Consider the following 56,369-nt stretch of genomic DNA (forward strand, 5'->3'; position numbering starts at 1 on the left):
TGGTGGGGCCTGTGGTTCTGCCCGCATCCTGCCGTTACCGGTATTGGCGGTCGCTATCCTGCGAGCGGCGCTGGATTCGTGGTGGCGCTGCATGATGGTGTGGGCCCAGGTAGGTCAAGCTGCTGCCGCGACCGGGGCGGATGGGCACGTCATGGGAACGGCGCTGGTTTCGCGGTGGGCGCGGTGGCCCCTGTGTGAGCTCAGTGAAGTAACCCAGCGCACCCGCGGCCCGGTCCACCAAGCCCACCACGAAACCATGACAGTGCTATGCCGTGGTGGCCAAGGCCGGTAACGGCAGATGGCCGCACAAGCAGTGCGCCCGCCATCATAGGTCTGACCCCGAAACCGACAAGACCCGGAGCTTAGTGGCCGCCCGCACCGGTAACGGCAGGATGCGCGCAGAACCAAGAACCCCACGACGAAACCAGAAACACAAGAAATCCCAATGTTTCTGCCCCTGCCGGCCAGGCAGCCCGCTTTCTTTGCCTACTTTCTTTTCGGGGAAAAGAAAGTAGGTCGCTCCGGGGGAGCGAAAGCCTTTGACTTTGAATTTAAAGCCTTTGAATTTAAAGCCTTTGACTTCGAAGTTAAATAATTAGGCTAGGATATCACCGCATCCAATGCCAAATCCAACACCAAAAATTAAAATCAGTAACCGCCCCCAAGGCGCCCAACCCTACAACAACGAATCCGCCAGCCGGCAAAGATTCTGCCAGGTCCGCCTCCGCAGCGGCCGGCGCTGCCAGACCTCGCGCACCACCTGCGCGCTGTTCGCGAAGTACCGTTCCTGGATCTCCCGCATCCGCGCCACGACCGCGCGGTCGTAGATCACCAGCGCAGCCTCTGCATTCAAGGCAAACGAGCGGATATCCATATTGGTCGACCCCACCATCGCGACCTCGTCGTCGATGGTCACGTGCTTGGCATGCAGGAAGGCCGGCTTGTACAAGTGGATCAGCACCCCCGCATCGAGCAATACGCCGAAGTAGGCCTCCTGCGCGGCCTGCGTGAAGCGCTGGTCGATCCGTTGCGACAGTACCAGGTGCACGGCCACGCCGCGGTAGCAGGCGAGTTGCAGGGCTTGCAGGAAGGCCTCGTCGGGCACGAAGTAGGGGGTGGTGATGACGATCCGTTCGCGCGCGCGATGGACCATGCTCACCAGCGCCATCTGCGCGTTCTGCGTGCCGTAGCCGGGGCCGCTGGGCAGCATCTGGGCTGTGTGCGTGCCCTCGGCGCGCAGGGCGGGAAAGTTCTCGGGCGCGAAGCCGCCGTCCGGGGTCTCGCCGGTCTCCAGGTAGCGGTCGGCCAGGAACAACGCCTGCAGTTGCCCCGCCACCGGGCCGGTCACGCGCGCCACCAGTTCCTCGTTGGGCAGGCCGGGCATGGATTCGGCATCGATCACGTTCTGCGAGCCGATATAGCCGACGCTGCCGTCCACCACCAGGATCTTGCGATGGTTGCGCAGGTCGAAGCGCGCGCTCTTGCCCTTGAGCACGGCGCTCAGCGAGCGCATCGGCAGGGCCTGTATCACCTCCACGCCGCCCTGGCGCAGTTCGTCCGAGAACGCGCGCCAGCCGGCGCGGGCGCCGAGCGCATCCAGCAGCAGGCGGCAGCGCACGCCGCGTGCGCTGGCGCGCAGCAGCGCATCGGTCATGGCGCGCGCGGTGGCGTCGGCGGCGTAGATGTAGACCAGCAGGTGAACCTGGCGCGCGGCGCCGTCGATGTCGGCGATCATGCGGGCCACCACGGCGTCATAGTCGTCCATCAGTTCCACCGCGTTGCCCTGCATGGGCCAGTAGGAGCCCAGCCGCTCGATCAGGGCGGCGGCGTCGGCGGCTACGCCCGCGGGCAGCGGCTGCACCGGCGCGAAGCGCTCCAGCGGGCCGCGCACGCGCTCGATGCCGCGGTTGATGCGCAGCAGCTTCAGGCGGCGCGATTTGGGATAGTAGATGCGGCCGAACAGCGCGTACAGCAGCAGGCCGAGCCATGGCAGGAAGAAGATCAGCAGCAGCCAGGTGCGCGCCGCCGCCGGCGCGCGACGCTGCGGCACATAGACCAGCATGGTCAGGCGGATCAGCCATTCGGCCAGCGTGAACAGCGAGGGCCACCACCACAGGTCGGCGGCGATGCCGCCGGGCAGCGCCGAAAGCCAGCCGGCGGGTACCGCGGGCAAGAGCAGGGCAGGAAGGTCGGTGGACAGGGAGGCTGGCATGAGGCTAGGACTGCAGGCGGGATCGCAGCGTCGGGAAGCGGAGCGCCAACCATACCAGAGCCGTGCGGCGCGAGGATGCGGACACTTCCGCCGCCGTCGCGCCGCGCGCCATGCGGGTCAGCGCAGGCCTACTTCTTCGTCACGTCCTTGTTCGCCTTGTTGCCGGTGGCCTTGTTGTACTGTTCTACGTACTCCTCGAACAGCTTGCGGATCGAGCGGCCGATCTTGRCGTAGTCCGACTCGTTGAGATTGGCCARCGACACGCGTCCGGACGGGTGGCGCGAAAGGTCAGGTTTGGTCATGACTTGCTCCACGGAAAGGCTTGTTGGCGAGGGGCCAGGCCGGGACGGCGCCGTCGCGCCGGCCGCACTGGTCCGGAAACAGAAAACCGGAAACGGAGAACCGGAAACCGAGAACCGGAAACCGAGAACCGGAAACCGAGAACCGGAAACGGAAACGGAAACGGAAGAGGGGAGACGGGCGACAGGCAACAGGCAACAGGAAAGAACGCGAAGGCCGGCGCGCTACACCAGGCCCACCACCAGCGGCCCCAGCAGCGTCAGCAGCACGTTGGCCAGCGCATAGGTGATGGCGAAGGGCACCGTCGGCACCGGGCTTTCGGCCTTGTCGAGGATGCCGCCGAAGGCCGGGTTGGCGCTGCGCGAGCCCGACAGCGCGCCCGCCAGCAGCGCCGCGTTGTCGTACTTGAGCACGTAGCGGCCGAACAGCATGGTCAGGAACAGCGGCAGCAGCGTCACCACCGCGCCCAGCAGGAAGATCGTCAGCCCGCTTTGCTTGAGCGTGGTCACTGCCTGCAGCCCGGAGTTGATGCCCACGATGGCGACGAAGGCCGCCAGCCCGAAATCCTTGAGCAGCTGGCAGGCCGCGGTCGGCATGGCGCCGTACATGGGATGCTTGGAACGCGCCCAGCCGAACACCAGCCCGGAGAGCAGCGCGCCGCCGCCGGAGCCCAGCGTCAGCGGGATCGAACCCACCCGCCACACCAGCAGGCCGATCAGCAGGCCTACCAGCACGCCGGCGCCGAAGTAGACGAAGTCCGTCTTCTCGCTCGGCACCAGTTCATAGCCCGCCGTCCTGGCCGCGCGCGCGGTGTCGGCCGGGGTGCCGTAGAAGGTGATGATGTCGCCGTGCTGCAGCTTCAGCTCGGGCAGGATCGGCAGCGGGTGGTCATAGCGCTCGATATGCTCGATATACACGCCGTGCCGCTGTTCGCGCTCCACCATGCCGATGATCTGCGCGATGGACTTGTTGTTCATGTCCTTGTGGGTAAACACAGCGCGCCGCGTCTGCATCACCACGCCCATGCCCTCGGGCTCGGCCACCTCCTCGCCGACCACCAGCGCAGTGGGCACCATGGCGTCGCGCCGTCCCACCATCAGGACCAGGTCGCCGGGCTGCAGCACCAGCTCCTGCGTGACCTCGACCGCCTTGCCCGCGCGCATCACCTTTTCCACCGTGACCAGGTCCTCGCCCTTGGTCTCGATCTGCGCCACCGTCTTGCCAGCCGCGCCGGTCACGCGGAACACGCGCCCCACCAGGCGCGGCAGCGCGCCGCGCTGGCCGGGGCCGAACTGCGCCACGCCACCGTGCATGGCCGCCTCCACCTTCTTGGCGTCGGTCTTCAGGTCCGTCTTCATGAAGCGCGGCAGGATGTTTACGCACACGATGATCGCGCCCAGCGAGCCGAACACATAGGTCACCGCATAGCCGATCGCCACGTTGGACTGCAGCACCTTCACCTCTTCGGCCGACAGCCCGAGCTTGGTGATGGCGTCGCCCGCGGTGCCGATGATGGCCGACTGCGTCATGCCGCCGGCAGCCAGCCCGGCGGCCAGGCCCTTGTCGAGGTGGAACAGCTTGGCCAGGAYCACSAYCGTKRYCAGGCCCRCCACCGCCATGAASAYCGMCATGGCGATCTCGCGCAGCGAGCTGCGGTTGAGCGAGTTGAAGAACTGCGGCCCGCTCTCGTAGCCCACGGCATAGATGAACACGGCGAACATCACCGCCTTCACGCCGTTGTCGATCTCCACGCCCACCTGGCTGATGACCACCGCCGCCAGCAGCGAGCCGGCCACGCCGCCCAGCTGGAAGCGCCCGAAGGTGATCTTGCCGATTGCGTAGCCGATGGCCAGCGACAGGAACAACGCCGCTTCGGGAGACTTCTGGAAGATGCCGTGCAACCACTCCATGCCTTGCTCCTGCTGCGTGAGAAATCGGTCGGGCCCGCCGCGGCGCGCACTTGCCCGGCCGGCGCGGTCTTCAATGCGCCAGCGAGCCGGCCACCGCCACCGCGATCGGTCCCATCAGCGGCAGCAGCACATTGGAGATCGCATAGGTGATGGTGTAGCCGATCACCGGCGTGCTGTTGCCCGCCGCGCTGGTCAGCGCCATGATGGCCGGCGTGCTGCATTGCTGGCCCGCCACCGCGCCGAGCAGGATCGGCGCCTCGATCTTCAGCCAGCGGCCGATCAGCAGCGACAGCGTCGCCGGGACCAGCGAAATCAGCACGCCCGCCACCGGCAGCGCCAGGCCATAGGTCTTCACCAGCTTGATCGCGTCCGGTCCGGCCGACAGGCCCACCGCCGCAATGAAGGTGGCGAGGCCGAAGTCCTTCAGGATCTCCGCGGCCGGCGAGGGCAGGGAGCCGATCAGCGGCATGCGCGCGCGCAGCCAGCCGAACGCCAGGCCCGAGACCAGGCAGCCGCCGCCGGTGCCCAGCGTCAGGTCCACGCTGCCCAGCTGCACGTCCAGCTTGCCGATCAGGATCCCCAGCAGCACGCCAATGCCGAGGAACACGAAATCGGTCTTGATGGTGGGCACCACGCGGTAGCCCAGCTCCGGCACCACGCGCTCCACCGCCTCGGACGGGCCGCTCAGGCTCAGCACGTCGCCGCGCTCCAGCACCGTGTTGGGCAGGGGCGGAATCGGGCGGCCGACGCGGCTGATGCCGTCGACATAGACGCCGCGGCCCAGGCCCACGTCGGCCATGCGGCGCAGCGCGGCCAGCGTCAGGCCACTGATCTCGCGGCGCGCGAGCAGCACGTCCTGCTCCACCTGCACCACCGTGTCCATGTCCGCGTCGCCGGCCGTGTCGAGGATCTCGGTGCCGGTTTCCTGCACGAAGCGCACCATCGCCTCGCGCCGGCCATAGGCCAGCACCACGTCGCCGATATGCAGGACTTCTTCGGGCGCGGGCTTGAAGGTCACGCCGTTGCGGCGGATGCGCCGGATCGTCACGCCCAGCGATACTGCCTGTTCGGCCTGCAGCACCGTGCGCCCGGCCGCGTCGCGCACCGACAGCAGGCGGCCCACCAGCGCCGGCAGCGCGGCGTACTGGCGCGCGCCCATGTCGCCTTCGCCACCGAGCTTGCGCCACAGCGCGGCGGCCGCCTCGCGCAGGTCGATGCGCATCAGCCACGGTGCGACCTGGCTGGTGAATAGCACGATCGTGATCAGCCCGAACAGGTAGGTGACGCTGTACGCCGTGACGATATTGGTCTGCAGCTCGCGCACGCGGTCGGCGGAGAGGCCCAGCCGGGCAATGGCTTCCGAGGCCGTGCCGATCACCGCCGACTCCGTCGCCGCACCGGCCAGCAGCCCGGCCGCGGTGCCCTGGTCGAGGTTCAGCACCACCACCGCCAGCGACATCAGCGCCAGCACCGAGGCCACCTCCACCAGCGAGAGCAGGCCGATGCGCCAGCTGCGCGCCACGTTGGCAAAGAACTGCGGACCACCGGTGAAGCCCAGCGCGAAGATGAACAGCGCGAAGAACACGTTGCGCACGTCGGCCTCGAGCCGCGCGCCGCTCTGGCCGATCACCAGCGCGGCAATCAAGGTGCCGCAGATGCCGCCGAGCTGGAACGGGCCCACCTTGACCGCACCCACGGCGTGACCCACGGCCAGCGCCAGGAACAGGGCGATCTCGGGTTGCGTTGCGAGCAGACGGACGATGGTTTCCATGAGGCGGCCAGCCGTGCGGAGGGATCACTGGTCCATGGGGCGCCCGCGCAAGGCTGCGCGCGGCACGGATATTCGCCGGGCCCGGCCTCGCCGGCCGGCGGCACGGGATCGGCGTGGGCCATTATCCCTGCCGTCACTTGGCGCGCGTGCTGAAAGCTTTTGTTTGTGATTTAAGCGGCGTCGATGTGCCGCGTGGGGCGCAGGGATCAGCGCATTCCTGCCGGCCGATGGATGGCGGGCGCATCGCGGCATCGCCCGGCGCGTAGGTCGCGCATGCGTGGATCAGGGGGCGTGGAGCAGCCGCGGGCCGGGGGCGCTTGCCGCGAGGCGCGGGCAGCGGTGTGGCTCAGGCCGGCGTTCGGCCTGTCTTGCCGGCGCTGGCGCCGGGCTCCGTGAATCCCGACGCAAAGGCCGGGGAAGCGATGCGGTTGAGTACGCCGCGCAGCGCGCTGGCTTCGGCCTGGCCCAGCGAGGCTTCGAAGCGCGCCTGCGCTTCGCTCCATAGCGCCCGCGACTCCTTCAGCTTGCTCTTGCCGCTCGTCGTCAGGCTGACGCGGCGGCTGCGCCGGTCATTCTCGTCGGGCACCAGTTCGACATAGCCATCGCGCGCCAGCGGCTTGAGCGTATGTCCGAGCGCRGAAAGGTCCATCACCAGCGCATCGGCCAGGGCCCGCATGGTGGGACGGTCGGCGCGGTCGATCTGGGATAGCAGCGCGTGCTGCGTGGCGCGCAGGCCGCTCGGTGCCAGCACGTCGTCGTAGAGCTGGCCCAGCCGGCGCGCGGCCCGGCGCAGTGCGGCGTTGTTGCAGATCGGCTCGCTCGGTGCAGGGGAATTCATGGTGAGGTCAGGCCCGTTCGCGGAGGTGGAAATCGAGTTGTGGCGCAGAGTGCGCTTGACGGCGCCCAAGGGAAAACGCCGGCAGGCCGTCTTGTTGACAGCGGCGGGCACCATCCATATAGTGGCATATGCCTGTAATTAAAACATCCCGGCAATACCCGCAGGGGTGGCCGGAGTGGCAGGGACAGGCTGCCCCCAAGCCGGGAATTCTAGAGGAATTCGCCTGCGCCCGGGCTCGACGCAATGCACGGTTCCCGGACAATACCCATGAATGATCGTCTCGCACAAGCCACTGCTGCCGCAAGCCCCGCCATCCCGGCCCCGCCGGCCGGCGCCAGTGCCGCCCGGCAACGGACCGAGCTGATGCTGCGGGCGCCGGTCCTGCCCACGCTGTTGCGCCTCGCCGCGCCCAACGTCGTGGTGATGCTGGCGCAGGCCACGGCCAATTTCCTTGAAAGCTACTATGTGGGCCGGCTGGGCGTGGAGGCGCTGGCCGGTGCCGCGCTGGTCTTCCCGCTGGTCATGCTGGTGCAGATGATGTCGGCGGGCGGGATCGGCGGCGGCATCTCGTCGGCCATTGCGCGCGCGCTCGGCGCAGGGCGCCAGCAAGACGCGCAGTCGCTCGCCCTGCACGCCGTGGTGATCGCACTGGTGCTGGGACTGGTGTCGACGCTGGTCGTGGTCCTCGGCGGAGCGCAGATCTATACGATGATGGGCGGACGAGGCGAAGCGCTGAAGGCAGCCCTTACCTACTCGAACGCCATCTTCGCGGGCGCGATCTTCCTCTGGCTGCTCAACACGCTGGCAAGCGTGCTGCGCGGCACCGGCAACATGAAGCTGCCGGCGGCAGTACTGACCGGCGGCGTATTCATCCTGCTGGTGTTGTCGCCGGCATTCATTTTCGGCTTTGGCCCGATCCCCGCCATGGGCATCGCGGGCGCGGGGCTGGCACTTGTGGCGTACTACGTCATCGGCACGGTCGTGCTCATGTGGAGCCTGCTGCGCGGCAGGGGCGGCTTCCGCCTGAGTTTCAGGCACCGGCTTCGCTGGTCGCAGTTCGCCGAGATCCTTGGCGTGGGCGGCGCCGCCGCACTGAACAATACGACGGCCAACCTGGCGGTCACGCTGGCGACGGCATTCGTCGCCGCCATGGGCACGAGGGAGCTGGCCGGCTTTGGCCTGGGCATCCGCATCGAATACCTGCAGATCCCGATCGTGTTCGGGGTCGGCTCTGGCATGGTGGCGATGATCGGCATGAACACGGGCGCCGGGCAACTGGAGCGGGCGCGCGAGGTTGCCTGGAAGGGCGCCTGTATCGCCGCGCTGGCCACCGAAGTCGTCGGGCTGGCCGCGGCCGTGTTTCCCACCGCATGGCTGCACCTGTTCTCGACGGATGCGGAGGCGGTCGCCACCGGCACCACGTATCTCAGGATCGTGGCGCCGGCCTATGGCCTGCTTGGCTGCGGGCTGGCCCTGTATTTCGCCTCGCAAGGGGCGAAGCGGATGCGCTGGTCCGTGATCGCCGGCATCGGCCGGGTGGTCGTGATCGCGCTGGGCAGCAGCCTGGTGGTGCAAGTCTTCGGCAGCAGCCTGGCGGCGCTGTGCGCGGTGCTGGTGCTGGCCTTTGCCGTATTCGCACTGCTCAATGCGGTGCCGTGGATGGCGGCGCCGGCGAAGCGATGACAGGTGCGGGGCAAGGCCTGGCGGCCGCGCCGCTGCGACCGGTGCCTTGCGCATGAAGGGAGCCGGCCTGCCCCGGTGCCGCCGCCCGGCGCCGCAAAACAAAAAACCCGCCGTGCTCGAAAGCACTGCGGGTTTTTCGTTGGATCTGGTGCCCGGGGTCGGACTCGAACCGACACGCCTTGCGGCGGGGGATTTTGAGTCCCCTGCGTCTACCTGTTTCACCACCCGGGCGGAGTGGATGCCGGCGGCCTGGACCGGAAACCGGCTTGCCAGCGGCGCACTGAGCCGGGAATTATGCCGCAAATCCCGCGCGCCCACAACCGGACGCCGGGCGGCGGGCAAGCCTAGTCGCCGCGCCTGCTCCGGGTGGCGCGGCTGCGGTCGTAGTATTCGGGCGGCTTGCGGGCGATCCAGCGGATGAAGTCGGCCATGGCGGGGTGGGCGCGCAGGCGGTCCCAGTCATGGTAAGTACGGGCAAGTTCGGCCTCGGTGAATACGGAGTGGATCTTCTGGTGGCAGACGCGGTGCATGGCCACGGCGTCGCGTCCACCCTGGCTGCGTGGCACGAGGTGGTGCAGGTCGATGCTGGGGCCGGGTGCCAGCGGCCGTCCGCACAGGGGGCATGGCGCGGCGGCGGCAGGGGCGCCGGCGGGCGGACCTTGCTGGTGGTCCTGACCGGCGCGCAGATGGCGTTTGACGACCATGAACGGGGCGTGGCTGGAGGGATAGGCGCAAGCGGCCACAACTGGCCGCAACTGGCGGATGTCTCCGTCCGATTCCGGGAATCTTCCGGCTGGAACGCCGCCTGCGAACTCGGATAGCATTATTGCCGCCGCAGCGCCCGCCGGGCTACCGGGATCGTCCCGGATCTGCCCGGCGCGTGCGGTGCAGGCAAATTCTTCCCCCGCAGGCCGCTACGCCAAGACAACAAGAGGCGGCCTCGGTCCAATCGTCCCGGAGACCTATGTCCAACCCTTCGTCCCTCGCCAGCCTCGCAGAGCTGCCGTCGCAGGATCCCGCCTTTTTCGAACGCGAGTACAACAACCGGGCCATGGTGCCGGACAACGCCGCCTACATGGCCCAGTGGGCCGAGCTGTCGCGGCAGGTGCGCGAGCGCGACGGCTGGCTCGAAGATCTGAGCTATGCCGATGCCCCGCCCGGCCCGAACGCAGCGGCCGAGCGGCTGGACTATTTCCCGGCGCACGCCGCCGCATCGAAGGGCAACGCGGGCAATGCCGGCCATGCCGGCCATGCGCCGCCGCTGCTGGTGTTCCTGCATGGCGGCTACTGGCGCGCGCTGGACAAGCGCGACCATAGCCTCGTAGCCAATGCGCTGCCGGGCTGCGGCGTCTCGGTGGCGGTGGTCGGCTACTCGCTGGCACCGGCGGTGGCGGTGCCTGCCATCCTGCTGCAGGCGGCGCGCAGCGTGGCCTGGCTGTACCGGCAGTCGGAGCGGCTCGGGCACGACCGGTCCCGCATCTTCGTCGCGGGGCATTCGGTGGGCGGCAACATGGCGGCGATGATGCTCGCCACGCACTGGCCGGGCCTTGGCGCCGACCTGCCTGCCGACCTGGTCAAGGGCGCGGTGTCGGTCAGCGGCGTGCACGAACTGGAGCCGCTGCGCCGCGCGCCGTTCCTGGCCAACCTGTGCCTGTCGGAGCAGGACGTGGCGCGCATGTCGCCGGCCCGCCTGCTGCCGGCCACGGCGGCGCCGCTGGTGACCGCGGTGGGCGAACTGGAATCCGGCGAATACCAACGCCAGAGCGCGCTGCTGCGGGCCGCCTGGCCAGCCAATGCATCGGTGCCGGGCGCCGTGCATTTACCGATGCCGGGCAAGCACCATTTCAGCGTGGTGAACGATTTCGCCGAGCGGGACAGCCCGCTGCTGCGGGCAGTGCGGCGCATGATCGGGGTGGACTGAGGCGCCTGATCTGCCGAGGCCCCGCAGGCGGGAATGGGGAGCCAGCCGGCGCCGCGTCGATGCCAGATGGCTGCCGCCGCCCTCCCATCGCAGGGGAGAGGGCAGCAAACCTTCGCCATCGGGGTGCGGCTACTTCCCTTTCGCGGGTTCGCTCCAGAGCTGGTCGAGAATCACCTCCAGCGCCGCGGGCAGGTCGCCATCGCCCTGCGCGGGGTAGGCGAGGCCGGCCGCGGGCGCCAGCTCCGGGTTGCCATGCATGGCGAATTCCGCGGGGCGCGAAGCCACGGGCGGTTGCGCCAGCGCACGGTCATAGATCAGATTGCCTTCCTTGAAGGTCTGCAGCACCTTGATGCTGGCCAGGGTGTCGCGCGGCACGCTCAGCGGATTGGCCGACAACACGGCAAAGTCGGCCAGCTTGCCGGGCGTGATGCTGCCCTTGGTGTTTTCCTCGAAGTGCTGGTACGCGGCCCAGATCGTCATGCTCTTGAGCGCGGTCAGCGGATCGAGCCGCTGGCCCGCGCCAAGCACGAAGCCGCTGCGCGTAGTGCGGTTGACCGTGGCCGAGAGCACGCGCATGGAATCGGGCAATGCCACCGGGGCGTCGTGGTGGGAGCTGACCCGCATGCCGGCATCGACCACCCATTTCATCGGCGAGATATTCTCCGCGCGCTGCGGTCCCAGCACCGACTGGCGGTGCCAGTCGCCCCAGTAGTAGGTATGCATGGGGAACAGCGAGGGGAAGACGCCGAGCGCCTTCAGCTCCGGCACCTGGTCCTTGCGCAGCGTCTGCCCGTGGACCAGCACCGGCCGCACGTCCACGCCGGGGTTGGCCTGCTCGGCCTTGCGCATGGCGGTGATCATCTGGTCGATGGCGCGGTCGCCGTTGGCGTGGGTCAGTACCTGCCAGCGGTGCGACAGCGCCTTGTCGTAGACCTCGAAGACCCCGGCGTCCTTCACCACGCCATAGCCGGCATAGTCCGGCTTGTTGCCGGCCGGCACCTTGAAATACGGCCGGCTCAGCCACGCGGTCTTGCCCTGCGGCGAGCCGTCGAGCGTCAGCTTGACGCCGCCGATGCGGAAGTGGCCGGTGTACTGGGGCGGCTCCGTCACCGGATGGAAGAAGGGCGCCTGCATGAGGGCCTCCGCGCCGGGCTTCAGGATGTCCGGGTAGGACACCACGTCGGCCTGCAGCACGCCTTTTTGCGCCGCGGCCATGGTGGCCTTGACCTGGGCCGGGGCGGTGCGCCCGTCCTGGAGCGTGGTGTAGCCATGGCTGACGTAGAGCTTCTGGCCGGCAGCGAGCATGGCGATGGCCTCGGCTTCGCCAAGCCTGGGGAACAGCCTGGCCAGCGCGAGGAAGAAGGCATTCTCCTCCAGCACGCCGTCCGGCTCGCGGCTGCCGGGGCGCCGGCGGATCACGCCGCCGTCGGGATCRTTGCTCGCGGCGCTGATGCCGGCCATCTCCAGCGCGCGGCTGTTGAGCGCGCCGAAATGGCCCGACTGGTGCACCAGCGCGACCGGCATGTCGGTGGCCACGGCGTCGAGGTCCTGCCGGGTCGGATGGCGCTTTTCCCTGAGCTGGGAGTCGTCATAGCCAAAGCCGARCAGGACCTTGAGGTGCGCCGGCATCGGGGACTGGCGGCGAAAGTCGCGCAGCGTCTTCTGCAGCTCGGCAATCGATGCATTCGGGCCGTCGGGCGGCGGCAGCAGGTTGGCGCTCTGTGCCTGGAAGCCGACCATGGTGACATGGCCGTGCGCGTCGACAAAACCGGGGATCAGCGTGCCGCCGTTGAGATCGTTCATGCGCGTGGCGCTGCCGCGGTACTGCATGATTTCGGCGGCGGAGCCCACCGCCAGGATCTTGCCGCCCCTGGACGCCACCGCTTCGGCAGCGGGGATCGCCTCATCGATCGTCACGACTGCCCCGTTGTGCCAGATCGCGTCCGCCACCACCGGCGGCGGTCCGGGCGGGGCGCAGGCGCTGGCGAGCAGGGCGGCGGCCAGGGCCTGCGCGGCCCTGGCGGCGGGATGGGAAGTCTTCATTGCGGGATCCTTGCGGCGGCCAGCGAACGCCCACGGGCGGCTGCGCCATTGTCGGCCGCGAGCGCGCCGAAAGAGCGCCATGCCAGGTCCGGTCGATTTCTTTCATGACGCGCGACGATAACGTTTAATTCTCTCCCGCCCGCCCGCCCGCCCGCCCGCCCTCCCGGCCTTCGGTCCTCAGCCCTCCAGCACGCGTAGCAAGGACGACGTATCGTCCTTGCCCCAGCCCTTCTCCATCAGCGTGGCGAGCTGGCGCGAGGTGGCCTGCATGGCGGGCAGCGCCAGGCCGAGCTGCCCGGCGATCTCCGCCGCCAGCCCGAAATCCTTGTCGTGCAGGCGCGCTTCGATGCCGGCGGCGAAGTCGTGCGCCACCATCTTCGGCCCCATCAGGTCCAGCATGCGGCTGCCCGCCATGCCGGTGGCCATGGCCTGCAGCACGCGGGTGCCGTCGACCTGCTGCGCCTGCGCGAAGCGCATGGCCTCGGCGATGCCTTCGATATTCACCACCTGCGCGATCTGGTTGCACAGCTTGGCCACCTGGCCCGCGCCGCTGTCGCCGATATGGGTGATGGTCTTGCCCAGCAGCGCCAGCAACGGGCGCACGCGCTCCAGCACCTCGGCCTTGCCGCCCGCCATGATGGTCAGGCTGGCCGCCTGCGCGCCGGCGGTGCCGCCGGACACCGGGCAGTCCAGCGCCTCGATGCCGCGCTCGGCCAGCCGCGCGGCGATCTCGCGCGTGACGATGGGCGAGATGGTGCTGTGGTCCACGCAGACGGTGCCCGGCGCCGCGCCCTCGATCACGCCGTGCTCGCCCAGCAGCACCGCGCGCACGTCTTCGGACGAGGTCACGTTGGTGAACACCACCGCCGCGCCGCGCGCGGCCTCGGCCGGCGTGGCGCACGGCACCGCGCCAAGCGCGCGCGCCGCATCGGCGGCCTCGGGGCGGCGCACAAGGGCGCGCACGCCGTGGCCGGCGGCGATCAGGTGGCGCACCATCGGCGTGCCCATGGCGCCCAGGCCGATAAAGCCGAGGGTCAGGGATTCAGGGGGCCGGGAAACTGTATCGGTCATGGCAGGACATCCTTACTTGTCAGACGCGTAGGCAAACTTGCCGTTGCGGATCACGCCCATCACGCGCGAGCGCTGATCGAAGCCCTGGTGGTCCTTCTCGCTCATGTTCATCACGCCGTTGGGAATGGTCAGGTTGGTGGTGTTCTCCAGCGCATCGCGCATGGCATGGCGGAATGCCTTCGTGCCCGGCTGCGCRCCGCCCTTGCCCGCGCGGCGCACCGCATCGTCGAGCAGCATCCACGCGCCCCAGGCGTCGCCGGCGAACTGGGTGATGCTGTCGGTGCCATATCTGGCCTCGTAGCGCGTCAGGAAATCCAGCGCCACCTTCTTCACCGGATGGCTGTCCGGCAGCTGGCGCGCCACCACCACCGGCCCGGTGGGGAACAGCGTGCCTTCCACGTCCTTGCCGCCCATGCGCAGGAAATCCCAGGTGGCGATGCCGTGCGTCTGGTACACGCGGCCCTTGTAGCCGCGCTCGGCCAGCGTCTTCTGCGGCAGCACCGACGGCGTGCCCGCGCCGGCGACCAGGATCGCATCCGGATTGGCGGCCATCAGCTTGAGCACCTGCCCGGTCACCGAGGTATCGTTGCGCGAGAAGCGCTCGCTGGCCACCACCTTGATCTTGCGCAGTTCCGCCAGCCTGGAGAACTCGCGCCACCAGCTCTCGCCATAGGCGTCACTGAAGCCGATGAAGCCCACCGTCGTCACGCCGTGGTTGCTCATGTACTCGGTCAGCACCGTGGCCATGTGCGAATCGTTCTGCGGCATCTTGAAGGCCCAGCGCCGCTTCGGGTCCGACTGCGGCTCGATGATGGCGGCCGATGCCGCCAGCGCCACCATCGGCGTCTCGCCTTCGGCCACCGCGTCCAGCGCGGCGATCGCCGTGGGGGTGATATTGGGGCCTACCACCACGTCGACCTTTTCCTCGGAAATCAGCTTGCGCACGTTGCGCACGGCCGCGGCCGGGTCGGAGCCATCGTCCAGGATCACGTACTGCGCGCGCTRCCCGCCCAGCGTCTGCGGCCACATCAGCACCGTGTTCTTGGACGGGATGCCGATGGAGGCGGCCGGGCCGGTGGTGGACACGTCGATGCCCACGCGGATGTCGGCGCGGGCCGTGCCGGCCGCGAGCGCGGCGACGCCACAGGCGACGGCGGCGGCAAGGCGCAGGGTGGAGGCAGCGGAGGCAGCGGGGGCAGGGCGGCTGGGCAAGGGCATGCGTGTCTTCCTCGTTTTATGTTCTGGCTCGATGTACTACCGCGGGAAACCGTGCGTGGCTGGCCGCCATCGTATCCGGAATCGCCCATGTTGCGAAAGCTGCCCGCCACGGCTCGCGCCGCGCCGCCCGCATCTGGCGACGCGCACCCGCATTCCGTCACGGGCGGCTCCCCGCCGGCGGCGTGCCCCGGCACCATGGCGCATCCCGACGCCTTTCATGCCTTCATACACCGGAGCGCCGCCATGACAGCCAATCTCCTCCAACATACGCCCGCCTGGGTCTGGATCCTGCTGGCCGCACTCGTCGCGCTGGGCCGGGCGCAGGCCGTGCCCCGCCGCATGACCCTGTTGCGCGGCGCCGCCATGCCTGGGGCCATGGCCGTGGTCTCGCTCGTCGGGACCCTCGGCTTCTTCCCGGGGCAGCCGGGCGCGCTGGCCGCCTGGAGCGCCGGCGCCGCCGCCGCGCTGGTGCTGTGCAACATGGCCGGCGCCTGGGGCGGGATCCGCCGGGAGGATGCCGCGCGGCGGCTGTACGTGCCCGGCAGCTGGGTGCCGCTGGGGCTGATCCTGTGCATGTTCGCCATGCGCTTCGGCCTGGGCGCCGGCCACGCCATGCACGCGGCGTGGCTGGCCGATCCGCGCGCCGCGCTGGCGGCCGGCTTTGCTTCCGGCGCGGTTAGCGGTATCTTCCTCGCACGCGGCCTGGCGATGTGGCGGGCGGCCAGGCAGACGCCAGCGGCCGGCGTCATCGGCTGAACGCTTCGATACCGGTTTCCCTCTCCATGCAAGCCACCATTCCACGCCGCCCCTTGCACTGGTTCCTGCGCGAGCTGCGCATCGGCGTGCCCGTGGCATTCGGCGCCGCGCTGTTCTTCAGCACGCTTTACCGCGAGCAGTTCGGCACCAACCTGATCTATTCCATCTGCATCACCGCGCTGATCCAGGCGCTTATCCAGGGCGGGCGCTACGGCATGCTGCGCCTGGGCGTGCAGTCGGAGCGCGCCCCGGGCGGGCGTGCCTGGCCGGACTACCGGCTGATGTTCCCGTGGGTGCTGGTGTCCGGCGTGCTGGGCTATTTCGGCGGCAGTGCCGTGGCCGGCTGGCTGACCGGCTCCTACGGCAGCCCGGCGGAGCTGGCACGCAACCCGCGCGCGCTCGCGCTCAGCACCACCGTGGTCATGGCGCTGGCCGCCGCCATCAGCTACTTCTTCTACACGCGCGGCCGCATGGCCGCCATGGCCGCGCGCGAGCAGGCCGCGCTGCGCAGCGCGGCGGAGAACCAGCTGCGGCTGCTGGAGTCACAGCTCGAGCCGCACATGCTGTTCAACACGCTGGGCAACCTGCGCGCGCTGATCGGCCAGGACCCGCAGCGCGCCCAGCACATGCTCAACCAGCTGATCGCGTTCCTGCGCGCCACGCTGGAGGCATCGCGTTCCGGTCCGCATCCGCTGTCGTCGGAGTTCGCGCGCGTGGCCGACTACCTCGGCCTGATGGAGGTCCGCATGGGCGAGCGCCTGCGCACCGAACTGGACCTGCCGCCCGAACTCGCCGGCCTGCCGGTGCCGCCGCTGCTGCTGCAGCCGCTGGTGGAGAACGCCATCAAGCACGGGCTGGAGCCCAAGCTCGCAGGTGGCGTGATCCGGCTCGCCGCGCGCCGGGATGGCAATGTGCTGGTCCTGACGGTGCGCGACACCGGCATGGGCCTGCGCGTGTCGCCGCTGGCGCCGCCGAAGGACGCCACCTGCTTCGGCACCGCGCAAGTGCGCGAGCGGCTGGCCCAGCTCTTCGGCACCCAGGCCAGCTTCACCCTGGACAAGGCCGGCGATGCCGATGGCGGCACGCTGGCCACCGTACGCATCCCGCTCTCCTGACCCGACGCTCCCGCCGCCACGTCATACCCAATGCAAGCCACCGCCCTCATCGCCGAAGACGAAATCCTGCTCGCCGCCGACCTGCGGGCCGAGCTCTCGCGCTTGTGGCCGGACCTGCGCATCCTCGCCACCGTGGGCGACGGCGCCGCCGCCGTGACGCAGGCGCTGGCGCTGCAACCGGACCTGCTTTTCCTCGATATCCGCATGCCTGGCATGTCCGGACTGGAAGCCGCGCAGGTCCTGGCCGAGGACTGGCCTGCCGGGGGCAAGCCGTTCCCGCTGGTGGTGTTCGTCACCGCGTTCGACAACTATGCGCTGCACGCCTTCGAGCAGGCCGCGGCGGACTACATCCTCAAGCCCGTGCAGCCCGAGCGGCTGGCCAAGGCATGCACGCGCCTGCAGGCCGCGCTGGCGCAGCGCGCGCAGAGCCCCGCGTCCGACGCCACGCTGGCACAGTTGCGCACGCTGCTCGGCGCGGGCTCGCCGCTGGCGCCGGCTTCCGGATCCAGCCAGCCACTCAAGGTCATCCAGGCCAGCGCGGGCAGCACCATCACCATGGTGCCCGTCGCGGAGGTGCTCTACTTCGAGGCCGACGACAAATACGTGCGCGTGGTCACCGCGGGCGGCGGCCAGCACTGGATTCGCCTGTCGCTGCGCGAGTTGCAGGCGCGGCTGGACCCGCAGGTGTTCTGGCAGGTCCACCGCGGCACCATCGTGCGCGCGGACGCCATCGCCACCGCCACGCGCGACGATGCCGGCAAGATCACGCTGACCCTGCGCGGCAGCGACGACAAGGTCGGCGTGAGCCGGCTCTATGCCGACCTGTTCAAGGGGATGTAGGCGCCTGCGCACTTGCTGGCGCGGAACCAGACGCGAAACCAGGCGCGAAACCAGGCGCGAAACCAGGCGCGGATCGCGCGTTCTTGCCGTTTCCGCGCGTCGCGCAATTCACGTTTGTGGTGCGCTCGGCGCTGCAGGCGCCGGCGAAGCCATGACGCATCGGTATGCCAGGTGCCGGGCTGATCGGCGCGGCCGCCCGGTCAGCGTCGGCGGCGGCGCGCCGCTTACCTTGCCCCGAACTGCTGCCCGAGGGTGCGCTCGATTTCGCGAACCGTCTCGATCAGCAGCGGCCTTACCTGTTCGCGCATGCGCTGCGCCGAGAACGTCTGCGCCGGACCGGCGACGCTGATCGCCATCGCGGGCAGGCCGCGTCCGGGGGTGAAGGAGGTGGCGATGCCGTGGACTTCCTTGACCCATTCGCCGAGGGAGGTGACGCAGCCGGTGGTGCGCAATTCCTCCATCGCGCTGGCGATGCCGTGCTCCACGGCAGGCCAGGCGCCTTCATCCAGTGCGCGGATGCGCTCCATGACTTCGGCGCGCTCGCCGGCGGGCAGGCTGGCGAGGTACACGCGGCCGGCGGCGGAGGTGCCGAGCGCGATGCGCGATCCCACGTCGAGGCTGAGGGTGACGATGGACGTGCTGCGGCAGCATTCCAGGTAGAGCATGGAAAGCCGGTCGCGGGTGGACATGGCCACCACGGCGCCGGTGTCGACCGCGAGGCGCTGCATGAACGGGCGCGCGACCTGGCGCACGTCCAGGTTGGAGAGCATGGCGCTGCCCAGCGCGCCGGTGGCGGTGCCGAGGCGGTACTTGCCGCTGTCCGGCACCACATGCAGGTAGCCGAGCTTGGTCAGCGTGTAGGTCAGCCGCGTGACGGTGGACTTGGGCAGGCCGCAGCGCTCGGCGATCTCGTGGTTGGCCAGGAAGGTGTCGCCGCTGCGGAAGGCGCTGAGCACTTCCAGCCCGCGTGCCAGCGCGGTCACGAAGTGGCGGTCCTGCGCGCCTTCGGGGGACGCTTCGTCCTCGCCGTCCTCACGTTCCTCCGCGGTGGAAAGCTCTCGTTCAGCGGAAGTCTCGTTGCGCCTTGCCATCTTGTCCTGTTCCCATCTAGCCGAAAAATCGTGGTGTTGCGCGTGCGCGCCGCCCGGTGGTTGGTGCGCCAGGCCGGTCACCACCGTCCAGCCGCACAAAATAGCATAGATGCCGCCACGCGCCGGATGCCAGGGCTTGCCATGCCGTCATGCCAGGGCGGCGCGCATGGCCTTCTTGTCATACTTCCCCACGCTGGTTCGCGGCAGGCTGGCAACGAAGAGATATCGCTCCGGCACCGCGTACCGGGAAATCGTGCCGCTGGCCACATACGCGTGCAGATGCGCGCGAATGGCATCGGCGCTCACGCTCTCGTCCGCGGGGGACTTGAGCACGACCAGCGCCATCGGGCGTTCGCCCCATTTCTCGTCGCTCACGCCGATCACCGCCGCTTCGCTGACCGAAGGGTGCTGGCAGATGCAGTCTTCCACCGCGTAGGAGGAGATCCATTCGCCGCCGGTCTTGATGACATCCTTGAGCCGGTCGCTGATGCGCAGGTAGCCGCCGGCGTCGATCGTGCCGATGTCGCCGGTGTGCAGGTAGCCGCCGGTCCACAGCTTGCGCGATGCGTCGTCGTCGCCCAGGTAGCCGGGCGTGAGCCACGGTGCGCGCAAGACGATCTCGCCGGCGGATTCGCCGTCGTGCGGCTGGAAGGCCATCTGCGGATCGGCAAGCCTGAGATCGACCAGCGGCAGCGGCCGGCCGGCGGACAGCCGCGCCGGCAGCCACTCGGCCGGTTCGCCCGCCAGCATGGCTTCGTCGACCTGGGCGCTGGTGATGAACGGGCAGGTCTCGGACATGCCGTAGCCGCAGAAGACGTCGATGCCGCGCGCCAGCGCCGCGCCTGCGAGGCTCTTCGACAAGGCGGCGCCGCCCACGATGATCTTCCAGCCGGCCAGGTCGGATTGCGTCTTCTGCGCCTCTGCCAGCAGCATGTGAAGGATGGTCGGCACGCAGTGCGAGAAGGTCACGCCCTCGCGCTGCTGCAGTTGCAATAGCTGGTCGGCCGAGTAGCGCCCCGGGTAGACCTGCTTCACGCCCATCATGGTGGCGGCGTAGGGCATGCCCCAGGCGTGCACGTGGAACATCGGCGTGATCGGCATGTAGACGTCGCCGCGGTGGAAGCGCCCCTGCTGCGCCGGCATGGCAAACATGGCGACGACCGCCAGCGTGTGCAACACGATCTGGCGGTGCGTGTAGTAGACGCCCTTGGGCAGCCCCGTGGTGCCGCTGGTATAGAAGACGGTGGCACGCGTGTTCTCGCTGAAATCCCGGAACGCGAAGTCCGGCGCGGACGCGGCCAGCAGCGCCTCGTAGGCAGGCGCCTGCGAAGCGGCATGCCCGTCGTCGATCACGACCACATGCTCCACCGACGGGAGCTGGTCGCGCATGCCGAGCACCAGGTCGAGGAAATCATGGTGGACCAGCATCACCTTCGGCGCGGCGTGCGCCAGCGTGTAGCGCACGTGCTCGGGGCTCAGCCGTACGTTCACCGTCTGCAGCACGGCGCCCATCATGGGCACGGCAAAGAAGCATTCCAGGTAGCGATGGCTGTCCCAGTCGAGGATGGCCACTGTGTCGCCGTAGCCGACGCCCAGCGAAGCCAGGCCACTGGCAAGGCGGYCGATGCGCTCGCCCAGCGTGCGGTAGGTGTAGCGCGCGGCGTCCCGGTACACGATCTCCTGCCCGGGCGCGTACGAGAGCGGCGATAGCAGGAGCTGCCTGATCAGCAACTGGTAGTCCGGTGCGTGTGCGGTATCTGCATTGTCCGCTTGGTCCGTGGCCGGCATCGTTGGTCTCCTCGTCATGCTTTTGTCGTTGGTCTCCGGGAGCCTGCACTTGCGTGCAAGGCTGCCCGGTGGTCACTGCGGGCCGATGCGCGCAATGCGGCGTTCGATGATGCGTTCGATAAAGCGCTCGATGAAGCGGGCCAGCCGTGCCGGCTGCTCTACCTGGGGCCAGTGTCCGGCGTCGGCCACATGGTCGATCGTGGCGCTGGCGAAGCGCTTCGCCCCGTCTTCCAGCAAGGCGGCGGTGAAGAACTTGTCATCGGTCGTGATGGTCAGGACAGGGGAGCCGACAGCCGACGCATCGGCACCGGCCGGATGCCCGCCGCTCCAGGCGCGCAGCTGTTCCAGCGCGAACGCGCGGCTGGTCCTGGCGGTGGTGGCGGCGAGCACATCCAGCGCGGCGTCGTCGGGATTGATCGTCAACGCGCGCTTGCCGTCCCTGATCTGCGCCAGGTCGGTCAGGCCGGCGCGGGACTGGAATTTCTCCAGCACCGCCGGGGGAAGCGGGTAGCCGCGCAGCGGCGCGGGCGTGATGAGTACCAGGCCCGAGACACCGCCCGCCACCCCCGCCGCCGCGAGTTCGGCAACCTGGCCGCCCATGCTGTGGCCGATCACCACCACCGGTTGCCCGGCGTGGTGGCCGGACGCGGCGACACCCGCGGCCACCTGCGCCGCATAGGCTGCCAGCAGGGCCTGCGAGCTTGCCGAGGCGTCGCCGCTCGCCGCCAGCCGGACGACAAGGTGGCGCCATCCTGGCAGGTGCAGCGCCGCAAGGAGCGGCTGCCAGGTCTCGGGGCCGTCGAGGTAGCCGTGCACGAAGACCAGCAGGCCCTTGCCGGCGCCGGCTTGCGTCGCCTCCGGATGCGTCATTGCAGTGGGATCCATGGGCGCTCCGGACATCATCGTTGCGACAAGTGCTCGGCAAACCAGTCGCGCGCGGCGGTGCTGGAGTGCTCGAACTCGCCCTGGTAGGCGTCGAAGTGACCGCCCTTGATCATCTTGAGCCGCTTGGGTTCCAGCGCGCGTTCGTAGCCGGCGAGCGCGAGGTCCGTCGGCGTGATCACGTCGTTGTCGGCCACCACCATCAGCAGCGGCTTGGGCGCGATGCGGGAGATCCAGTGCCAGGGCTCGTACATCTGCGCCATGCGGGTGGAGCGGATGGTGACGTACTCGCTGTCTTCCACGCCGTCGGGCGTGTGGAATGCATCGTGGAAATCGATCATGTCCTGCGAGCGATAAGCCGCGCGCACGGACATATCGGTGCTGACCACCCGCTGCCGCATGGGCGGCTCGCCGCGCAGCTGCGCGCGGTCGTCGTCGTTGAACAGCGCCTGCTGCGCCGGCCGTATCTCGGCGGACACGCGCCGCAGGCTCTGTTCGTAGCCGCTCATCAGCGGCACCTGTGCCACGACCGTGCGGATGCGCGAATCGGTGGCGCCCAGGACGATGGCATGGCCGCCCGCGTAGCTGGTCCCCCACACGCCGATCCGCGATGTGTCGACGCCAGGCAAGGATTCCAGGTACGAGACGACGCGCCGCCAGTCCGCGATCTGTTGCCACGGATCGATATCGCCGCGCACGGCGCCGCCGCTGAGCGCGAAGTTGCGGTGGTCGTGCACGATGACGATGAATCCCGCCGCGGCGAAGCGCTCGGCGTACTGTTGCAGGCCGCGGTACTTGATGCCCGAGAAGCCGTGGGCCATCGTGATCGCGGGGAACGGGCCGGTGCCCGCGACGGGGCGGAATACCCAGGCGTGGAGATTGACGTCGTCCCCGACCGGGACATAGTGTTCTTCGGGTTGCATGGTGTGCATGGCTTGGACCGGGGGAAGGCTAGGGAAACCTAGGGAAGGCTGTGGAAGGCTGGGGAGGGCGCTCTACTGCCCGCTGAATTCGATGGCGGGGCGCGCGGCACCCGACTCGAAGGCCTGGGTGGCCGACGCCACGCCGCGCCGCACGTCGTCCGTCGTCAACAGCACCGAGACGTGTTCGATCATGGCTTCGTCCGCCGCGCGCACGCCACCGGCCGACCACGCGGCGAGGATCGCCTTGGTGACGGCGTGCGCGCGGGTGGGGCCGGCGGCCAGCTTCGCCGCGCAGTCGAAGGCGGCATCGCTCAGTTCCGCGTCCGGCACGACCCTGGCCACGATGTTCATGGCCTTGGCCTCGCCCGCGCCGATTTCCTCGGACAGGATCACCAGCCGGCTGGCCACCGCGCGGCCGGCGCGCTCGGCGATGCGCTGCACGCCGCCGGCCAGCGGCGCCACGCCCAGCGTGGCTTCGGAGAAGCGGAAGCGCGCGGATTCGGCGGCGATGATGATGTCCGTATGCAGGGCGAGTTCGAAGCCGCCACCGAACGCGCGGCCGTGCACCTGCGTCACCGTCGGGATCGAGAGCGACTCGATCATGTTCAGCACGCCGTTGGAGAAGCCAAAGCGCTCGCGCCGCTCGGCGTGGGTCTTCAGGTCGGGCCATTCGCGGAAATCGCCGCCCTGGCAGAAGTCGTCGCCGTTGCCCCGGAACAGGATGCAGCGGGCGCCTTCGCGCACGCCGCGGCGCACCGCCTGGTCGAGCTGCGTGAACAGGGGCCGCGTCAGGCGGTTCTGCGGCGCGCGGTTGAGCGTCACGATGGCGACGTTCTGCTTCAGTTCGTAGAGAACGATGTCGGATGGTTGCGATGTCATGTCRTGTTCCTTAAGCGGTTTCCCAGATGTCGTCCAGCGCGTCGCGGTCGGTCAGCAGGCTGGCGAGCGCGAGGATGCGCCACCCCTGCGCGGTGCGATGGATCTCGAAATGGACGGCACGCCGCTCGATCTCCGATTCGTCCGCGCGGCGGCGGGACCAGATCACGTCGATGGAGCCTGCGTTGCTGTTGTAGCCGACCACCTTGCGGTCGAGGATCGTCGTGTGGGTATAGTGCTGCGCCTGCAGCGGGTCCTGGTTGGCCCGCAGCAGCCTGATGACGTCGTCGCCGGTCATCAGGCAAGTGGTCATGTTGACGGAGGCCGCATGCAGCGGGTATCCCCAGTAATCGAGGATGCCGTCGACGCTGTCGGAGGGGTTCGCACCCATGCCGATCCAGGCGGGCAGGTAGATGTCGAAGAACCACTCGCTGATTTCCTGTGCCGCGGTTTGCGCGGGAACGGTCTGCGCGATGCGCTGTGCTGTCGTCATGGCTGTCTCGTGTCTGGTCATGGTCATGCGGCGGGATCAGTCGAGCGTTGCGCCGGATTGCTTCACGAGGCCCTTCCACAGCGGAAGCTCGCGCTGGTACGTGGCGGCGAAATCCGCGGGACCGAGGTAGCTGGGCGCCCATCCAAGATCCTTGATGCGCTGCTGCACATCGGGCAGGCTGAGCGCGGCCCGGACTTCGTCGGAGATACGCTGGACGACCGCCTTCGGCGTGGCCGCTGGCGCGGACAGCCCGATCCACCCCACCGCGCGGAAGATCTGGTCGTCGAAGCCGGCCTCGACCAGGGTCGGGATCTTCGGCAGCGAACCGATGCGCGTGGTGCCCGTGACGCCGATCGCCTTCACGCGGCCGGCCGAGATGAATTGCCCCGCCTGCACGGTGGTCGCGAAGGACATCGGCAAGTTGCCGCCGACCAGGTCCTGCAGCATCGGCACTTCGCCGCGATACGCCACGTGCGTCATGTCGGCGCCGACGATCTCGCTCAGATGGCTGGCCGTCAGGTGCGCCACTGTGCCGATGCCCCATGAGCCGTACGACAGCTTGCCCTTGTTCGCCGTCAGGTATTTGCGCAGCTCCGCGCCATTGCTGGCCGGCACGTTGGCATTCACCAGCAGCACGAGGGGCGAGTCCGCGACCTTGGCGACCAGGACCAGGTCCTTCTGCGAGTCGTAGGGCAGCTTCTTGAACAGGTACTGGTTGATCATCAGCTGCGAGCTCAGCGCGAGCGAGAGCGTGTAGCCATCGCCGGGCGACTTGGCGACCGCATCCACGCCGATCGTTCCCGAGCCGCCCGAGCGGTTGTCGACGATGACCGGCTGGCCAAGGCGCGGCGACATCTTCTCGGCCAGCGTGCGCGCGACGATGTCCGCGGCGCCGCCGGCGGCGAATGGCACGATGATCCGGATCGGCTTCTGCGGATAGGTCTGCGCTTGCGCGGGGCACAGCGCGCCGGCGAGCGCGAGTGCCGCCGCGCCGGCGGCGCCCCTGAGGAATTGCGTACGGTGCATGGCTTGTCTCCTTTGTTTTTTTATGGGGTCACATCCAGCTGAGCGTCTGGCCGCCGTCGACCGGGATGACGGCACCGGTGATGTAGCGGCTCGCATCCGACGCCAGCAGCAAGGTGATGCCGTCGAGGTCGTCCATCTCRCCGAAGCGCCGCATGGGAATGCGCTTGCCGATGGCTTCCTCGAAGCCGTGTTCCTGGAACTTGCCGTGCATGTCGGTGCGGAAATTGCCGGGCGCGAGCGCATTGACCCGGACCCCGCGGCTACCGAGTTCGAGCGCCATGATGTGCGTGAGGTGGACCAGCCCGGCCTTGGAGGCACCATAGCTGGCGAGCTGGCCGCTGGCGCGCAGCCCGGCCGAGGAGGTCACGTTGATGATGGAGCCGGTCTTGCGGGCGGCCATCGAGCGGGCAGCTTCCTGCGCCACGAGGAAGGCGCCCTTCAGGTTCGTATCGAAGATGCGCGCCACCTCGGCGGGGTCCTGGTCGACAAAGCGCTCGATGTAGATGATCCCGGCGTTGTTGAAGAGGATGTCGATGGGCTGTCCGAGCGCCGCCTGCGCTTCGGCCCATGCCGGCGCGATGGTCTCGGGCACGGTGACATCCAGGTTCACCGCGCAGCTTCGATGGCCCTGCCCGGCGAGCGCCTTCACGGCGTCCTGCAGCCGGTCGGCACGCCGTGCCCCCAAGGCGACGGCGGCGCCCGCCGCGGCGAGCACCTGGGCGACATGCAGCCCGATGCCGCTCGAAGCCCCGGCGACAAATGCTGCCTTCCCGCTCAGATCGAACATGACTGGTACGTTGTTCATTTCCACACCTCGATTCGAATAGTCCGGCACCAACGGTGGCGCCGTGTCTCCTGTCGCCCCGCCGGAACAGGCACGGCAGCGAGCGCTTCGCCGGAACCTGGCCTGCGTGCCAAATCCAGAGCAACTGCGGAACAATGTACTGCACAGCAGTTTTCATATCAAGAAAAAGACTGTGTTTGCGGAACAAAGTTTAAAAGCGTTTCGCTATGCAGTTCAAATTGAGTTAAGAGTGATGATAATGCCGCTTTTATGGGCAATGTCCGCCGATCCGGTGGCGGGCAGGCGGACAGGAGGGGGCGTGATCTGTTTTCTTGCGGCGCGGGCGTGGCGCGTGCCCGTCCGCACGGCGGCGGGGGCCCGGGAGACGTCAGGAGATATCCGGGCTAGTGCGGCCTGATGCGGGCTGGCGTGGGGTTGTGCGGGGGGAGTGCGCGTGGCGAGTGCGCGGGATGGTGCGGAAGGTGGTGCGGAAGGTGGTGCGGAAGGTAGGGCGGAGAGTAGCGCGGGGGCGTACGGAAACCGGCGCCATGGCGCGCGGGATGTCCCATCCCACGCGCCATGGCCGGCCAGGGGGTATGGCTTACCTGGGCTGCTCGACCACCCTCAGATAGGGCTTGAGCGTCTTGAACCCTTGCGGGTACTTCTTCTTGGCGTCTTCGTCCGACACCGAGGTGGGGATGATGACGTCCTCGCCCGGCTTCCAGTTCACCGGCGTGGCCACCGTGTGCTTGGCGTTGAGCTGGACCGAATCCAGCAGCCGCATGACCTCGTCGAAGTTGCGCCCGGAGCTCATCGGGTAGATCAGCATCGCCTTGACCTTCTTGTCCGGGCCGATGATGAAGACCGAGCGCACGGTGGCATTGTCCACCGCGGTGCGCGGCGCGGCGCCGCTGGCATTCGGGTGGATCATGTCGTACAGCTTGGCCACGTTGAGGTCGGCGTCGCCGATGACGGGATAGTTGAGCGCGTGCCCCTGGGTTTCTTCGATGTCCTTGGCCCAGGCGTGGTGATCGCTGACAGGATCCACGCTCAGGCCGACGACCTTGGTGTTGCGCTTGTCGAACTCGGGTTTCAGCTTTGCGAGGTAGCCCAGTTCGGTGGTGCAGACAGGGGTGAAGTCCTTCGGGTGGGAGAAGAGGATGGCCCAACCGTCACCAATCCACTCGTGAAAAGTGAGTTTCCCTTCGGTGGTGTCCGCGGTGAAATCGGGCGCCACGTCACCAATGCGAATCGACATGCTGAGCCTCCGTATCTTTGGGTTTGGGGAATCCGCCAGGCCGTCATGGCCAGGTGAGCGCAGTGCAGATGAAATTCATGGCGGAACCTGCACGGGAAATATATGCGTTCCGGAGCGATCCACAAAGGGTTCGCTGTGGCCCATGCGATATTGGCCGGTCTGGCTGGGGGCGCGCGGGGCGGGGGCGCGCGGCCTTGCCGCATGCCGTTGTTTCAAGATTGGAACAGCAAGGGGGGAGGGCCTGCGGGCTGGCATGGGTCGCGGCCGGTGCGTGAGCGGATGTGATGGGGGCTTTGCAATCGCCGGCGCGGTGGCGCCGGCTTTCCTGTCGGGCGCGTGGCGAGCGCGTCGCGCCTGCGGCGCCGGTCGCAGGCGAGGCCGCCTGCCGGCGGCATCGGCTTCCCTGCCTCAGGCGTCCACCAGCACCTCGAAGCCGCCAAAGATCATCCGCTTGCCATCGAACGGCATCTCGCCCTGCATCTTCAGGCGCGGGTCTTCCATGGCGGCTTTCATGCCGGCGTCGCGGGTCTTGCGGTCGGGCCACGTGATCCAGGAGAAGACGACGGCTTCGTCGTCCTTGCGCTGGACGGCCATGCTGAACGAAGTGACCTTCCCTTCGGGCACGTCGTCGCCCCAGCATTCGACCAGGGACAGCGCGCCGTTTTCCTTGAAGACCACGCCGGCCGCCTGGGCCATCTTCTTGTAGGTCTCGCGGTTGGCGATGGGGACGGGAACGACAAATCCATCGATGTATGCCATGTCTGATCTCCTTTGGTCGTCGAAAAGGGGGGCGGGCGCGTTGCGCGCCGCTACCAGGACGACGATTCAGTCTGGCCGGGATCGACGGCGGTCGCGGGATTTTTTTTGGGCGCGCGGCCTCGGGTGGCGCGAACGGCATGTTGCGTTTTCCAGGCTTGCGCTCATGGGCCGTGACAGGCACGCCACTGCGCGAGCCGCTTAGCCAAGCGGCAGCAGGTCGCGGAACGAATTCTCGATATGCGTGACCAGGGAAGGGCTGGCCATGCCGCCCAGCACCTGCCGGAAGTCTTCGAATGCCTGCTCGACGGCGGCGCGATCCGTGGCTTCGACAAGCCGGGTGCGGATGGGATGGTCCATGGTGCCGAAGCTGCGCGCCATGACGTCCATCAGGTACATCCGCGCCGCCGCAAGCGAGCGCTTTGCGCCGGCTTCGGCGGGAGGCGCGGCGGGCGATGGCGCGGGCTCTTGCATTGGCGCTTGTACCGGCGCTTGCTCTGGCGCTTGCTCTGGCGCCGGCGCCCCTCGTGCCGCGCCGGCGACCGCGGCCGCGACCTGGATCAGGCCGCCTTCGAGCAGTTGCGTGACGGCGCTGGCTTCGAGCCCGAGCTGCGCGGCCCGGCTGACCATGTCGGCCATGCTGGTGCGGCCATCGACCATGATCAGCAGCGCGCGGCTGCGCCGGTCGAGCGGCCCGCTTCGTTGTCCGATCGCTTCGCGACCTGCCTGCGTTTTTTCCAGCAGCCCAACCAGACCTTGCATGGCTCGTCCTCCCCGGGGTCGGGCCGAGCCTAGTGCGGCCAGGTTACAGCAGCATGACAGCACGGCGGCATGCGCCGCGTGCCTCGCCGCCGGCCGGCCGCACGAGGGAGCGTGACTTCCGGGGGCGTGGCAGGTCAGCCGGCGCTCAGCGCGTGCCCAGGCGCCACAAGGAGGTCACCTCGGCCGCGCGTGCCGTATGCAGCGCATCTGCCTGGTCGGTGGTCTTCGGGTGGCGCGGCTTGACTTCCAGGCGGCCCAGCATCTTCAGCCCGGCCTCATCGATCCAGCCCAGCAGCGTTTCGCGCGTGCGCAGGCCCAGGTGCTCGGCCAGGTCGGAAAGCAGCAGCCAGCCTTCGCCGCCGGGTTCGAGGTGGTCGGCCAGGCCGGCCAGGAAGCCCTTGAGCATCTGGCTGTCCGGGTCGTACACGGCATGTTCGATCGGCGAGTTGGCGCGCGCCGGGACCCAGGGCGGGTTGCAGACCACCAGCGGGGCGCGCCCTTCGGGGAAGAGGTCGGCCTTGACGATCTCCACCTGGCGGTCCAGGCGCAGGCGCTGGATGTTCTCGCTGGCGCAGGCCAGGGCGCGCGGGTCCTGGTCGGTGGCAATCACGCGCTTGACGCCGCGCTGGGCCAGCAGGGCGGCCAGCACGCCGGTGCCGGTGCCGATGTCGAAGGCGAGTTCGGTGGCCTTGGCCGGGAGCTGGGCCTTGGCGACCAGGTCGATGTACTCGCCGCGCACCGGGGAGAACACGCCGTAGTAGGGGTAGATGCGCTCGCCCAGGGCGGGGATCTCTACGCCCTTCTTGCRCCATTCGTGCGCGCCGATCAGGCCGAGCAGTTCGCGCATGGTGGCCACGTAGGGGGCATCGACCTCGCCGTGGGCTTCGCGGCAGGCCTCGGTCACGTCGGGTGCGCGGCGCAGGGGCACGCTGTGGTCGGCCTCGAAGGGCAGCAGCAGCATGCCGAGCGTGCGGGCGCGCTGCGACTGGGCCTGGCGGTGCAGGTGGAAGGCCTCGGTGGGGGTGGGCTTGGCCTGGGCTTTGGCGTTCCGGTGCGCCTTCTTGGGCTTGTCGGCGCGGCGGGCCAGGGCTTGCAGCAACTGGCGCGCGTTCTGGAAGTCGCCGCGCCAGAGCAGGCCGGTGCCCTCGCAGGCCAGGCGGTAGGCGGTGTCGGCGGAGGTGGTGTCGTCGGCGATGACCACGCGCTTGGGCGGGGGCATATTGGATTCGGAGCGCCAGTTGGCACTGCGTTCTTCGCCGTCTTCGRTCCAGTGGATCTTGCTTTGTTCTTGGTTCGTCATATTGGTTTCAGGCCAGTTCAGTGGGCCGGCTCCGCATGGCGGGCGGGCAGGGCGCGCCAGGCCGGGGCGCGCCGTCGGCATCGGACAGGCCGATGCCTTGTAAAAAATCAGAGTTCGTAGGCTTCGTGGTCGCCGGACATGGCCTGTTCCACCAGCTTGCGGTTCAGCGTGGGGGAGAACAGTTCAATAAAGGTATACACAAAGCTGCGCAGGTAGGCACCCTGCTTGACTGCCAGATGCGTCACATTGGTGCCGAACAGATGGCCGGCGGGGATGCCGCGCAGGTTGCGGTCGCGCTCGGCATCGTAGGCCAGCCCGGCCACGATGCCCACGCCCAGGCCGATCTCGACATAGGTCTTGATGACGTCGGCGTCGATGGCTTCGAGCACGATGTCCGGCTGCAGGTGGCGCAGCTCGAAGGCCTTGTTGATCTTGGGGCGGCCGGCGAAGTTGAGGTCGTAGGTGATGATGGGGTAGGCCATCAGGTCTTCCAGCGCCAGGTGCTTCTTTTCCAGCAACGGATGGTCAGGTGGCGTCACCACCACATGTTGCCATTGGTGACCGGGCAGCGAGACCAGGTTCTTGTCCTCGGAGATCCCCTCGGTGGCGATGCCGATGTCGGCCTGGTCGTGCAGCACCATGTCGGCAATCTGGCTGGGATTGCCCTGTTGTATGGAAAGGCGCACTTTCGGGTAGCGCTTGGTAAACTCGGCGATCACCCGCGGCAGGGCGTAGCGCGCCTGGGTATGGGTGGTGGCGATGGTGAAGTTGCCCTGGTCCTGCGCGGCGTAGTCCTTGCCCACCCGCTTGAGGCTCTCCACCTCCTGCAGGATCTTCTCCACTGACTCCAGGATGCGGCGGCCGGGCTCCGTCAGGCTGCGGATGCGCTTGCCGTGGCGGGTAAAGATATCCACCCCGAGTTCTTCCTCGAGCTCGATGATGGCCTTGGAAACACCTGGTTGTGATGTGTAGAGCGCTTTTGCGGCTTCGGTCAGGTTGTAGTTCTGACGTACTGCCTCACGCACAAAGCGGAACTGGTGCAGATTCATATAACTGGGTTCGTATAAACAAACAACTTCTTATTAGTTTGAGATATGAGGCCAGTTTATTACGATTCTCGAACTTTGTTAATGAACGGTCGGATTCTCCGCGCGTGGGCCTGCTTCCTGGCTCCCCCCGGAATACCGGCCGGCACGTGAGTCCTCCATGTCCCTTGCCTATACCGTTTCCGGTCTGCTAGTAGGCGTCCTCGTCGGTCTGACGGGCGTGGGCGGGGGCTCGCTCATGACGCCGCTGCTGACGCTGCTGTTCGGCTTCTCGCCGGCCACGGCGGTCGGTACCGACCTGGCCTTCGCCGCCATCACCAAGGGGTTCGGCACGCTGGCGCATCGCGCCCACGGCCACGTGCAGTGGCAGGTGGTGCGCCGCCTGTGCATCGGCAGCCTGYCGGCCGCGGTGGCGGCCATCCTGGTGCTCAAGAGCGCCGGCGAACTCGACGCGCAGTGGCTGCACGCGATCCGCCTGACGATCGGCGTGTCGGTGATCCTGACGGTGCTGTCGCTGCTGTTCCGCAAGCAGATGCTGGGCTGGCTGGCCCGCAACCCGCGCTTCCAGCTCGAAGGCCGCGCCCAGGCCATCGCCACCGTGCTGGTGGGCGCCGTGATCGGCGTGCTGGTGACGGTGTCCTCGATCGGCGCCGGCGCCGTGGGCGCCACGCTGATCCTGCTGCTCTACCCCAAGATGAAGCCGGCCGAAGTGGCGGGCACCGATATCGCCTACGCCGTGCCGCTGACGGCGCTGGCCGGGCTGGGCCATGTGTGGCTCGGCACCGTGAACTGGACCCTCTTGCTGTCGCTGCTGGTGGGCTCGATCCCCGGCATCTGGCTGGGCGCGCAATTGTCGCGGGCGCTGCCCGAACGGCTGGTGCGCGCCGCGCTGGCAACCACGCTGACGCTGGTCGCCATCAAGCTCGTCTCCTGAATTCAACGCATACCGAATACTGAACGGACCCACACCATGTATCAGTACGACCAATACGACCAGCGCATCGTCAACGAACGCGTCGCCCAGTTCCGTGACCAGGTGCGCCGCCGCCTGTCCGACGAACTGACCGAGGAAGAATTCCTGCCGCTGCGCCTGCAGAACGGCCTGTACATGCAGCGCCATGCCTACATGCTGCGCGTGGCGATTCCGTACGGCCTGCTGTCGAGCAAGCAGATGCGCATGCTGGGCCATATCGCGCGGACCTATGACCGCGGCTACGGCCACTTCTCCACCCGCCAGAACATCCAGTACAACTGGATGGAGCTCGAGCGCGTGCCCGACGTGCTGGCCGACCTGGCCAGCGTGGAAATGCACGGCATCCAGACTTCCGGCAACTGCGTGCGCAATATCACCACCGACCACTTCGCCGGCGTGGCGCCGGACGAATCGGTGGACCCGCGCGTGCTGGCCGAGCTGCTGCGCCAGTGGAGCACGTTCCAGCCGGAATTCGCCTTCCTGCCGCGCAAGTTCAAGATCGCCATCTCGGCTTCGGCCGACGACCGCGCCGTGGTGCAGATGCACGATATCGRCATCTACGCCTACCGCAATGCCGAAGGACAGACGCGCCTGCGCATCCTGGCCGGCGGCGGCCTGGGCCGCACCCCGATCCTGGGTTCGGTGATCAAGGAAGACCTGCCCTGGCAGCACCTGCTGTCGTACGTGGAATCGGCCATTCGCGTGTACAACCGCTATGGCCGCCGCGACAACAAGTACAAGGCGCGCATCAAGATCCTGGTGAAGGCCATCGGCGCGGAGAAGTTCGCGCAGGAAGTCGAGGAAGAATGGCAGCACAGCAAGGATGGTCCCGCCACCATCACGCAGGCCGAGTTCGACCGCGTGGCGCAGTACTTCGCGCCGCCCGCCTATGACAAGCTGGCCGACACCGATGCTTCGTACGAGAAGCACCTGCTGGAAGACAAGGCCTTCGCCCGCTGGGTGAGCCGCAGCGTGCATGCGCACAAGGTGCCGGGCTACGCCGCGGTGACCCTGTCGACCAAGCCGGGCCCGGTGTCCCCCCCGGGAGACGCCACCGATGCGCAGATCGACCTGGTGGCCGATCTGGCCGACCGTTACGGCTACGGCGAACTGCGCGTGGCGCACGAGCAGAACCTGGTGCTGCCGGACGTGCGCAAGCGCGACCTGTTCGCGCTCTGGCAGGAAGCCAGGAAGGCTGGCCTGGCCACCGCCAACATCGGCCTGCTGACCGACATCATCGCCTGCCCGGGCGGGGATTTCTGCTCGCTGGCCAACGCCAAGTCGATCCCCATCGCGCTGGCCATCCAGGAGCGCTTCGACGACCTGGACTACGTGCACGACCTGGGCGAAGTCACGCTGAACATCTCGGGCTGCATCAACGCCTGCGGCCACCACCACGTTGGCAATATCGGCGTGCTCGGCGTGGATAAGGACGGCGAGGAGTGGTACCAGGTGACCCTCGGCGGCGCGCAAGGCAACAAGAGCGCCATCGGCAAGGTGATCGGCCCGTCGTTCAAGGCCGAGGAAATGCCCGACGTGGTGTCGCGCATCATCGACACCTTCGTGGCCAACCGCCATGAGGACGAACGCTTTATCGACGTGCTGGGCCGCATCGGCATCGCACCGTTCAAGGAACGGGTGTACGCCGACAAGCAGCGCGAACGCGCCGAAGCCTGAGCACCGGAGAAACAAGACATGGCAAAGATCATTCAACTGCAACGCGGCGAGCAAGGCGCCAACCCCACGCCGGTCATCATCGACGATGCCTGGACCGTGCTGCGCGGCGCCGAGGGCCAGCCCGTGACCGACGAGCAGGTCGCTGCCGCCGCCCAGGGCAAGGACGCGGTGCTGTTCCCGCTGACCGCCTGGCTGGCGCACAAGGACGGCGTGCTGGCCGGCCGCGCGGCCGGCATCACCGGCGTCTGGCTGGCGCCCGAAGACGAGCCGGCCGATGCGCAGGCAGCCTTCGACAACGTGTCCGTGGTGGCGGTGGACTTCCCCGTGTTCCGCGATGGCCGTGGCTTCTCCACCGCCTACCTGCTGCGCACGCGCTACCACTGGGCCGGCCAGCTGCGCGCCATCGGCGACGTGCTGCGCGACCAGCTCAACTTCATGAAGCGCTGCGGCTTCGATACCTTCGCCGTGCGCGCCGACAAGAACATCGAGGACGCCATCAAGGGCTTCACGGAATTCACCGTGGCGTACCAGGCATCGGTGGACGAGCCGCTGCCGCTGTTCCGTCGCAACCGTGCCGAAGCGCTGGGCAGGGAAACGGCATGAGCGAGATCTCCATTGCCAGCGTGCCGGTGACCGTGCTGTCGCCGCTCGCCGCCGCGCCCGACGCGCCGGTCTCCGGACTGCGCCCGCCGGCGCTGTGGACGGCGCCGGAATACACCGGCAGCGTGGCCGATCTCGAGGCCAAGGAACGCGAGCTGGGCCTGCGCCTGGCCGGCATTGCCGGGCGTTTCTTCCGCGCGCGCTTTGCCTCCAGCCTGGCTGCCGAGGACATGGTGGTGACCGACGCGATCCTGCGCGGCTCCGAAGCCGTGCGCGCCGGCATCCGCGTGTTCACGCTGCAGACCGGCCGCCTGCACGCCGAGACGCTGGCGGTGCTGGATGCGGTCAAGGCGCACTATGGCTACGACATCGAACAGTTCACGCCGGACCCCGAGGCCATTGCGAACTACCTGAAGAACCACGGGCTGAACGCTTTCTACGACAGCGTGGACCTGCGCAAGAGCTGCTGCGGCATCCGCAAGGTGGAGCCGCTGAACCGAGCGCTGTCCCATGCCGATGCCTGGCTCACGGGCCAGCGCCGCGAACAGGCGGCGACGCGCTCGGAGCTGCCCTTCGAGGAAACCGACGAAGCACGCGGCATCCCCAAGTTCAACCCGCTGGCCGACTGGTCCGAAGCCGAGGTGTGGGCTTACCTGAAGCGCCACGACGTGCCGGTCAACGCGCTGCATGCCAAGGGCTACCCCAGCATCGGCTGCGAGCCTTGTACGCGTGCGGTGCGCGCTGGCGAGGACGTGCGTGCGGGACGGTGGTGGTGGGAGAGCAAGGACTCGAAAGAGTGCGGGCTTCACGAACAGAACATCAAGCATTGAGGCCAAGAACGACATGGGCATCATGAACGAACTGAAGGGCGCGCCGGACGTGGCCCACCTGCTGCAAGTGCAGAACGACCACCTCGACAAGCTCGAGGCGGAATCCATCTACATCATCCGCGAGGTGGTGGCCGAGTGCCGCAACCCGGCCCTGCTGTTCTCGGGCGGCAAGGACTCCATCGTCATGCTGCACCTGGCGCTCAAGGCCTTCCGCCTGGGCGACCGCAAGACCGAGCTGCCGTTCCCGCTGGTGCATATCGACACCGGCCACAACTACCCGGAAGTCATCAGCTTCCGCGACCAGCGCGTGGCCGAGCTCGGCGCGCGCCTGGTGGTGGGCCATGTGGAAGACTCCATCAAGCGCGGCACGGTGCGCCTGCGCAAGGAAACCGACTCGCGCAACGCGGCCCAGGCCGTGACGCTGCTGGAAACCATCGAGGCGCACAAGTATGACGCGCTGATGGGCGGCGCCCGCCGCGACGAAGAGAAGGCGCGCGCCAAGGAACGCATCTTCTCGTTCCGCGACGAGTTCGGCCAGTGGGACCCGAAGGCCCAGCGCCCCGAACTGTGGAGCCTGTACAACGCCCGCATGGCGGCCGGCGAACAGATGCGCGTGTTCCCCATCTCCAACTGGACCGAGCTGGACGTGTGGCAGTACATCGCCCGCGAAGAGCTGGCGCTGCCGCCGATCTACTACGCGCACGAGCGCGAAGTGGTGCGCAAGAACGGCCTGCTGGTGCCGGTCACGCCGATCACCCCGAAGCAGGCTGGCGACGTGAGCGAAGTGCTCTCCGTGCGCTTCCGCACCGTCGGCGACATCAGCTGCACCTGCCCGGTGGCCAGCGTGGCGGCCTCGCCGATCGAGATCATTGCCGAGACGGCGGTGACCGAGATCACCGAGCGCGGCGCCACCCGCATGGACGACCAGACGAGCGAAGCCTCGATGGAGCGCCGCAAGAAGGAAGGCTACTTCTGACACCGGACGCCTATGCGGGCACATCGCGTCGTAGCGCGGGTGCTCGTGTACCGATGTACACGTCGCCCCCGCGCGCCAAGCGCTGCCTCCCGCATCTGCGCCGGAGCGAGCGCCCCGGGGGAACAAAGGATCTGATTATGAGCACCCAAGCATCACACCAAGGCCTGCTGCGCTTCATCACCGCCGGTTCGGTCGACGATGGCAAGAGCACGCTGATCGGCCGCCTGCTGTACGACAGCAAGGCGGTATTGTCGGACCAGCTGACCGCGCTGACCCGCGCCAAGAACAAGCGCACCGCTGGCGAGCAGATCGATTTCTCGCTGCTGACCGACGGCCTCGAGGCCGAGCGTGAGCAGGGCATCACCATCGACGTGGCGTACCGCTACTTCTCCACCGCGCGCCGCAAGTTCATCATCGCGGATACGCCGGGGCACGAGCAGTACACCCGCAACATGGTGACCGGCGCGTCCACCGCGCATGCCGCCATCGTGCTGGTCGACGCCACCCGCGTGACCGTGAACGACGGCCGCGCCGAGCTGCTGGCCCAGACCAAGCGCCATTCGGCCATCCTCAAGCTGCTGGAGATCCAGCACGTGATCGTGGCCATCAACAAGATGGACCTGGTCGAGTTCAGCGAGCAGCGTTTCGACGAGATCCGCAACGCCTACACCGAGCTGGCTGGCCAGCTGGGCCTGAAGGACGTGCGCTACGTGCCGGTGTCGGCCCTGCGCGGCGACAATATCGTGCACGCCAGCCAGGCCATGCCGTGGTACGCGGGCGAGCCGCTGCTGCCGCTGCTCGAAGCGCTGCCGGTGGAAGAACCCGCGCCCGAAGGCGACGCCGCGCTGCGTTTCCCGGTGCAACTGGTGATCCGCCAGGATGGCGCCCAGGCCGACGATTTCCGCGGCTACGCGGGCCGTGTCGAGGCCGRCACCGTGCGCGTGGGCCAGAAGCTGCGTGTGCTGCCGGTCAACCGCGAAGCGGTGGTGGCCGAGGTGCTGACGCCCAATGGCGTGGCCGAATCGGCCAGTGTGGGCGAGACCGTCACGGTGCGCCTGACCGAAGACGTGGATGTATCACGCGGTGATATGTTCGTCGCCGCCACCGCGGACAGCGTATCGGCCAAGAAGCTGACCGCCGACCTGTGCTGGTTCGACGACGAATCGCTCAATCCGGCGCGCAAGTACGTGCTCAAGCACACCACGGCCAGCGTGTTCGCGCGCGTGTCGTCGGTGGACCGCGTGCTGGACGTGCACACGCTGTCGCACGAGACCGGCCGCCACGACATTCGCCTCAACGATATCGGCTCCGTGCAGCTCTCGCTGCAGAAGCCCATCGTCTGCGATGTCTACGGCGACAACCCAGCCACCGGCGCCTTCGTGCTGATCGACGAGGCGACCAACCACACCGTCGCCGCTGGCATGATCCGTGCATTCGCCTGAGGCGTATGCAACAAGCGAGCGAAGGCTAAGGAGCAAGGCATGGGCAAGGTCTACCTGATCGGCGCGGGTCCCGGCGCTGCGGACCTCATAACGGTGCGCGGTGCACGACTTTTGGGCGAAGCCCAGGTGGTGCTGCACGATGCGCTGGTGTCGCCCGAGATGCTGGCGTGGTGCCCGCAGGCCCAGCTTGTCGAAGTGGGCAAGCGCTGCGGCCAGCGTTCCACCGCGCAGTTGTTCATCAACCGCCAGATCGTCGACATGGCCGGCAAGCATGAGCGCGTGGTGCGCCTCAAGGGCGGCGACCCCATGCTGTTCGGCCGTGCCGACGAGGAACTGCAGGCGCTCGAAGCCGCCGGCATCGAGTACGAGATCGTGCCCGGCATCACCGCCGCGCTGGCGGCGGCCTCCGCCATCCGCAAGCCGCTGACCAAGCGTGGCGTGGCGCGCAGCGTCGCCTTCGCCACCCAGAGCAAGGCCGCCGATACGATCGACGTGGAAGCCGATGTGAAGGCCGATACGCTCGTGTATTACATGGGGCGCGACCAGGCGGCATCGATTGCCGCCCAATTGATCGCCCACGGCAAGCCGGCTTCGACGCCTGCCTGGGTGGTCGAGGCCGCAACGTCCGCACGCCAGCGTAGCCGTGAATTCACCCTGCGCCAGATGGCGGCGGGCGAAGCGGCGGCCTGGATCGACCCGGCACAGCCTAGTCTGTTGATGATCGGGGAAGCGCTGGGAGCGCGGCGGACCGAAGGATTGCCGGCTGAGGCTGTTGAAGGGATGACGCGGGCGGCATGAGGGGGATGGGTTATGTTTGAGTGTGAATCAACTTCAAAAGCTTGAATTTAACGTCAAAGTCGGCTTCGACGACAAAGTCAAAGTCAAAGTCAAAGACAGAGTCAACATCAAAGTCAAAGGCTTTCGCGCCCCCGGCGCGACCTACTTTCTTTTGTCCGAAAAGAAAGTAGGCCAAGAAAGCGGACTCCTGGCCGGAGGGGCAGAAGAATCCAGGGGTGACGGGATTTGCGGATTCGTGGTGGGCGTGTCGGTTCTGCTGGGATCTGCCGGTACCGGCGCTGACGGCCACTACACCGCGAAAGGTGCTGGATTCGTGGTGATGCCCCTGATCGCTGGCGCTCTGCCAGTTCGGGCATCTGCCGTTACCGGCTCGGGCGGCCACGGCATGGCACCGGCACTGGTTTCGTAGTGGGCGTGGTGGATCCGGCGCCGGTGCATTGGGTTTCGGTGTTGGGCGGCCACGATATGGCACCCTCGGTGCCTAATAGCGCCAGCTTCAGAAGTGAGCCGGCACATTTGCGTACCGGTCCACCGCGCCCACCACGAAAACACGAGGGTGCCATGTCGGGGCCGCCCGAGCCGGTAGCGGCAGCAGCTTGAATGGCCTGGGCCTGGGCCTCGGCCATCATGGAGCCGTAACGTGAAACGGCCACMTCCGGGWTGSCAYCGCGGCCAGCGCCGGTAGCGGGCCCAATGGCACCGGCTTGAGAAGTAACCCAGCACACCCGCGCCCCGGTCCACCGCGCCCACCACGAAAACACGAGGGTGCTACTCCGTGGCCGCCCAAGCCGGTAGCGGCAGCAGCTTGAACTACCTGGGCCTCGGCCACCATGGAGCCGTAACGTGAAACGGCCACCTTCGGGATGGCACCGCGGCCAGCGCCGGTAGCGCCAGCAGTCCAGCCGAAGCCACGAGACCCACCACGAAACCAGCCTCAGACGAGAAGTCTGAGCGCCCAGCCCTCTGCAAGAGTCGCTTTCTTTTGGTTACTTTTCTTTTCGAGAAAAGAAAAGTGACACTTACATGTGTGCGAACGGGCTACCAAGCCCGCGCCGCTAGGCCCACAGCCGCGAGCACACTCTCACGCCTCTGAATGGCCAATCGAGCCCAAGCCGCCAGGCCCACAGACGTCCGAGAACGAAGCCAAAAGCACCCCCTTAACCCCCCCCAAACTGCACCCGCAACAAATTCTTCTGCACCTTCCCCATCGTATTGCGCGGCAGTTCATCGACGAGGTGCACCCGCTTGGGCACCTTGAAATTCGCGATGCGTCCCTTGAGCGAGCCGATCAGGCTGGACTCATCCAGCGCCGAGCCGGGCTTGCCCACCACCACGGCCACCACGGCCTCGCCGAAATCCGCGTGCGGCACGCCGATCACGGCGCTCTCCGCCACGCCGGGCATTTCGTCGATGAAGCTCTCGATCTCCTTCGGGTAGACGTTGTAGCCGCCGGAGATGATGAGGTCCTTGCTGCGGCCGACGATGGTCAGGTAGTCCTCGGGCACCTTGCGCTCGCCGGCCTGGCCGGCGATGGCGCCGCCGAAGCGGCCCACGTCGCCGGTCTTGAACCAGCCGTCGGCGGTGAATTCTTCCCTGGTCTTCTCGGGCATGCGCCAGTAGCCCTTGAACACGTTCGGGCCGCGCACTTCCACATTGCCGATCTCGCCGGACGCGCAGGGCTTGCCCTCGCCGTCGAACACGCGCACCTCGACGCCAGGCAGCGGCTTGCCGACGGTGCCGCCGATGCGCTCGCCGCCATCCGCCTCGTACGGATTGGAGACCAGCATCACCGTCTCGCTCATGCCATAGCGCTCCAGGATGGTATGGCCGGTGCGCTCGCGGAAGGCATCGAAGGTTTCCATCAGCAGCGGCGCCGAGCCGGATACGAACAGGCGCATGCGGCGGCAGGTGTCGTCGTCGAAGCGCGGCTCCTGCAGCATGCGCACGTAGTACGTGGGCACGCCCATCATCACCGTCGAGCGCGGCAGGAATTTCAGCACCTGCGCCATGTCGAGCCTGGGCGCCCAGATCATCTTGGCGCCGGCCAGCAGCGCGCCGTGCGAGGCCACGAACAGGCCGTGCACGTGGAAGATCGGCAGCATGTGCAGCAGCACGTCGTCGCTGCGCCAGCCCCAGTATTCGTGCAGCGTCTTCGCGTTCGATGCGAGGTTGCCGTGCGTGAGCATGGCCCCCTTGCTGCGGCCCGTGGTGCCCGAGGTGTACAGGATGGCGGCGAGATCGTCGGCACCGCGCGCCACCGTGCCAAAGGTGTCCGGCTTGGCGGCGGCACGCGCCAGCAGCGAGCCCGAGCGGTCATCGTCCAGCGTGAACACATGCCTGGTGCCGTGGCGGAACGCAACCTTGGAAACCCAGCCGAAGTTGGCGCTGCTGCACACCACCACCGCCGGCTCGGCGTTGCCGATGAAGTAGTCGATCTCGGCTTCCTGGTAGGCGGTGTTGAGGGGCAGGTAGACATAGCCGGCGCGCAGCGTGGCGAGGTACAGGAACAGCGCCTCGGGCGATTTTTCCACTTGCACCGCCACGCGCGCACCCTCGGGCAGCTTGAGCGAGGTCAGCAGGTTGGCCAGCTTGGCGGTGGCGCGATCGAGATCGTCCCAGCTGTAGTAGAGGCCATCGTGGGTTTCGATGCAGCAGGCGCTGCGGTCCGCCGGGAAGCGGGATTCGAACAGGGCGAACAGGTTAGCGTTCATGTTGCGGAAGATGTAGAACGGGATCGTCAATAACATTGGCAATCGATAGCCGAGGGCCAGGGCCGATAGCTCGAAAGATCAATGAAGCAAGATGAATGGGGAAATCAACAGCCGGCCATGATAGAGCCGCGGCTAGTGCCCGGTAAAGCGCGGCGCGCGGCGGGCCAGGAAAGCGGCCACGCCTTCGGCGTGGTCGGCGCTGTCGCCATAGCGAAAGTGCGCTTCCAGCTCCTGCGGGCCCAGCGGCGCCGGGGCGGGCGCGAGGCGCCGGATGCTCTCCTTGTTGATGCGCGCGGCCAGCGGCGCGCCGGCGGCGATGCGCGCGGCCGTTGCCGTCACTTCCCCGGCCAGCGCGGCAGCCGGCACCACGCGCGTAAGCAAGCCTTTCTCGCGTGCCTCGGCGGCATCGAACACCCGCCCTTCGAGCAGGATCTCCAGGGTCGTCGCGCGGCCGGCCAGCGCCAGCAGGCCGGTCAGTTCGCCCGGCGCCATCGGAAAACCGAGCCGGTTGATGGGCACGCCGAAACGGCTGTCGTCGGCGGCGATGCGCAGGTCGCAGTGGCAGGCGATCTCCAGTCCGCCGCCCACGCAAACCCCTTCGATCATCGCCACCGTGGGATGGACGCAGCCCGCGATGGCGGCCAGCGCCGGCGCGATCACCTCCACGTGATAGCGGCGCAGCGCGGCGGCATCGCCGCGCTCCTGCGGAAACTCGGCAATGTCGGCGCCGGCGGCAAAGTTGCCGTGCGCGCCGCGCACCACCACGCAGCGCACCGAGTCGTCCGCCGACAGGCCCGCGAAACCCTGCGCCAGCGCGCGCCACATCGCTACCGAGATCGCATTGAGCTTGCCTGCGTTCGCCAGCGTGACGGTGGCGACATCGCCGTCGCGCGTGAACTCCACCGTGCCGCTCATGCCCGTGCTCCAGCCATCGCCGTCCCCATCAGTCGATCTTGGCGCCGGACTGCTGCACCACCTGGGCCCAGCGCTTGATCTCGGCGCGCTGGAACTGGGCAAACTGTTCCTGCGTGTAGGCCGGCGTATCGGAGCCGTTGGCCAGCCAGATCTGCTTCATCTCGGGCGTGTTGAGCGCCTTCTCCACTTCGGCGTAGAGCCTGTCGACGATGTCCTTCGGCGTACCCTTGGGCACCCAGATCGCGTACCAGGTGGAGACATCGTAGTTGGGCACGCCGGCTTCGGCGGCGGTCGGCACGTTGGGGAAGGCGGCCGAGCGCTTGTTCGATGCGACCGCCAGCGCCTTGATGCGGCCGGCGCGGATATGCTGGGCCGACGAGCCCAGGCCGTCGAACACCAGGTCGACCTGGCCGGCGATCAGGTCCGACAAGGCCGGGCCCGCTCCCTTGTAGGGAATATGCGTGATGAAGGTCTTGGTCTGCAGCTTGAACAGCTCGCCCGCCAGGTGGTGGGAGGAGCCGTTGCCGGCCGAGCCGTAGTTGAGCTTGCCGGGATTCTTCTTGGCGTCGGCGATCAGTTCGCCCAGCGTGTTGGCCGAGACCTTGGTCGGGTTCACCACCACCACCTGCGGCGGCTGCGCGATCACCGTGACGGGAATGAAGTCCTTCTCGATGTCGTAGTCGAGCTTCTTGTAGAAGGACGGCGCGATCGCATGATGGGCGCCGCCGATGAAGACCGTGTAGCCGTCCGGCGCGGCCTTCGCCGCGATGCTCGCGCCCACCGTGCCGCCGGCGCCGCCCCGGTTGTCGATCACGAACTGCTTGCCCAGCTGCTTGGAGAGCTGCGCGGTCAGCGGGCGGGCGAAGGCATCGGTGCCGCCGCCGGCCGGGAAAGGCACGATCACGGTGATCGGCTTGGACGGCCAGGTATCGGCCTGCGCCGCGGACGCGGCCACGCCAAGGCTCGCGCCCAGTGCGCAGGCCAGCCCTGCCAGTTGGAACTGACGACGATTCATTGCTCTGTCTCCTCTCTCTTCTGCTGCGGAAAGTCAAACGATAGAACTGCGAAAAACTGCGGGGAAGTGCTGGATGGCCCGACGAAGAAAACCTTGTTCACGACCTGACCAGGGTCACAACAGCTTGCCGACGGATCTGCTGATGCGCGGGTTGCCATTGCCAAGGCGAGCTAGATTGTCGTCGAGCGCCTCGGGCACGTAAAGGTAATTCACCATCATGCCGCACGACTGCGCGCGGCCCTTGCGCGAGAGGTCGGCGGCCCAGTTCAGGCGCTCCACGCAGGCGCCGTTGCCAAGGTGGAAGCGCGCCACGGGATCTGCCGGCAATGCCTGGTGGCGCTCGCGCACCAGGAAATGCGCGGCCAGCGCCAGCGCGGTATCGCGCTGCACCGCATCCTCCCTGGCGTGCTTGCCATCCACGGACTGCGCGGCGTCGGCGTCCGCTCCGGGCGCCAGCGCCGCCAGCCAGCCGGCGCCGTCCGCCGGCGGCTCGCCGTGGCGCTCGCGCCAGCGCGCCAGGCGTTTGTCGCCCAGCACCTTGGCCACCGCCGCGCCGTCGCGCTTGCGCAGCCAGTCGGCAAAGCCGGGAATCGGCGACAAGGTGGCAAACTGCTTGAGCTTGGGAAACTCGCGCTGCAGTTCCTCGATCACGCGCTTGAGCAGGAAGTTGCCGAAGCTCACGCCGCACAGCCCCGCCTGCGTATTGGAGATCGAATAGAAGATGGCCCATTTCACGCGGCGCAGGTCTTCCACCGGCGCGGCTTCGTCAAGCAGCGCATGCACGTTGGCCGCCATCTCGGGCACGAAGGCCACCTCGACGAAGATCAGCGGCTCGCGCGGAATGCGCGGGTGGAAGAAGGCGTAGCAGCGGCGGTCGGAATCGAGCCGGTTGCGCAGGTCGGCCCACGAGGAGATCTCGTGCACCGCCTCGTAGCGGATCAGTTTCTCCAGCAGCGAGGCCGGCGAGTCCCAGGTGATCGGCTGCAACTCCAGCAGCCCCACGTCGAACCAGTTGGAGAACAATGCCTCGAGATCGTCGTCGAGCGGGCGCAGGCCCGGCATGCGCTTGTGCCAGCGCAGCATGTCGGCGCGCAGGCCGATCAGGAAATGCAGCCCGCACACGCTGGCGTCCTGCTGCTGCCCGTGCAAGGCGGCCAGCCGCTTGAAGAAGCGGATGCGCGCATTGGACAGCGCCTGCGACAAGCCCGACGCGGCGCCGGCATTGCCGCCGGCCTCGCCGGCCTCGCTGCCGCTGGCGGCCACTTCGGCCAGCACGCCGAGCATGGCCTGCCGCGCCTCGTCGCCCGCCGCCTCGTACTCCGCGCGCCACGACTGCGCGGCGGCATTGGCGGCGCCATCGGTCAGGCGCGCGTCGAAGCACTGGCGCAGCTGCTCGCGCTGCCGGCGCAGCACGCGCGCCGGCAGCGCCGCCGGGGTGGCACCGGTCCTGGCGTCGGCCCTGGCGCCTGGCTTGGCGTTGCCCGCGGTATCGCGATCGCCCTTGCGGCCCCACCAGCGGCCGAAGCGCGACAACAGGGTTTCGCCCGAAGGCTCGGGACCGGCAAGAGGCGCACTGACTTTCTGTTCGCTGCTGAGGGCATCCATGGCGTACCTGCTATCGAACTGTCAAATGGTCAGACTTCGGGGGATCGGGCGATGGCAGGCTTGCCCGGCACCGCATCGGCGATGCCGGCCGCATCCTTGCCGGCAAGGCGCAAGCCGCCGCGACGCGACGCGCCGGCCGCGGCCGGTTCGGCCGGCGCGGTGCCGGCCTGCTGCTCCGCCACGTCGAGCGCCCTGAGCGCGCCGCGCTGGCGCAGCAGATGGGTCTTCATCAGCGCCTCCGCGCCCTCGGAGTCGTGCGCCTTGAGCGCCGAGAACACCGACAGGTGCTCGGCGCAGGACTCGCGGATGCGGCCAGGCAGCTTCAGGCTCTTGTGGCGCGACAGCCGCAGCACCTTGCGCAAGTCGCTGATCAGGCCGGACAGCCAGCGGTTGCCCGCCAGCCTCTGGATCGCTTCGTGGATCTGGTAGTTGGTTTCGTAGTAGGCGTCGATATTGCCGGCCTGCGCGTATTGCGCCAGCTCGGCGTGGAGACTTTCGAGCGCCTCCAGGTCGGCGGCGCCGGCATTGCGTGCGGCCTCGAAGGCGCAGCGCCCTTCCAGCAGCGCCATCAGCGGGAAGATTTCGTCGAGATCCTGCTCGGACAGCGCATTGACGAAGCAGCCGCGGCGTGGTTCCAGCCGCACCAGGCCCTCGGCCGCCAGCACCTTGAGCGCTTCGCGCATCGGCGTGCGCGAGATCCCCATCGATTCGGCCACGCTGGCCTCGTCGATCCACGCGCCGGGCATCAGCGCATGCTCGTCGATCATGGTGCGCAGGCGCTCCGCGACTTCGAGATACAGGGCCTGCTGGATGATGCGCATGAAACGCTCCGGCGGGAAAAGGGCGATGGCATCGGGGTCACGGCAACGCCATGCGTGGCGGGGCTCAGCCGTCCCAATAATTCATAATTATGAATAATAGGGGCGTGAAGACAACAAAAATCGATGTTGCATAGCCGCATGCAGGATAGGCTTCGTCAGCGGAGGGATCGACGGCCGGGCGCCGGCCCCTCGGCCGCGGGTGCCACCGCGCACTCGAAATCGACGAAGACCGCATCCAGGCCCGGACCGGCCGCGCGGCCGATGCGCGCCGGCCCCTCGCCGGCAGCGGGCGCGCTCAGACCGCGCCCGCGCCCTGCAGCGCCTGCACCTGGCCGGGGGTCCAGCCCAGTTCAGCCAGCACGGCGGCGGTGTGCTCGCCAACCGCCGGCACCGGGTCCATGCGTGCATCCTGCGTGCCGGGCGGCAGCAGCGCGGGCACCGGGCCCGCGGGCGTGGCGACCTGGCGCCAGCGCTGGCGCGCCGCAAGCTGCGGATGCGCCCAGACATCGGCCATGGTGTTGACCCGCGCATTGGCGATGCCGGCCGCATCGAGGCGCGCCGTGACCTGCTCGGCGCTCAGCGCGGCGAAGGCCTGTATGATGCGCGCGCGCAGCGCGGCACGGTTCGCGCTGCGCCGGGTGTTGTCGGCATAGTCGGCATGCGTGGCGAGCGCGGGATCCTCCAGCACGCGCTGGCAGAACGTACTCCATTCGCGCTCGTTCTGCAGGCCCAGCATCACGGTCTTGCCGTCGCCGGTGGGGAACGGGCCATAGGGATAGATGGTGGCATGCGCGGCACCGGCGCGCGCAGGCGGCTCGGCGCCATCGAACGCGTAGTAGAGCGGAAAGCCCATCCACTCCACGGTGGATTCCAGCATCGAGATATCGATGCGCTTGCCGCGACCGGTCTGGCCGCGCTCGATCAGCGCCGCCAGGATATTGCTGTAGGCATACATGCCGGCCGCGATATCGGCCACCGAGGCGCCGGCCTTGGCGCCTTCCTCCGGCGTGCCGGTCACCGAGACAAAGCCCGATTCGCTCTGCACCAGCAGGTCGTATGCCTTCTTGTCGCGGTAGGGGCCGTCGGCGCCATAGCCCGAGATATCGCAGACGATCAGGCGCGGGAAGCGCGCGCTCAGCGCCTGGTAGTCGAGCCCGAGCCGCGCCGCCGCGCCCGGCGCCAGGTTTTGCACCAGCACGTCGGCGCGCGCCAGCAGTGCATCCAGCACCGGCGCGGCGAGCGCATGCTTGACGTCCAGCGTCACGCTTTCCTTGGAGCGGTTGGTCCACACGAAATGCGAGGACAATCCGCGCACGCGGCCATCGTAGGCGCGCGCGAAATCGCCCGTGCCGGGGCGCTCGATCTTGATCACGCGCGCGCCGAGGTCGGCCAGCTGGCGGGTGCAGAATGGCGCGGCGATCGCCTGCTCCAGGGAAACAACGGTGATGCCTTGCAGCGGTTGGGACATGGCTGGATGCGTGGGTGCGCTGGTACGTGGATGAATGCCGGCGCGCGAACATGCGAACCCGGCCGGCCAGCCCACAATCTAGCCTTGGCTGCGCCCCTTGGGAAATAGGGAATGCCGAGGCGGCCATAAGTGGAATGAATACCTCACACCCGTAACGCAGAAGCAAGGGACACCCGATGGATATCCGCTCCATGCGCTACTTCGTAGCCATCGTCGACCATGGCAGCCTGACCCGCGCGGCCGAAGTGGCGTGCGTGGCGCAGCCCGCGCTGAGCCAGCAACTGGCCGCGCTCGAGGCAGAGTACGGCGTGCCGCTGGTGCACCGCGGCCCCAAGGGCGTCAAGCCCACCGAAGCCGGCAAGACCCTGTACCGGCACGCGCGCACCATCCTCAAGCAGGTGGAGAGCGCCGGGGCCGACGTGCGGGCTGCGGGCGCCGAAGTCACCGGCGCGGTCGCCATCGGCCTGCCTACCACCGCCGCCGCGGCCTTTGGCATGCCGCTGATCAGGGCGGTGCGGGCGCGCTATCCGCAGGTGCGCCTGCAACTGTTCGAAAGCATGAGCGGCTACATCTCGGAGCTGCTCAACAACAACCGGCTCGACTTCGCCATCCTGTTCCGCGACACCGCCTCCCGCGCGGTCGAGCCGGAGATGCTGGCGAGCGAAGCGCTGTACCTGGTCGGTACCCCGCCCGGGCCCGCCGGACCGGTGCAAGGCGCCGCCGGCAGCGGCCGCCGTCCGGCACGCACGCGCCGCGACACCATCGCGCTCAGACAACTGGCCGGCGTGCCGCTGGTCCTGCCGAGCGGCTCGCAGGGCTTGCGCGAGGTGATCGAACGCAGCTTCGCGCAGGCAGGCCTCGCGCTGAACGTGGTGGCCGATCTGGATTCCCTGCCCTTCCTGCTGGCCTGCGCGCGCGAAGGGCTGGCCTGCACCATCCTGCCGGCCTCGGCGGTGGACCCCGGCGACGCCGCCATGCCCACGCGCCTGATCGTGCCCGAACTGCGCCGCACGCTGTCGCTGTGCTGGCCGCGCGCGCTGCCGCGCACGCGCGCGGCGCAAGCCGTGGCGGAGATCCTGCGCGAGATCGTCGACGCGCGCATCGCCCAGGGCGGCTCGCTCAAGCTCGCGCCGGGCACCTTTGAGCCAGGCGTGCCGGAATAAATAAAACTTATGGCGGTAGTCGGCGATTGAATTTCCCCGGCACATTCCCCTGATGTAGAGTCGTTGCCAGCAAAGGCAAGGCGCAGCCGTCAGCCCTGCGAAGCGAAAAGCAGAACGCAGAAGGCAGAGGCAGGCGCGCCGCCATCACAACAATGAGGAGACACCATGCAACGCACCCGCCATGTCCTGGCCGGCATCGCCGCGGCGATTTCGCTGTTCGCCGGCACTGCCGCGCAAGCCGAGGGCTACCCTGCCAAACCCATCCAGATGATCGTGCCCCAGGCCCCGGGCGGCACCAACGACATCGTCGCGCGCCTGGTCGCGGCCGACCTGTCGCAGCGCCTGGGCCAGCAGGTGGTGGTGGAAAACCGCCCCGGCGCGGGCGGCAATATCGGTACGCAGGCGGCCGCGCGCTCGGCGCCGGACGGCTACACCCTGCTGATGACCATCAGCAGCACCCAGGCCATCAATCCCTCGTTGTACCGGCAGGTGCCGTTCGACCCGGTGCGCGATTTCGAGCCGATCTCGCCGGTGGCGAGCGTGCCCAATGTGCTGGTGGCCAATCCCGCCTTCCCCGCCAGGACCCTGCCCGAGCTGATCAGCATGGCCAAGGCCAAGCCCGACTTCTACCGCTATGCCTCGGCCGGCAACGGCACGCTCAACCACCTGCTGGGCGAGATGCTCAACAGCATGGCCGGCATCAAGCTGGAGCACGTGCCCTACAAGGGCGTGGCGCCCGCGCTCAACGACGTGCTCGGCAACCAGGTGCCGCTGGCCTTCGCCAGCCTGCCCTCGGTGCTGGCGCATATCAAGGCCGGCAAGGTGCGCGCGCTCGGCGTCAGTTCGGCCAGGCGCTCGCCGTTCGCGCCGGACATTCCGGCCATCGGCGAGACCGTGCCGGGCTATAGCGGCGACCTCTGGGTCGGCCTGTTCGCGGTCAAGGGCACGCCCAGGGAAGTCACGCAGAAGCTCGCGCAGACCATGCAGGCCGCGCTGGCCGACAAGACCCTGCGCGACAAGCTGGCGGCGCAAGGCGCCGAAGTGCTCTCCGGCACGCCGCAGCAGTTCGCCGCCATGCTCAAGGCCGACCTCGACAAATGGGCGGTGATCGTGAAGAAGTCCGGGGCCCAGGTGGACTGAGCCCCGGCAGCCACGCTGCCGGTCCGGCTAGCGCGCGGACAGCACCACCCGCAGCGCCGTCGGCATCATCGTAAAGACAAAGGCCTCTCCCACCGGCCCAGATCCGGGCGCATGCCTGACGTCAAAGCGCTGGCAGACCATGGAGATGGCCGCCTTGGCCTCCAGCAAGGCGAGGTTGCGCCCCGGACACAAGCGCGGTCCCGAGCCGAACGGCACGAAGCCGCTGCGATGCCGGGCCGCGGCCGCCGTGCCTTGCAGCCAGCGCTCTGGCCGGAACTCGCGGGCGGCGGGGAAATTGCGCTCCTGCAGCACGCCCGGACGGTTCAGCAGCACCAGCAGCGTTCCGCGCGGCACGCGCACGCCGCCGATCTCCACGTCTTCGTTGGGTTCGAGAAAGAAGAACGGCGCCACCGGCTTGAGCCGCAACGATTCGTGCGCGACCGCCTCCACGTACACGAGCCTGGCGGCATCGCCCATGTCTTGCAGGATGTCGGCCTGCCCCAGCACTGCCGCCACTTCCTCCTGCATCCTGCGCTGGACGTCCGCATGGCAGCACATGAAATGCATCATCCAGGCCACCGTGTTGGCGGTCGTATCCTCGCCCGCCACCAGGATCGTGAAGATATTCGCGAACAGCTCCTCGTCATCCAGTGGCGCCTGTCCCGCGGCCTGGGCCACCAGCATCGCTTCCAGGAAGTTGGACGGGCGTCCGGCCAGTTCGGGCGCCTGCGCCAGGCGCTGGCGGGCCGCGGCCACGAACTCGCCGATGGTCTGGCGGATCTCGGCCCTTGCCCGGTCGAAGGCGCGGTCGGCCGGCAGGCGGAGATAGTGCCAGTACGGAAATGGCGCATTGATGCGCCGGTTCACCATCGGCAGGATCTGCTCGAGATGCCGCTGGATGACCTCGCCTTCGCGCTCCAGCGTATTCATGTCGTAGCCGAAGGCCAGTGCGGTCGTCACATCCACCGTGTACAGCATCAGGTCCTGCTGCACGTCGACCGCGCGCCCCTGCGCAGCGGCGGATTCCCAGCGCCGCTGCAGCCTGCGCGTGACCTTGGCCAGCATGGGGAAGAAATCGCGCAGCCGGTGCGCATCGAGCGCCTGCGCCACCGGCCGGCGCTGCCTGCGCCACGCTTCGCCCTCGGCGGCGAACACGCCGAGCGCGCCCATCTCGGAGGCCACCGCCTCGAGCGCGCCGAGGCGACGATAGGTCGCGGGCCTGTCGCGCAGGATCTTGTCGATCCATGCCCCCTCGGCGATCACCAGAGCCGGGCGGTTCATCAGGCGGATGCGGTAAAGCGGGCCAAACTCGTCGCACCACCGCTCGAACACCAGGTGCATCCGCCGCTGCGCCCACAGCAGCTGCAGCGTGCTGCCCAGCAAGGGCAGGCCCTTCGGCCCGGGAAGCGCCGAGAGCGGCCGCGGGCCAGCGCCTGGCGCCGCGGATGGCGGCGCCACCTGCCGGTCAGCCTGCCCGTCCGCCTCCCTGTCTGCCTCCCTGTCTGCCTCCCGGCATTGCCAGGCAAGAACCTCGTCGCGGTCCACGCTGACCCCGCCGTCCTCGACGAAGGCGGCGAACCGCTTCAGGCAGACCCCGGGCTGGTCCACGGCATTTCCCGAGGCGCAGTCGAAGCGCCAGCCGTGCCCGCGGCAGGTCAGCACGCCGTTGTCGATGACGCCCTCGGCCAGCAGCGTGCCCCGGTGCGGGCAGTGCCCCTGGTAGACCGCCGCGCCGCCGCCATGTCCGATCACGACCAGATCCACGCCGTCCACCCGGGCGGGCAGCACGGCATCGTCCCGCAGGTCCGCCGTGGCAGCAAGGCGCACCCGCTTCGCAGACGCCGCCGGTGCCGCCGCCTCACGCGCCATTTCCATCGCTGTCTCCCCTGGCCCCGCCTCGGGCCGGACGGCGTGCGCCGCTGGCCGGGGTGTGGCAGACGGCGCGCCTGAAGGCAAGCATATACACCGCCGGCGGCCCCGCCCAGGGGCCGTTGGCGCGCAAGCCGGAGCCGCCCTGTCGACATCGCGCGGCCATCACATCCGCGCCGTCCACGCCGTCGCAAGCGACGGCTCTTGCCTGGACGAACATGGGGGAGCCCCATGAAAAAAGCGGGCCGAAGCCCGCTTTCTCCAGTCCGCGGCCGGCGCTTACCGCACCTGGGCCCGCGCCGCATCGCCCCGGCGATTGGCCCACACCAGTATCCCCACGCCCGCCAGGATCATCGGCAGGCTGAGCCACTGCCCCATCGAGAAATTCAGCGCCAGCAGGCCGAGGAAGTTGTCCGGCTCGCGCGCGAACTCGGCCAGGAAGCGGAAACCGCCGTAGCCGATCAGGAACACGCCCGAGACCGCGCCCATCGGGCGGGGCTTCCTGGCGAACAGCCACAGGATGATGAACAGCGCCACGCCTTCGCCGGCGAACTGGTACAGCTGCGACGGATGGCGCAGGATGTTGTCGCCGGCCTGCGGGAAGACCATGCCCCACGGCAGGTCGGTGGGCCGGCCCCACAGCTCGCCGTTGATGAAGTTGCCGATGCGCCCGGCCGCCAGGCCGCACGGGATCATCGGCGCGATGAAGTCGGTCACTTCCATCCAGTGCCGGCCGCGCAGCCTGGCGAACAGCCACATCGCCACGATCACGCCGAGAAAGCCGCCGTGGAAGGCCATGCCGCCTTCCCATACCTTGAGGACTTCGAGCGGGTGCGCGAGGTAGTAGTCGGCCTTGTAGAACAGCACGTAGCCCAGCCGCCCGCCCAGGATCACGCCCAGCACGCCGAAGAACAGCATGTCGTCGAGGTCCTTGACGGTCCAGCCTTGCGCGGCGATATGCGGCTGGCGGATGCGCAGGCGGCCGAACCACAGGAACATGATGAAGCCGGCCAGGTACATCAGCCCGTACCAGCGGATGGCGAGCGGACCGAGGTGAATGGCGACCGGGTCGAATTGCGGGTGAATCAGCATGTTTGCCGTGAATTAGGGTTGTAGGTTCGCGCCGCGCACGCGCGGCGCGTGGCCGCGCCAGGATCAGGCGGCGGCCGCGTCCGGCTTTATGCCAGCCTTTTGCGTCACAGTCATGGCAGACGCGAGCGCGCCGGCGATCTCGATGAAGGAGCTCAGCACCGGGCTCACGCTGCCGGCGCCGGCCTCGCGCCAGACCAGCCCGGTCTCGATATCCGGCCCGGCGTCGCGCAACGGCAGGTAGGACACACCGGTGCGGCGAAGGTTGCACAGCGAAGCCGGCACCAGCGCCACCCCCATGCCGGCGGATACCAGGCTGACGATGGTCTGCATCTGGATGGCCTCCTGGGCAATCACCGGCGTCAGGCCTTCGCGCGCATAGCAGCCCGTAATGATGTCATAAAACGCCGGCGCGCTTCTGCGCGGGAAGATGATGAGCGGCTCGCCAGCCGCCTCGCGCAGCGAGATGCCCTGCCCCGCGTCCCTGCCGTCGTGGGCCGCGCCCTGCGCTCGCCAGCCCTGCGGCACGGCCATCACCAGCGGCTCGCGCACCAGTGGCAGGTAGGACACGCCGTGCGGCATGGCCGGCAATTGCGGGCGGATCACCAGGCCGGCGTCGATGGCGCCTTCCATCAGCGCCTCGAGCTGGATATCGCTGGTGGCTTCGCGCAATTGCAACTGCACATTGGGATGGCGCGCGCGGAAGCGCCGCAGCAGGTCCGGCAGGATGCCGTAGTCGGCGGTGCTGACAAAGGCCAGCGAGAGCGTGCCCGCCTCGCCGCGCGCCAGGCGCTGGGCCAGCCCGGGCAGCGCGGCGGCATCGGCCAGCACGCGGCGCACCTCGGGCAGCCATTGCTGGCCCGCGGGGGTGAGCGCCACCGAGCGGCGCGTGCGCAGGAACAGTTGCACGCCGATCTCCTCTTCCAGCGCCTGGATCTGCTGGGACAGCGGCGGCTGGGTCATGGCCAGGCGCCGCGCGGCGCGGCCGAAATGCAACTCTTCCGCCACCGTGACGAAGTACCGCAACTGGCGCAGGTCCAATTGGTCTCCTGATATGTTTTTCGACTCAATAGAGGTTGAATAATATATTTGACACGATAAAACGCAAGCGGCATGCTGTCGCCCACAACATGGCAGGCGCCTGCCCGGCGCTCAGTCAGCTGAGCGGCCCCCGCAGGCCGGCACCCCATCCCCCGGAGATTCCCATGGCATACAACAAACGCTCGCAAAACATCACGCAAGGCGTGGCGCGCTCCCCCAACCGCTCGATGTACTACGCGCTCGGCTACCAGAAGGAAGACTTCGACAAGCCGATGGTGGGCATCGCCAACGGCCACTCGACCATCACGCCGTGCAACTCGGGCCTGCAGCGCCTGGCCGACGCGGCCGTGGCCGCCATCAAGGCCTCCGACGCCAACCCGCAGATCTTCGGCACCCCGACCATCTCCGACGGCATGTCGATGGGCACCGAAGGCATGAAGTACTCGCTGATCTCGCGCGAAGTCATCGCCGACTGCATCGAGACCGCGACGCAGGGCCAGTGGATGGACGGCGTGGTCGTGATCGGCGGCTGCGACAAGAACATGCCGGGCGGCATGATCGCGCTGGCGCGCACCAATGTGCCGGGCATCTATGTCTACGGCGGCACCATCAAGCCGGGCAACTGGAAGGGCAAGGACCTGACCATCGTGTCCTCGTTCGAGGCCGTGGGCGAATTCACCGCCGGCCGCATGAGCGTGGAAGACTTCGAGGGTGTGGAGAAGAACGCCTGCCCGTCGTCCGGTTCGTGCGGCGGCATGTACACCGCCAACACCATGAGCTCCTCGTTCGAGGCGCTGGGCATGTCGCTGCTGTACTCGTCGACCATGGCCAACCCCGACCAGGAAAAGGTCGACAGCGCCGCCGAATCGGCTCGCGTGCTGGTCGAGGCCATCAAGAAGGACATCAAGCCGCGCGACATCATCACGCGCAAGTCGATCGAGAACGCGGTCTCGCTGATCATGGCCACCGGCGGCTCGACCAACGCCGTGCTGCACTACCTGGCGATCGCCCACTCGGCGGAAGTCGAATGGACCATCGACGACTTCGAGCGCATCCGCCGCAAGGTGCCGGTGATCTGCAACCTGAAGCCGTCGGGCCAGTATGTGGCCACTGATCTGCACAAGGCCGGCGGCATCCCGCAGGTCATGAAGATCCTGCTCAAGGCCGGCCTGCTGCACGGCGACTGCCTGACCATCACCGGCCGCACGCTGGCCGAGGAACTGGAAAACGTGTCCGACACCCCGCGTGCCGACCAGGACGTGATCCTGCCGATCGAAAAGGCGCTCTACAAGGAAGGCCACCTCGCCATCCTGAAGGGCAACCTGGCCGAGGAAGGCGCGGTCGCCAAGATCACCGGCCTGAAGAACCCGGTCATCACCGGCCCGGCCCGTGTGTTCGAAGACGAGCAGAGCGCCATGGACGCCATCCTGGCCGACAAGATCAACGCCGGCGACATCCTGGTGCTGCGCTACCTGGGCCCCAAGGGCGGCCCCGGCATGCCCGAGATGCTGGCCCCCACCTCCGCCATCATCGGCAAGGGCCTGGGCGAATCGGTCGGCTTCATCACCGACGGCCGCTTCTCCGGCGGCACCTGGGGCATGGTGGTCGGCCACGTCGCGCCGGAAGCGCACGTGGGCGGCAATATCGCCCTGGTGCAGGAAGGCGACTCGGTCACCATCGACGCGCACAAGCTGCTGCTGCAGCTCAACGTGAGCGACGAAGAACTGGCCAAGCGCCGCGCCAGCTGGAAGCAGCCGGCACCGCGCTACACGCGTGGCGTGCTGGCGAAGTTCGCCAAGCTGGCGTCGACGGCAAGCAAGGGCGCGGTGACGGACTGAGTCCGCGCAGACTGCCCCAGGCCTGAAGAAAAAAGCCCGCGAGAGATCGCGGGCTTTTTTTCGACTTCCGTTTGTTCTGCTCCCCCTGAGTCGGGAGAGTGTAAAACGTCGGGCAATCCGTCGCCCGCGCTCAGACCCCGCCCGGATCCCGTTCGATCTCTTCCAGCGTGGCGTCCAGCCATTCCACCAGCCGCGCCTCCAGCGCCTGCGTCAGCTCGGCGGCCAGCTGCGCGGTCAGCGGGGCCAGCCGCGATTGCAGCGTGGCTTCGGTGTGCGCCTCCACCACCTGCGGCCACTCGGTGCGAAAGCGCATCATCACGCGGGTCAGCAGTTCGCTGCGCACCGCGCGCAGTTCCTCGTCGCTCGGCGGCGCCGGCACGGCAGCATGGCCTGCCGCCGGCGGCAAGCCATGCCAGGCGGAATACGCACCCTCGAGCGCCGACGGGCTGGGCTGGCCCAGCAACGGCACTTCGGGTGCGGGCGTGGCCGCACCGGCTTCGCGCGGCACCACCACATGGGTGGCCGGGCCGGGCCAGGATGGTTCGTGGTCAATATGCGGCTGGGTCGCGCGATCGGCGACGGGGTGCGCGGGCACAGCTTGCGCGGTTTCGGCAGCAGCCTGCCGGGATGCATCGGCGGGAAGGTCGATGACCTCCGTGAGCAGGGGAATGCTGTCGTTGGGCCCGATGCGCGGGATCACGCGCGAGGTGGTGCGTTCGGTCATGCTGCCTCTCCCTTGCCCTGGCTGGCCTGCGCGATATCGTGGTGCGCCAGCGGATAGCCGCGCTCGCGATAGAGGCGGAAGCGCTCGCGCCCGGCGTCGCGGTCGGCGGCTTCGCTGCCCACCACTTCGATCATGCGCTCGAAACTGGCGAACTGCGCGGGCGGCTGCGTATCGAGGTTGATCAGCAACTGGTGGTGCGGCGCCTGGTCCAGCGTGGCGGCCAGCACGATCGGCGTCATCGCGGCTTGCGGGTGATCGACGCCGCAGTGCGGCAGGAAATCCAGCGCGGAGAATGTCCACAGGAGCGCATCGAGCTGCGCCAGCTGCTCCGGCGCGCCATGCACCACCAGCTTCTGGCCGGCGCCGTAGGCCTTGCGGATCAGGCGGCAGGCGTAGCCGAGCTTGTCGGGCACGTTGCTGTGGAAATCGATGCGCGTCATGGTCAAGGGCAATCCTCTTAATGCGGGAGGGGCGGCACGGTCCGGCGCCCGCAGGCACCGGACCGTGCCCGCCTCAGCCTGCGCGGTCCATCAGGAACTGCGCCAGCAGGGGCACCGGACGGCCGGTCGCGCCCTTGGCCGCGCCGCTCTTCCATGCCGTGCCGGCGATGTCCAGGTGGGCCCAGTCGTACTTCTCGGTATAGCGCGCCAGGAAGCAGGCCGCGGTCACGCTGCCGGCCGGGCGGCCGCCGATATTGGCCATGTCGGCGAAGTTGGACTTGAGCTGGTCCTGGTAGTCGTCGTCCAGCGGCATGCGCCAGGCGGTGTCCATGGCCTTGCGGCCCGCCTGCAGCAGCTGGTCGGCCAGGCCGTCGTTGCGCGCGTACAGGCCGCTGTTGACGTGGCCCAGCGCGATGATGCAGGCGCCGGTCAGCGTGGCCACGTCGATCACCGCCGCGGGCTTGAAGCGCTCCACGTAGGTCAGCGCGTCGCACAGGACCAGGCGGCCTTCGGCGTCGGTGTTGAGGATCTCGATGGTCTGGCCGGACATGCTGGTGACCACGTCGCCCGG

Annotated in this window: 52 protein-coding genes and 1 tRNA gene (1 of these 53 running past the window's edge); 18 read left to right on the forward strand and 35 right to left on the reverse strand. The window is 68.2% G+C overall.

Features of this window, described 5'->3' with window-relative positions; translation table 11 throughout:
* The first annotated feature begins 445 nt into the window (after positions 1-445).
* Positions 446-595, forward strand: coding sequence for a hypothetical protein (locus tag AC1DK4_RS26475; RefSeq protein ID WP_441618618.1), 150 nt, complete (start codon positions 446-448; stop codon positions 593-595).
* Positions 596-676: 81 nt separating this feature from the next.
* Here the strand turns inward: AC1DK4_RS26475 and cls are convergent, their stop codons facing one another.
* The 5 genes from cls to AC1DK4_RS26500 form a co-directional block, all read right to left on the reverse strand.
* Positions 677-2,212 carry a cardiolipin synthase gene (gene cls, locus AC1DK4_RS26480; protein WP_441618620.1) on the reverse strand — a complete coding sequence of 512 codons (1,536 nt, stop codon included), beginning with the start codon at positions 2,210-2,212 and terminating at the stop codon, positions 677-679.
* 128 nt (positions 2,213-2,340) lie between these two features.
* Positions 2,341-2,514 carry a hypothetical protein gene (locus tag AC1DK4_RS26485; RefSeq protein WP_477131870.1) on the reverse strand — a complete coding sequence of 58 codons (174 nt, stop codon included), beginning with the start codon at positions 2,512-2,514 and terminating at the stop codon, positions 2,341-2,343.
* A gap of 222 nt (positions 2,515-2,736) precedes the next feature.
* Positions 2,737-4,422, reverse strand: coding sequence for an aspartate-alanine antiporter (aspT, locus tag AC1DK4_RS26490; protein WP_477131871.1), 1,686 nt, complete (start codon positions 4,420-4,422; stop codon positions 2,737-2,739).
* A 70-nt stretch (positions 4,423-4,492) separates the two neighbouring features.
* Positions 4,493-6,193 carry an aspartate-alanine antiporter gene (aspT, locus tag AC1DK4_RS26495; RefSeq protein ID WP_441643585.1) on the reverse strand — a complete coding sequence of 567 codons (1,701 nt, stop codon included), beginning with the start codon at positions 6,191-6,193 and terminating at the stop codon, positions 4,493-4,495.
* 346 nt (positions 6,194-6,539) lie between these two features.
* On the reverse strand, positions 6,540-7,031 hold the full coding sequence (locus AC1DK4_RS26500) for a MarR family winged helix-turn-helix transcriptional regulator (RefSeq protein ID WP_441618626.1): 492 nt from the start codon (positions 7,029-7,031) through the stop codon (positions 6,540-6,542).
* Positions 7,032-7,298: 267 nt separating this feature from the next.
* Between AC1DK4_RS26500 and AC1DK4_RS26505 the strand changes: the two genes are divergently transcribed.
* Complete coding sequence (locus AC1DK4_RS26505; RefSeq protein WP_441618628.1) at positions 7,299-8,714, forward strand: MATE family efflux transporter; 1,416 nt, start codon at positions 7,299-7,301, stop codon at positions 8,712-8,714.
* 146 nt (positions 8,715-8,860) lie between these two features.
* Here the strand turns inward: AC1DK4_RS26505 and AC1DK4_RS26510 are convergent.
* A tRNA-Leu gene (locus AC1DK4_RS26510) sits at positions 8,861-8,945 on the reverse strand.
* Positions 8,946-9,058: 113 nt separating this feature from the next.
* On the reverse strand, positions 9,059-9,418 hold the full coding sequence (locus tag AC1DK4_RS26515; RefSeq protein WP_441618630.1) for an HNH endonuclease: 360 nt from the start codon (positions 9,416-9,418) through the stop codon (positions 9,059-9,061).
* 260 nt (positions 9,419-9,678) lie between these two features.
* Here AC1DK4_RS26515 and AC1DK4_RS26520 point away from each other — a divergent pair, with 260 nt between their 5' ends.
* On the forward strand, positions 9,679-10,635 hold the full coding sequence (locus AC1DK4_RS26520; RefSeq protein WP_441618632.1) for an alpha/beta hydrolase: 957 nt from the start codon (positions 9,679-9,681) through the stop codon (positions 10,633-10,635).
* Between the two features lie 129 nt (positions 10,636-10,764).
* Here the strand turns inward: AC1DK4_RS26520 and AC1DK4_RS26525 are convergent, their stop codons facing one another.
* The 3 genes from AC1DK4_RS26525 to AC1DK4_RS26535 form a co-directional block, all read right to left on the reverse strand.
* Positions 10,765-12,678, reverse strand: a complete 1,914-nt coding sequence (locus AC1DK4_RS26525; protein WP_477131872.1) for an amidohydrolase — start codon at positions 12,676-12,678, stop codon at positions 10,765-10,767.
* Positions 12,679-12,855: 177 nt separating this feature from the next.
* Positions 12,856-13,749 (reverse strand): NAD(P)-dependent oxidoreductase, encoded by an 894-nt coding sequence (locus AC1DK4_RS26530; RefSeq protein WP_441618636.1) that lies wholly within the window; start codon positions 13,747-13,749, stop codon positions 12,856-12,858.
* 12 nt (positions 13,750-13,761) lie between these two features.
* Positions 13,762-14,967, reverse strand: coding sequence for an ABC transporter substrate-binding protein (locus tag AC1DK4_RS26535; RefSeq protein WP_477131873.1), 1,206 nt, complete (start codon positions 14,965-14,967; stop codon positions 13,762-13,764).
* Positions 14,968-15,210: 243 nt separating this feature from the next.
* Here AC1DK4_RS26535 and AC1DK4_RS26540 point away from each other — a divergent pair, with 243 nt between their 5' ends.
* From AC1DK4_RS26540 to AC1DK4_RS26550, 3 genes are read left to right on the forward strand one after another with little or no spacing between them, the layout of a single operon-like run.
* Complete coding sequence (locus AC1DK4_RS26540; protein ID WP_441618640.1) at positions 15,211-15,723, forward strand: DUF6622 family protein; 513 nt, start codon at positions 15,211-15,213, stop codon at positions 15,721-15,723.
* Between the two features lie 26 nt (positions 15,724-15,749).
* Positions 15,750-16,838, forward strand: a complete 1,089-nt coding sequence (locus AC1DK4_RS26545) for a sensor histidine kinase (RefSeq protein WP_441618642.1) — start codon at positions 15,750-15,752, stop codon at positions 16,836-16,838.
* A gap of 30 nt (positions 16,839-16,868) precedes the next feature.
* The gene (locus AC1DK4_RS26550; protein ID WP_441650180.1) at positions 16,869-17,678 is read left to right on the forward strand and encodes a LytR/AlgR family response regulator transcription factor; all 810 of its coding nucleotides are present in this window, start codon (positions 16,869-16,871) and stop codon (positions 17,676-17,678) included.
* A gap of 224 nt (positions 17,679-17,902) precedes the next feature.
* Here the strand turns inward: AC1DK4_RS26550 and AC1DK4_RS26555 are convergent, their stop codons facing one another.
* The 8 genes from AC1DK4_RS26555 to AC1DK4_RS26590 all read right to left on the reverse strand — a co-directional run bounded on the left by AC1DK4_RS26555 (position 17,903) and on the right by AC1DK4_RS26590 (position 25,562).
* Positions 17,903-18,769, reverse strand: a complete 867-nt coding sequence (locus tag AC1DK4_RS26555; protein ID WP_441618646.1) for an IclR family transcriptional regulator — start codon at positions 18,767-18,769, stop codon at positions 17,903-17,905.
* 147 nt (positions 18,770-18,916) lie between these two features.
* Positions 18,917-20,557 carry a fatty acid--CoA ligase gene (locus AC1DK4_RS26560; RefSeq protein WP_477131874.1) on the reverse strand — a complete coding sequence of 547 codons (1,641 nt, stop codon included), beginning with the start codon at positions 20,555-20,557 and terminating at the stop codon, positions 18,917-18,919.
* A 72-nt stretch (positions 20,558-20,629) separates the two neighbouring features.
* On the reverse strand, positions 20,630-21,442 hold the full coding sequence (locus tag AC1DK4_RS26565; RefSeq protein ID WP_441618649.1) for an alpha/beta fold hydrolase: 813 nt from the start codon (positions 21,440-21,442) through the stop codon (positions 20,630-20,632).
* A gap of 14 nt (positions 21,443-21,456) precedes the next feature.
* On the reverse strand, positions 21,457-22,362 hold the full coding sequence (locus tag AC1DK4_RS26570; RefSeq protein WP_441650181.1) for an alpha/beta hydrolase: 906 nt from the start codon (positions 22,360-22,362) through the stop codon (positions 21,457-21,459).
* Between the two features lie 72 nt (positions 22,363-22,434).
* A complete protein-coding gene (locus tag AC1DK4_RS26575) occupies positions 22,435-23,241 on the reverse strand; it encodes an enoyl-CoA hydratase/isomerase family protein (RefSeq protein WP_441618653.1) in 807 nt (268 codons plus the stop codon).
* 10 nt (positions 23,242-23,251) lie between these two features.
* The gene (locus AC1DK4_RS26580; RefSeq protein ID WP_441618654.1) at positions 23,252-23,731 is read right to left on the reverse strand and encodes a DUF6841 family protein; all 480 of its coding nucleotides are present in this window, start codon (positions 23,729-23,731) and stop codon (positions 23,252-23,254) included.
* Between the two features lie 36 nt (positions 23,732-23,767).
* On the reverse strand, positions 23,768-24,757 hold the full coding sequence (locus tag AC1DK4_RS26585; protein ID WP_441618656.1) for a Bug family tripartite tricarboxylate transporter substrate binding protein: 990 nt from the start codon (positions 24,755-24,757) through the stop codon (positions 23,768-23,770).
* 28 nt (positions 24,758-24,785) lie between these two features.
* On the reverse strand, positions 24,786-25,562 hold the full coding sequence (locus AC1DK4_RS26590; protein ID WP_441618658.1) for an SDR family NAD(P)-dependent oxidoreductase: 777 nt from the start codon (positions 25,560-25,562) through the stop codon (positions 24,786-24,788).
* 106 nt (positions 25,563-25,668) lie between these two features.
* Between AC1DK4_RS26590 and AC1DK4_RS26595 the strand changes: the two genes are divergently transcribed.
* Complete coding sequence (locus AC1DK4_RS26595; protein ID WP_441618659.1) at positions 25,669-25,959, forward strand: hypothetical protein; 291 nt, start codon at positions 25,669-25,671, stop codon at positions 25,957-25,959.
* Positions 25,960-26,142: 183 nt separating this feature from the next.
* On the opposite strand, the gene AC1DK4_RS26600 is transcribed toward AC1DK4_RS26595, so the two are convergent.
* The 5 genes from AC1DK4_RS26600 to AC1DK4_RS26620 all read right to left on the reverse strand — a co-directional run bounded on the left by AC1DK4_RS26600 (position 26,143) and on the right by AC1DK4_RS26620 (position 30,666).
* The gene (locus tag AC1DK4_RS26600) at positions 26,143-26,799 is read right to left on the reverse strand and encodes a peroxiredoxin (protein WP_441618661.1); all 657 of its coding nucleotides are present in this window, start codon (positions 26,797-26,799) and stop codon (positions 26,143-26,145) included.
* Between the two features lie 408 nt (positions 26,800-27,207).
* Positions 27,208-27,558, reverse strand: a complete 351-nt coding sequence (locus AC1DK4_RS26605; protein ID WP_441618663.1) for a DUF1428 domain-containing protein — start codon at positions 27,556-27,558, stop codon at positions 27,208-27,210.
* Between the two features lie 198 nt (positions 27,559-27,756).
* Positions 27,757-28,317, reverse strand: coding sequence for a hypothetical protein (locus tag AC1DK4_RS26610; RefSeq protein ID WP_441618665.1), 561 nt, complete (start codon positions 28,315-28,317; stop codon positions 27,757-27,759).
* 145 nt (positions 28,318-28,462) lie between these two features.
* Positions 28,463-29,617, reverse strand: coding sequence for a methyltransferase (locus tag AC1DK4_RS26615; RefSeq protein WP_477131875.1), 1,155 nt, complete (start codon positions 29,615-29,617; stop codon positions 28,463-28,465).
* A 107-nt stretch (positions 29,618-29,724) separates the two neighbouring features.
* Positions 29,725-30,666 (reverse strand): CysB family HTH-type transcriptional regulator, encoded by a 942-nt coding sequence (locus tag AC1DK4_RS26620; protein ID WP_441643587.1) that lies wholly within the window; start codon positions 30,664-30,666, stop codon positions 29,725-29,727.
* Positions 30,667-30,823: 157 nt separating this feature from the next.
* Between AC1DK4_RS26620 and AC1DK4_RS26625 the strand changes: the two genes are divergently transcribed.
* The 8 genes from AC1DK4_RS26625 to AC1DK4_RS26660 all read left to right on the forward strand — a co-directional run bounded on the left by AC1DK4_RS26625 (position 30,824) and on the right by AC1DK4_RS26660 (position 38,368).
* Positions 30,824-31,597 (forward strand): sulfite exporter TauE/SafE family protein, encoded by a 774-nt coding sequence (locus AC1DK4_RS26625; RefSeq protein ID WP_477131876.1) that lies wholly within the window; start codon positions 30,824-30,826, stop codon positions 31,595-31,597.
* 36 nt (positions 31,598-31,633) lie between these two features.
* On the forward strand, positions 31,634-33,313 hold the full coding sequence (locus AC1DK4_RS26630; protein WP_477131877.1) for a nitrite/sulfite reductase: 1,680 nt from the start codon (positions 31,634-31,636) through the stop codon (positions 33,311-33,313).
* Between the two features lie 18 nt (positions 33,314-33,331).
* On the forward strand, positions 33,332-33,916 hold the full coding sequence (locus tag AC1DK4_RS26635; protein ID WP_441618675.1) for a DUF934 domain-containing protein: 585 nt from the start codon (positions 33,332-33,334) through the stop codon (positions 33,914-33,916).
* Entirely contained in the window at positions 33,913-34,743 is an 831-nt protein-coding gene (locus AC1DK4_RS26640; RefSeq protein WP_441618677.1) for a phosphoadenylyl-sulfate reductase, read from the forward strand. The genes AC1DK4_RS26635 and AC1DK4_RS26640 overlap by 4 nt, the downstream gene beginning before the upstream one ends.
* Before the next feature lie 13 nt (positions 34,744-34,756).
* Complete coding sequence (gene cysD, locus AC1DK4_RS26645; RefSeq protein ID WP_441650182.1) at positions 34,757-35,719, forward strand: sulfate adenylyltransferase subunit CysD; 963 nt, start codon at positions 34,757-34,759, stop codon at positions 35,717-35,719.
* A gap of 137 nt (positions 35,720-35,856) precedes the next feature.
* On the forward strand, positions 35,857-37,161 hold the full coding sequence (locus tag AC1DK4_RS26650; protein WP_477131878.1) for a sulfate adenylyltransferase subunit 1: 1,305 nt from the start codon (positions 35,857-35,859) through the stop codon (positions 37,159-37,161).
* 39 nt (positions 37,162-37,200) lie between these two features.
* The gene (gene cobA, locus AC1DK4_RS26655) at positions 37,201-37,959 is read left to right on the forward strand and encodes a uroporphyrinogen-III C-methyltransferase (protein ID WP_441618683.1); all 759 of its coding nucleotides are present in this window, start codon (positions 37,201-37,203) and stop codon (positions 37,957-37,959) included.
* A gap of 16 nt (positions 37,960-37,975) precedes the next feature.
* Positions 37,976-38,368 (forward strand): hypothetical protein, encoded by a 393-nt coding sequence (locus AC1DK4_RS26660; RefSeq protein ID WP_477131879.1) that lies wholly within the window; start codon positions 37,976-37,978, stop codon positions 38,366-38,368.
* A gap of 748 nt (positions 38,369-39,116) precedes the next feature.
* On the opposite strand, the gene AC1DK4_RS26665 is transcribed toward AC1DK4_RS26660, so the two are convergent.
* The 6 genes from AC1DK4_RS26665 to AC1DK4_RS26690 form a co-directional block, all read right to left on the reverse strand.
* Entirely contained in the window at positions 39,117-40,670 is a 1,554-nt protein-coding gene (locus AC1DK4_RS26665; protein WP_441618728.1) for a malonate--CoA ligase, read from the reverse strand.
* A 132-nt stretch (positions 40,671-40,802) separates the two neighbouring features.
* Entirely contained in the window at positions 40,803-41,585 is a 783-nt protein-coding gene (locus tag AC1DK4_RS26670) for an enoyl-CoA hydratase/isomerase family protein (protein WP_441618687.1), read from the reverse strand.
* A gap of 28 nt (positions 41,586-41,613) precedes the next feature.
* Positions 41,614-42,600 (reverse strand): Bug family tripartite tricarboxylate transporter substrate binding protein, encoded by a 987-nt coding sequence (locus AC1DK4_RS26675; protein WP_441643597.1) that lies wholly within the window; start codon positions 42,598-42,600, stop codon positions 41,614-41,616.
* A 114-nt stretch (positions 42,601-42,714) separates the two neighbouring features.
* Positions 42,715-44,205 (reverse strand): malonyl-CoA decarboxylase domain-containing protein, encoded by a 1,491-nt coding sequence (locus AC1DK4_RS26680; protein WP_441618690.1) that lies wholly within the window; start codon positions 44,203-44,205, stop codon positions 42,715-42,717.
* A gap of 29 nt (positions 44,206-44,234) precedes the next feature.
* Positions 44,235-45,026 (reverse strand): GntR family transcriptional regulator, encoded by a 792-nt coding sequence (locus tag AC1DK4_RS26685; protein WP_441618692.1) that lies wholly within the window; start codon positions 45,024-45,026, stop codon positions 44,235-44,237.
* Positions 45,027-45,321: 295 nt separating this feature from the next.
* Positions 45,322-46,494, reverse strand: coding sequence for a CaiB/BaiF CoA transferase family protein (locus AC1DK4_RS26690; protein WP_441618693.1), 1,173 nt, complete (start codon positions 46,492-46,494; stop codon positions 45,322-45,324).
* Between the two features lie 176 nt (positions 46,495-46,670).
* Between AC1DK4_RS26690 and AC1DK4_RS26695 the strand changes: the two genes are divergently transcribed.
* Positions 46,671-47,657 carry a LysR substrate-binding domain-containing protein gene (locus tag AC1DK4_RS26695; protein ID WP_441618695.1) on the forward strand — a complete coding sequence of 329 codons (987 nt, stop codon included), beginning with the start codon at positions 46,671-46,673 and terminating at the stop codon, positions 47,655-47,657.
* 165 nt (positions 47,658-47,822) lie between these two features.
* A complete protein-coding gene (locus AC1DK4_RS26700; protein ID WP_441618697.1) occupies positions 47,823-48,797 on the forward strand; it encodes a Bug family tripartite tricarboxylate transporter substrate binding protein in 975 nt (324 codons plus the stop codon).
* Between the two features lie 27 nt (positions 48,798-48,824).
* Here AC1DK4_RS26700 and AC1DK4_RS26705 read toward each other — a convergent pair whose 3' ends face one another.
* The 3 genes from AC1DK4_RS26705 to AC1DK4_RS26715 form a co-directional block, all read right to left on the reverse strand.
* On the reverse strand, positions 48,825-50,672 hold the full coding sequence (locus AC1DK4_RS26705) for a cytochrome P450 (protein WP_441618699.1): 1,848 nt from the start codon (positions 50,670-50,672) through the stop codon (positions 48,825-48,827).
* Between the two features lie 273 nt (positions 50,673-50,945).
* Positions 50,946-51,758: a prolipoprotein diacylglyceryl transferase gene (gene lgt, locus AC1DK4_RS26710; protein ID WP_441618700.1), complete on the reverse strand. Its 813-nt coding sequence runs from the start codon at positions 51,756-51,758 to the stop codon at positions 50,946-50,948.
* A gap of 63 nt (positions 51,759-51,821) precedes the next feature.
* Positions 51,822-52,796, reverse strand: a complete 975-nt coding sequence (locus AC1DK4_RS26715; RefSeq protein WP_441618702.1) for a LysR family transcriptional regulator — start codon at positions 52,794-52,796, stop codon at positions 51,822-51,824.
* Positions 52,797-52,960: 164 nt separating this feature from the next.
* Here AC1DK4_RS26715 and ilvD point away from each other — a divergent pair, with 164 nt between their 5' ends.
* Entirely contained in the window at positions 52,961-54,634 is a 1,674-nt protein-coding gene (ilvD, locus tag AC1DK4_RS26720; protein ID WP_441618704.1) for a dihydroxy-acid dehydratase, read from the forward strand.
* A gap of 130 nt (positions 54,635-54,764) precedes the next feature.
* On the opposite strand, the gene AC1DK4_RS26725 is transcribed toward ilvD, so the two are convergent.
* The 3 genes from AC1DK4_RS26725 to AC1DK4_RS26735 all read right to left on the reverse strand — a co-directional run.
* Positions 54,765-55,358, reverse strand: coding sequence for a hypothetical protein (locus AC1DK4_RS26725; RefSeq protein ID WP_441618706.1), 594 nt, complete (start codon positions 55,356-55,358; stop codon positions 54,765-54,767).
* Positions 55,355-55,798 carry a DNA polymerase III subunit chi gene (locus AC1DK4_RS26730; RefSeq protein WP_441618708.1) on the reverse strand — a complete coding sequence of 148 codons (444 nt, stop codon included), beginning with the start codon at positions 55,796-55,798 and terminating at the stop codon, positions 55,355-55,357. Before AC1DK4_RS26730 ends, AC1DK4_RS26725 begins: the two co-directional genes overlap by 4 nt.
* 73 nt (positions 55,799-55,871) lie before the next feature.
* On the reverse strand, positions 55,872-56,369 hold the 3' end of the coding sequence (locus AC1DK4_RS26735; RefSeq protein ID WP_441618710.1) for a leucyl aminopeptidase. 1,053 nt of this gene lie beyond the right edge of the window; only the last 498 of its 1,551 coding nucleotides appear in the window; its start codon lies off the right edge, out of view — the gene reads right to left on this strand; it ends in the stop codon at positions 55,872-55,874.

The organism is Cupriavidus sp. 05N38 (genome assembly GCF_056397345.1).

Excerpts from the sequence above, each read along its gene's own strand:
- AC1DK4_RS26675 (WP_441643597.1), bottom strand. The coding sequence starts at position 42,600 with ATGAATCGTCGTCAGTTCCAACTGGCAGGGCTGGCCTGCGCACTGGGC.
- cls (WP_441618620.1), bottom strand. The coding sequence starts at position 2,212 with ATGCCAGCCTCCCTGTCCACCGACCTTCCTGCCCTGCTCTTGCCCGCG.
- AC1DK4_RS26680 (WP_441618690.1), bottom strand. The coding sequence starts at position 44,205 with ATGGATGCCCTCAGCAGCGAACAGAAAGTCAGTGCGCCTCTTGCCGGT.
- AC1DK4_RS26580 (WP_441618654.1), bottom strand. The coding sequence starts at position 23,731 with ATGACGACAGCACAGCGCATCGCGCAGACCGTTCCCGCGCAAACCGCG.
- AC1DK4_RS26530 (WP_441618636.1), bottom strand. The coding sequence starts at position 13,749 with ATGACCGATACAGTTTCCCGGCCCCCTGAATCCCTGACCCTCGGCTTT.
- AC1DK4_RS26690 (WP_441618693.1), bottom strand. The coding sequence starts at position 46,494 with ATGTCCCAACCGCTGCAAGGCATCACCGTTGTTTCCCTGGAGCAGGCG.
- AC1DK4_RS26515 (WP_441618630.1), bottom strand. The coding sequence starts at position 9,418 with ATGGTCGTCAAACGCCATCTGCGCGCCGGTCAGGACCACCAGCAAGGT.
- AC1DK4_RS26540 (WP_441618640.1), top strand. The coding sequence starts at position 15,211 with ATGACAGCCAATCTCCTCCAACATACGCCCGCCTGGGTCTGGATCCTG.
- AC1DK4_RS26665 (WP_441618728.1), bottom strand. The coding sequence starts at position 40,670 with ATGAACGCTAACCTGTTCGCCCTGTTCGAATCCCGCTTCCCGGCGGAC.
- AC1DK4_RS26545 (WP_441618642.1), top strand. The coding sequence starts at position 15,750 with ATGCAAGCCACCATTCCACGCCGCCCCTTGCACTGGTTCCTGCGCGAG.
- AC1DK4_RS26610 (WP_441618665.1), bottom strand. The coding sequence starts at position 28,317 with ATGCAAGGTCTGGTTGGGCTGCTGGAAAAAACGCAGGCAGGTCGCGAA.
- AC1DK4_RS26585 (WP_441618656.1), bottom strand. The coding sequence starts at position 24,757 with ATGCACCGTACGCAATTCCTCAGGGGCGCCGCCGGCGCGGCGGCACTC.
- AC1DK4_RS26505 (WP_441618628.1), top strand. The coding sequence starts at position 7,299 with ATGAATGATCGTCTCGCACAAGCCACTGCTGCCGCAAGCCCCGCCATC.
- AC1DK4_RS26555 (WP_441618646.1), bottom strand. The coding sequence starts at position 18,769 with ATGGCAAGGCGCAACGAGACTTCCGCTGAACGAGAGCTTTCCACCGCG.
- cobA (WP_441618683.1), top strand. The coding sequence starts at position 37,201 with ATGGGCAAGGTCTACCTGATCGGCGCGGGTCCCGGCGCTGCGGACCTC.
- AC1DK4_RS26670 (WP_441618687.1), bottom strand. The coding sequence starts at position 41,585 with ATGAGCGGCACGGTGGAGTTCACGCGCGACGGCGATGTCGCCACCGTC.
- ilvD (WP_441618704.1), top strand. The coding sequence starts at position 52,961 with ATGGCATACAACAAACGCTCGCAAAACATCACGCAAGGCGTGGCGCGC.
- AC1DK4_RS26640 (WP_441618677.1), top strand. The coding sequence starts at position 33,913 with ATGAGCGAGATCTCCATTGCCAGCGTGCCGGTGACCGTGCTGTCGCCG.
- AC1DK4_RS26570 (WP_441650181.1), bottom strand. The coding sequence starts at position 22,362 with ATGCAACCCGAAGAACACTATGTCCCGGTCGGGGACGACGTCAATCTC.
- AC1DK4_RS26550 (WP_441650180.1), top strand. The coding sequence starts at position 16,869 with ATGCAAGCCACCGCCCTCATCGCCGAAGACGAAATCCTGCTCGCCGCC.
- AC1DK4_RS26575 (WP_441618653.1), bottom strand. The coding sequence starts at position 23,241 with ATGACATCGCAACCATCCGACATCGTTCTCTACGAACTGAAGCAGAAC.
- AC1DK4_RS26700 (WP_441618697.1), top strand. The coding sequence starts at position 47,823 with ATGCAACGCACCCGCCATGTCCTGGCCGGCATCGCCGCGGCGATTTCG.
- lgt (WP_441618700.1), bottom strand. The coding sequence starts at position 51,758 with ATGCTGATTCACCCGCAATTCGACCCGGTCGCCATTCACCTCGGTCCG.
- aspT (WP_441643585.1), bottom strand. The coding sequence starts at position 6,193 with ATGGAAACCATCGTCCGTCTGCTCGCAACGCAACCCGAGATCGCCCTG.
- AC1DK4_RS26635 (WP_441618675.1), top strand. The coding sequence starts at position 33,332 with ATGGCAAAGATCATTCAACTGCAACGCGGCGAGCAAGGCGCCAACCCC.
- AC1DK4_RS26475 (WP_441618618.1), top strand. The coding sequence starts at position 446 with ATGTTTCTGCCCCTGCCGGCCAGGCAGCCCGCTTTCTTTGCCTACTTT.
- AC1DK4_RS26565 (WP_441618649.1), bottom strand. The coding sequence starts at position 21,442 with ATGGATCCCACTGCAATGACGCATCCGGAGGCGACGCAAGCCGGCGCC.
- AC1DK4_RS26600 (WP_441618661.1), bottom strand. The coding sequence starts at position 26,799 with ATGTCGATTCGCATTGGTGACGTGGCGCCCGATTTCACCGCGGACACC.
- AC1DK4_RS26620 (WP_441643587.1), bottom strand. The coding sequence starts at position 30,666 with ATGAATCTGCACCAGTTCCGCTTTGTGCGTGAGGCAGTACGTCAGAAC.
- AC1DK4_RS26695 (WP_441618695.1), top strand. The coding sequence starts at position 46,671 with ATGGATATCCGCTCCATGCGCTACTTCGTAGCCATCGTCGACCATGGC.
- AC1DK4_RS26605 (WP_441618663.1), bottom strand. The coding sequence starts at position 27,558 with ATGGCATACATCGATGGATTTGTCGTTCCCGTCCCCATCGCCAACCGC.
- cysD (WP_441650182.1), top strand. The coding sequence starts at position 34,757 with ATGGGCATCATGAACGAACTGAAGGGCGCGCCGGACGTGGCCCACCTG.
- AC1DK4_RS26520 (WP_441618632.1), top strand. The coding sequence starts at position 9,679 with ATGTCCAACCCTTCGTCCCTCGCCAGCCTCGCAGAGCTGCCGTCGCAG.
- AC1DK4_RS26725 (WP_441618706.1), bottom strand. The coding sequence starts at position 55,358 with ATGACCGAACGCACCACCTCGCGCGTGATCCCGCGCATCGGGCCCAAC.
- AC1DK4_RS26685 (WP_441618692.1), bottom strand. The coding sequence starts at position 45,026 with ATGCGCATCATCCAGCAGGCCCTGTATCTCGAAGTCGCGGAGCGCCTG.
- AC1DK4_RS26730 (WP_441618708.1), bottom strand. The coding sequence starts at position 55,798 with ATGACGCGCATCGATTTCCACAGCAACGTGCCCGACAAGCTCGGCTAC.
- AC1DK4_RS26705 (WP_441618699.1), bottom strand. The coding sequence starts at position 50,672 with ATGGAAATGGCGCGTGAGGCGGCGGCACCGGCGGCGTCTGCGAAGCGG.